The sequence below is a fragment of the Gelidibacter sp. genome, from assembly GCF_053579655.1.
Genome location: NZ_JBMDWE010000026.1, coordinates 1 through 57,671 on the forward strand (window position 1 = coordinate 1; position 57,671 = coordinate 57,671).

Consider the following 57,671-nt stretch of genomic DNA (forward strand, 5'->3'; position numbering starts at 1 on the left):
GTATCTTTTTGCCATAATTCAAATATATAATTTATGACCGTAAAAATTCGTCCCAACTAAACTAGACAATCCAGAAAGGAGATATACAAAAAATAAAATCACGTTTTTTTTCATAGTCTTTGTTTTAATGTACCAATGCATGGTTGAAAGAAGTAGGGCTAAAAAAACTAATAATTTTAGCATTCTGTTTTTCTTATTCTTTTTACAAGTAGAAGGTAGCTAGGTAATTATTTTGCATAACGTTGTAAGTTAGCTTTTTAATTAATTCTTAGGTTCATCATGATGTCGGTTTGTTCATCATTTCCGAGGATGAAAATGTGTTTGTCGAATGTTACAAAACCGTTTTTTTCATAAAAGCTTATTGCTCTATGATTTTCTTCCCAAACTCCTAACCAAATATGTTCTACATGTTTCTCTTTCGCCAATTCAAGAGCTTTGTCGTAAAGAAGTTGTCCTACTTTTTTTCCGTGAAATTCTTTTAGCACGTAAATACGCTCAATTTCAAGTGCATTTTTTATTTTTAACTCGGTTTGTGATTCTCCGACATTGACTTTTAAATAGCCGATTGCCTTTCCGTCAAGTTCTGCAAAGTAGAATTCAGAATTTTTGTCGGTCAGCTCGGCTTTAAGTTTTTCGGTCGAAAATGCATTTTCCAGGTATTCCGTCATGTTTTCTTGGCTGTTAACGGAAGCGAAAGTCTCAACAAAAGTTAGTTTTCCGATGTCTTTTAAAGTTTCAAGATCTTTTAAACTTACCTTTCGAATGTTCATTTATTTACGGTTTATTTTTCTGGAGCTAGCAAGTGTATATACCACATTTAGTTTCCTCGAATATAAGATAATTATTATCCATATCCATTTACAAACGCATACAAGCATTTACAAACAAGTTTAACCAGTTAACAATCGAATAACATTTGGAAGTCCTCGCGTCTCTGTATTGTTGAATTGACCGAACGAGATTCAATAGTATTAACTATTTAACCTTTAAATTTTAGAAAGCATTATTGTAATAATAAATTTTGAATGTTAATTGGAAAATCGTAACAAGATCCTGAGGTTTTGTAGGCTTCCCCAAAAAAAGACCAGTAATGAATTTTAGACATGTTGCTACTAGTATTTACAACAATTTAAAATCATCCTGGCTTAACTTCAGTTTTGGATTATCAAGCTTATCAATTGAAGTTTTTATTCTTACCTGGTCGGATTCCGGTAAAAAAGTAGGTATTAAATCAGATAACTCTATTTTCAGTAAACGATTGATAACAATTAAATCTTTTAAAGAAAAAGGACTCATGCCATTCATTAATTCAGACATATAGGATTTGCTATTGTGTCCCAATACGGAGCCAAGATCTTGTTGCGTCAGATTTAAATTTTTGAGTTTCTTTCTGATTAACCCTTTTCTGTTTTGAATGAACTGTCGTTCTCTCTCCGCTATTAATTCAGCTAAATCACTGTCTTGTATTTTCTCCTCAGATATTTTTGAGTTAGTAGACCAGTTTTTGTTTTCATAGTCTTCTATCCAGTCTCTTAATTTCTTACGTAAGACTTTATATTTGGGATCTTCTTTAGAAAGAACTCTTAATCTTCGATCTGCAATCATGGCTCTTTCTAAATCTAATTCATTTTGAATTTTTCCATGTTCCAATAAGTCTGATATGTCAAGTTTTGTTGTCATGATTTTTGTTAAATGTACTCGTTAGACTTTAACCATTTCTTTATGGTGTTCTTATTGTTTTTGAAGGTGGTTTCATATTCTTGATGTGTGCTGACCCAAACAACTGAAGCTTCTTGGTCATCAATTTCAATAAGAATCATTGTCCTATGGATACTGATATTGAATATATAAAAGCCATCACTATGCACGCAATCAGCATCTGGTCTGGTCTGATTTATTTCAGTTTGGTTTTTCCATTGGTGGCCTTCAATATCTTTAACCAATTTATCGATGGCATTACCCAAAGGAACATTTCCTCTATTCTTCCACTTGAGCTTTTCTAATGATTTTTTATTGGTTAGTCTCATTATTGGATATAAATATACAAAAAAGTTCGGTTATTTTCCGAACTAATATTATTTGTAGTGTTCACGACTTGTAGGTTTACGTCATTCAATGCATTCTAAGATAGGGTAAATCACAAGCTATATCCGTTTACAAACGCTTACAAGCATTTACAAACGAGTTTAAACAGTTAACAACCGAATAACATTTGGAAGTCCTCGCATCTTTGTATTGTTGAATTGACCGAACGATATTCAATAGTATTAACTGTTTAACCTTTAAATTTTAGAAATCATGAACGCATTAAGAAACACAGTACAGTTGATTGGAAGATTAGGACAAGATCCTGAAATTGTAAGCTTTCCTGACGGAAACAAAATGGCGAAATTTTCGTTGGCCACAGACGATAGCTATAAAGACAAAAGTGGCGCTAAAGTGGAGCGCACGTATTGGCACAATGTTGTCGTTAAAGGTGGCCTTGTAGAGATTGTGGAAAAGTATGTCGCAAAAGGCAAGGAAATCGCCATTGAAGGCAAACTGACCAACCGTTCTTGGGACGATAAGGATGGCAAGAAGCAGTATATGACAGAAATTATCTGTAATGAATTGTTGTTATTGGGAAGCAAATAAAAGTCAAATCCCAAAAAATATGAAATTCCAAATTCCAATAGTCAACCATTGGAATTTGGGATTTTTTTATTGGAATTTCAAAAAAAGATGTCCTGTGCCAACCGGAACGTATTCGCGTGCGCTTCAATAATGATTTTGATGTCGGGAGAATAGCCACCGCCCATACTGCACATCACTGGAATATTATGGTCTTTGCAGGTTTGTAGTACAAAGCGGTCGCGTTCTTTGCAGCCTGCAATGGATAAAGCTAGTTTTCCTAATTTGTCAGAAGCAATGACATCGACGCCACATAAATAGAAGATGAAATCTGGTTTTTCCCAATCGATTAATTGTGGTAAGGTGTCCTTTAAAATTGAAAGGTAAGTAGCGTCGTCACAATCGTTTTCAAGCGCAATATCTAAATCACTGTGCTCTTTTTTAAACGGATAATTGCTTTTCCCATGCATGGAAAAGGTAAATACCGAAGGGTCATTCTCAAAAATTTCAGCGGTGCCATTGCCCTGATGCACATCTAAATCTACAATTAAGATTTTATGGGCTAATCCTTTTTCTTGAAGATAACGTGCACCAATAGCTTGATCGTTCAGCATACAAAAAGCTTCGCCATGATCGGAATATGCGTGGTGTGTGCCGCCAGCAATATTCATGGCAATCCCATATTTGAGTGCAAATTTACTGGCTTTGATAGTGCCGTCAGCAATAATGAATTCGCGCTGGACGAGCATTTTACTTAAAGGAAATCCGATTTTCCGAGCCGCTCTTGGTTCAATCGTCAGATTTTTTAAATCGTCAACATATGCTTGGGTATGAGCATTTAGGATATGATGTTCTTCAGCCATAGTAGGCTTGAAAAAATTGGATTCGGTACATGTGCCTTCATGCAGTAATTGTTCAGGAAGCAGTTCATATTTAAGCATCGGAAACCTATGGCCTTCCGGTAGTGGATGTTTATAAATGGGATGGTACGCTATTTTGAGCATATGCAAATATCTTGGGCAGAGATTCGTTGTTTATGCAGTATATTATGACCCGCAGTCGCCGCAAATTATAAAATCTATTTTAGATATCGGCTTGAAAACAGGATAAATCAAGTCCTGCGTAATTTGAAAAAGATTTTGAAAAACCCGATTTTTGGTACATTTGAACTAAAAGATAATTAAATGAGTAAAAACACCTCCATATCACTCGGAAATTATTTCGACGAATTCGTCCAAAGTAGCATAGGTCAAGGAAGATTTAAAAATGTTAGCGAAGTAATCCGTGCTGGATTGAGGCTCTTAGAAGAGGAAAGAAAGCAAAGTGAGTGCTTTAAAAAGTGCAATTCAAGAAGGAATTGACAGCGGAATAGCTCATGACCTTGACCCGAAAAAACATCTTGAATCTTTAAAGGCTAAAATGCACTCGAATGGCTGAATATAAGCTAACAAAGAAAGCTGTTGAGGATGTATCAAAGATTTGGGAGTATAACTTTGAGGTTTCGTCGGAAAAACAAGTTGTCAAATATTAGAATGAACTAATTTCAAATTGTCAAGTTGTCATGAGATTTCTGAAGATCCAGATTTAGGTCAAAACTACGAAGGAATATCTAAGCAACTTCTCGGATTCAAGGCAAATCGACATATAGTATTTTATAGGGTTTTAAGCGAGAGCTATGTAGAAATAACAAGAATATTACATGAAAGAATGGATTTGAAGAAAAGAATCGCCGAATAAAAACTGTAGACAGCTTGAGAGTATTCTAAAGAATTGTTGGATTGATCTCTAGATAATTTGTTCGCATGCAAAGTTTCAAAAATTTATTAGATTTTTTTAACACTGCAATCCTTATCTTTGTCCTATAAAATTACGTTGATGTTTGCATTAAAAGGCGCCATATTTAGCTTTTTTGGATGGTTGATGTTGTTGGGATCTACTGATCTGACGGCATTGCCTAGCGCATCATATACCCCTGTGGACAGTATTGCTGCCTCAGATAAGCAAGAGCGCACGCCTTTATTTTTTGACGCAGTTTTAGATGTCAATCATTCGTCTACTTATGAAACGCCAGCAGCCAAAACCTTTCCACAGAAAGAAAAAAGCGTCCAAAGCGTTACTGTTCCTTTATTTTATGAGCTTTCCTATTATATTATTGGCCAGCAAATTGTGGTCAATTTTTCGGTGAAAGCCATCATTTTTCCCTTTCATTGTTTTACATAGAACGACTGTTTTTTTTAGTTAAAATATGATAGGTACACCGCTGTACCTATGTCAGTCTATCTTATAATTTAAAACAAAAAACAATGATTTCATTATCCTTAAATATCGTGATGCTTGTCGTCATACTTATCGTCGTAATTCCTTTTTCCTTATTTATCTGGGCGGACAAATCCGGAAAAGCTAAAAAGAAGAAAAAATTTTTAGATGTTGCCAGAGAACAAAATTTGAAATTGTCAGTGGTCGAATATTGGAATAATTCCTGTTTCGGATATGATGATCATGAAAACACATTGATTTACATCAACATCATGGATTCAGTAACCAGATTTCAAAAAGTTGACCTCGATGATGTCAGAAAATGTGTGATTAATCGAATAACTAGAGAGTTTAAAAACGGAGACAAGCATTTTTCTGAAATGTCCCGACTCGATTTAGAATTTACATTTATCTCGAATGCTGCGCCAGTGAAAATTAGCTTGTATTCTACAGATGAAGGTTTTTCACAAAACGAAGAAATGCCACGTGCTGAAAAATGGTTGGCGTTTATTGACAAGCATAAATACAATAAAAATAACGTTAGCGCTGCCTAAACAGTCGTAATACACAAAAAAAACCATCGCTTTTAACGCTTCTAAATATTCAAATTATAGAAGTATTAGAGGGATGGTTTTTTTATACTAAGTTTATTATACTTATTATTTATGCAATTTAAGCTGAATGCGCTTCCGCGGAATGTCCACATCCAAAACCTTAACAATAACTTGTTGATGCAAGGCAACGTGTGCATTCACATCAGAAACAAAAGTATCTGACAGATTGGACACATGGATCAAGCCGCTCTCTTTGATTCCGATATCTACAAAAGCACCAAAATTGGTTACGTTATTCACGATTCCTGGAAGCAATTGACCTTCTTCTAAATCGTTGATGGTTTTGATGTTTTGGTTGAATGTAAACACTTTCGCCTGTTCACGAATATCCAATCCTGGTTTTTCCAGTTCTTTGATAATATCCTGAAGCGTCGGTAAGCCCACATCTTTAGAACAGTATGTGTTTAAATCCAATTTTTGAAGTTCGGTTTTATTGCCGATCAAATCAGAAACGTTCTTGCCTAAATCCTTGGCCATTTTTTCAACTAATGCATAACTTTCTGGATGAACTGCAGAATCATCTAATGGGTTTTTAGCCGATTTGACACGTAAGAAACCTGCGCCCTGTTCAAAAGCTTTGGCGCCCAAACGCGGTACTTTTTTGATCTCATTTCTAGAAGTAAATGCACCATGTTCTTCGCGATAATTCACAATGTTTTCTGCTAATTTCGGCCCGATGCCCGACACATAACTCAATAAACTGGTACTGGCGGTGTTGAGGTTCACGCCAACAGCATTCACACAACTTTCCACAACGACATCCAATTCTTTTTTGAGTTTTGTTTGATCCACGTCATGCTGATATTGCCCAACACCGATGGATTTGGCGTCGATTTTAACCAGTTCGGCCAATGGATCTTGCAATCTTCTGCCAATAGAAACAGAACCACGAACAGTCACGTCATAATTTGGGAATTCATCTCGTGCGATTTTTGACGCCGAATAAATACTCGCACCTGCTTCGCTGACGACAAATACCTGAATGTCATCTTTAAATCTGATTTTTCGGATAAAGGCTTCCGTTTCACGAGAGGCGGTTCCGTTGCCAATCGCAATAGCTTCAATTTGATAAGCTTCAGATAATGAGCTGATTTTTTTCATCGCTCCAAGCATATCGTTCTGTGGTGGATGCGGATAAATGGTTTCGTTATATAATAAACCACCTTGAGCATCTAAACACACCACTTTGCAGCCCGAACGAAATCCGGGATCAATGGCTAGAATGCGTTTTTCTCCTAAGGGCGAACCTAATAATAGTTGTTTTAAATTTTTTGCAAAGACTGATATCGCAGATTCATCGGCTTTGGTTTTTGCAGTTTGAAGTGCTTCGTTTGAAAGTGATGGCAGCAATAAACGCTTGTAAGCATCTTGAATGGCCATTTGAATTTGCTCTGAACAGTCGTTGTTGGAGCGAATCATTCGATCCTCAATTTTAGCTAAGGCTTTCTCGTCGTCAATGGCTATTTTTGTTTTGATAAAGCCTTCGCTTTCGGCACGTAAGATGGCCAGTAATCGGTGTGAGGGAATTCGGCTCAGTGATTCTTCCCAATCAAAATAATCACGGAATTTTTGAGCGTTTTCATCGTCTGCTTTCGATTTTACAACTTTAGTGGAAATCATCGCAAAGCGCTCTAACTGATGCCGAATGCTGTTTCTGAAATCAGTGCGCTCATTAATCCATTCAGCGATAATATGACGTGCGCCTTCCAGTGCATCATCTGCGGAAGCGACACCATCTTTTACATATTTGAAAGCCACAGATTCTAGGTCAGAAGCATTCTGGCTCATGATAATTTTGGCCAAAGGTTCCAAGCCGTTTTGTCGAGCGGTTTCTGCTTTTGTTTTTCTGCTTTTTTTGAACGGTAGGTATAAATCCTCGAGCGTGGTCAAATCCAGTACTGCCTCGATTTTTTGTTTTAATTCTGGAGTTAAGGCATCTTGCTCCTCAATCGCTTTTAAGATGGCTGTTTTACGTTTTTCAAGCGCTTCAAATTGTTCTTTATATTTTACAATATCGCCAATTTGAACTTCATCAAGATTACCGGTTTTCTCTTTTCTATATCGCGAAATAAATGGAATAGTCGCATCTTCATTTAATAGTTCGACCGTGTTTTTAACTGAAGATTCAGGAAGTTTTGTTTGAGAAATAATATAAGAAATCAAGGACATGGATAGGCTTTAAAGTGTTGGATGTAAAGATAGGAAGATAAAAAAAACTGTTTGAGGTTTCAAACAGTTCTTAATATTTATTTGAGGACTGGCTTTAATTAGCAGCCTTGAAGGTGGCTAATTTTTGATGGTCTTTATCGTACATTATTAAGGAGTGATCTTCAAAGCCATAAGACGCAGCTGCATTTACTGTTTTTAAGAATTCCGCTTCTATTTCCATTTCAGGACAAGCTTTTAGGGTGTTAAGTAATTGCAAGAATTTTATTTTTTGAGCATCTTCTACCTCATATGCACCTTGGAGATTGTTACAACCTGTATAACCGATAACTGTGAAATCATCTTTAAATTGAATATAAGCGTGTTCAGATTTCGCTTCCTTATATTGGATATCTTCGCCTTTAAAGGTTACCAAATGCCATTTTTTGCCCACCAATTTATCGGTTATTTTCTTTAATACATAAAGCGATTTCATAGCTCCAGTAATTTTGTTGCCGTCGCTATCTAATTGAGTCAGCATATTTTCTCCTACAAAGTACGAGTGTCTGTCAGGGTCGGAAAAAATAAGTTTTTGACCTTTATCATCCCATTTAAAAGTGCCCATGGTTTCATAAGGCTTCGCTTCTTTTCCTAAATAGGTTTCTTTAATGGTAAAGGTGTTATCTTGATTGATGGTTATAACAGTTTTGATGCCGTCGCAATCTGCACAGGGCAATTCACCTTCGTAAGTGCCAGCCCAATCAAGAGAAGTCTTACTGTTGTCGCTCGTAGACTCTGCTGTTTGTTCGTCTGTTATTTGGGTTTCATTTTTCTTTTGAGAATTACAGCTGGTAGCGAATATTACAAGCGCTAAACATAAGGTGTTGATATATGCAGATTTCATATTTTGAGTTTTTGGTTTTTTAAAATTATTGAAATTTGAGGAAAATAGGAGCTTTGTTAAGCGAATCTTAACAGTCATGACGTAAGCTTTAAAACTTTATGAGCTTGTATTCGCTATCTATAAGATTAAAATAACCAATAAAAACAGTGTCATTATGAAAAAAAACGTCTTCGGCGGTGGAGTATTTTAGAGAATCTTGATAGGTTTTTATCGTGTCAAATAAGTTGTCTTCAATCGTCCCTTTGAGATGATTAAAGTTGGAGTCAAAAATGGCATTAAAATAGATAGATTTTGAGGCGATGTAGGAATTGTAATTTAAATTAATGCCATTGAAATATACCGTACTACCTGTTGAATTCATTAAATTGACCGTTGGATTTATGGTTGAAATGGACATTGGCGATAAAGTTGGTGTTGCTGGAATAATATTGAAAGCTCCTAGAGTTATATAATACATCTCCTTGTTTTTAAGTACAGTGATACCAAGATCTCCCTGGCTTATCTTCCTTAAATATTTTTTAGTTTCTTCCAATTCGCGTTTCTCTATAAAAGGTAGGGCCGTGCCTTTTTGTATAAAAGGGGAATTTTTAAATGCTATCGGTTGGTCGTCCTGAACGTAGAAATCCTTGATCAACTCTCCTGAAAAGTTTTTAATTGTAAAGCCCATTTCCTTTTTTGAACTCCCTATTTGAAAAATCTTATCCTCGTAGATGAACGAGTTATACTTTTTAAAATCGTCTAATTTTCCTTTCGGATAGCTGAAGGATTTAAAATCTATTGAAAAAGTTTCTAAATCAATATCATAAACCGAAGTGCCCGAATCTTTGTCATCAAAAGTTAAATACACTTTGTTGTCCTGTTGATAGAGTTTGCTGGGCCTTGAGGCCAAGTCAATAGAGTTAGGAGTATGCTGATCAATTTTACCTACTGCTGAGGTTTGTGCAACCGCTAGTCGGAAAGAGCCAATCTTATTTTTTCTTTGTATTAATAAGGACTTGTCCTTGACTTCATCGAAAGTGAATGTTTTTGCGACTTTAAAATTGAGTTGCTTATCATACGCTAGGATGTTTAATTTCAAATCGTCGCCTGTGGTAAAAAGATATAGATTGTTTTTGTAACTCACAGCATCGATATAAAGCGCATCAGACATATCAATTTTTACTTCAGAAGTAGTCATCGTCTGAGATGCAAAGTCAATGGTAAGGATGGAGAACTTGTCTTTTAGGGAATTTGAAAAGAGGACGTCATATTTTAAGCCTTCGAGGCTATATCCGATAACATCATTGTATTTGTTTTTTAACTCATCGATTTCAAGAGATGATTTTTGATTAAAATCGGCATCAAAAAGATAAGCAAACACCTTGTTCCTTTCTGTAATTACGATCGCCAAGTCCTGATTTAATGTATTTGTTAAGCTATAAGAGTCTTTCTTAAGCCGTTTGGATAAGTTTTCGTTTTTAAAACTGAGAACATGTTCCTGAGCAAATGCATTACCGTTGAAGATAAACGCGGCTGCGAAAATAAAGGCTTTAATCCTATGTAAGACGAAGGTTGTTATGATAGTCGAAAAATTCAAGAATAAAATTATCTATTATAATTTGGAAGACTCTGTTTCAAAAGTTGCCAAAACATAGCCGTTTTCATCTTTTAAAGTCAATTCATTATTGACGATGACAAAAGTGCTTGCTTTTTGCAAATTGCCCATAAACACACCTTCAATACCATGATCGTCGCAATATCTCATGGTAGACATCATTTGTGAGAATGAAATCGACTGTTGGTCAGTTAAGGTATAGCTGCCGCCAAAACTATTGCACCCACCATTGCCACCAACACCGTGATCTTTTTCACTCAGCTTAATAAAAGGCTGCTGTAACTCATCGCTAGTTAAATTCACAATATCGCCATTGAGTTTGGTCAATACCCATTTGTTGCCAATAAGTGATGTTTCAGCTTTACTGGACGACTTTTGAGAGACGTCTTGCGATTTACAACTGACAAGGATCGTGCAAATCAAAAGGGATAGGCTTAGTATGTTTCTCATGGCATTGTCTTTTAAAATGTTGATTGTCAAAGATAATAAACTTATTGAAGGAGATTATCTCATTAATGAAACAATCTAGCTGATATGCAATCCATTAGGCACAACCGCATCGCCTTTACTGAGCGCCGTTGAGGTGTCAGGATTTACAAACACTAACTTCCCATCTTCCGATTCGGTCATTAAAATCATGCCTTCACTTTCGACACCTCTCAATGTGCGTGGCGCTAAGTTGACCAAAACAGTGACACGTTTTCCTACCACTTCTTCGGGCGTAAAACTCTCAGCAATTCCAGAAACTATCGTTCGGATATCGATGCCGGTATCTATTTTTAAAACCAATAATTTATTGGCTTTCGGCATTTTTTCTGCGGATATTATCGTGCCCACACGGAGATCCAGTTTTGAGAAATCTTCAAAAGTGATGGTTTCTTTTTGTGGTTCTACTTTTCGGTTAGCCGCTTCATTTGCTTTTTTGCTCGCAATAAGTTTGTCCAATTGTGCCTGAATGGTATCATCTTCAATTTTTGAAAATAAGAGTTCTGCTTTTCCAATTTGGTGTCCAGTAGGGAGAAGCACTTTTTTAGATGAAATATCATTCCAAGAATTCTTAGCATCGCCAGAATTGATATTGAGCATCGCTTTTAGTTTGTCCGAAGTAAACGGTAAAAAAGGTTCACTTAAAGTCGCTAAAGCTGATGCGATTTGAAGGGACACAAACATAATTGTTTTGGTGCGTGCTTCATCTGTTTTGACGAGTTTCCATGGTTCTTCATCTGCTAAATACTTGTTGCCAAGTCGTGCCAAATTCAGCAATTCATGACTAGCTTCCCTAAATCGGTAGCGTTCAATGGAACTTGAAATCACTTCAGGATAGGCTTTTACTGCGGCTAACGTTTCTTCGTCAACAGCACTAAATTCTGATGGTTCAGGAACGATGCCATCATAATATTTATCGGTTAATACCGCTACACGATTGATGAAATTTCCGAAAATGGCCACCAATTCATTATTGTTTCTTGCCTGAAAATCTTTCCAAGTAAAATCATTATCCTTCGTCTCCGGCGCGTTTGCGGTTAAAGCATAGCGTAAAACATCCTGCTGATTTGGGAAATCCTCCAAGTATTCTGGCAACCAAACCGCCCAATTTTTTGAAGTCGATAATTTATTGCCTTCTAAGTTTAAAAACTCGTTGGCAGGAACGTTATCCGGCAAAATAAAGGAGCCTTCGGCTTTCAACATGGCTGGAAAAATGATACAGTGGAATACAATATTGTCTTTTCCAATAAAATGTACCAATTTGGTGTCTTTATCTTTCCAGTACAATTCCCAATCTTTTCCAACGCGTTCTGCCCATTCCTTGGTTGAGGAAATATAGCCGATAGGCGCGTCAAACCACACATATAAAACTTTGCCTTCAGCACCTTCAACAGGAACAGGAATACCCCAATCTAAATCTCTCGTTACCGCTCTTGGACGCAAACCATCGTCAATCCAGGATTTTACTTGACCGTAAACATTAGGTTTCCAATCTTTTTTATGACCCACCAAGATCCATTCTTTTAAGAACGCTTCGTGTTTATCTAAAGGTAAAAACCAGTGTTTAGTTTGTTTTAATGTTGGTACATTTCCAGTGATGGCCGATTTTGGATTTATCAAATCCGTAGCATTCAAGCTGCTGCCACATTTTTCACATTGGTCGCCATAAGCTTCTTCATTGCCGCATTTTGGGCAGGTTCCCGTAACAAAGCGATCGGCTAAAAACTGCTCAGCCTCCTCATCATAGAGTTGCTCGGTGGTTTCTTCAATAAACTCGCCTTTGTCATAGAGCGTTTTGAAAAATTCCTGTGCAGTATCATGATGGATTTTCGCCGATGTACGCGAGTAATTATCAAAACTGATTCCGAAATCTTCAAAAGATGTTTTGATGATCGCGTGGTATTTATCCACAATATCTTGCGGAGATACGCCTTCTTTTTTTGCTTTTATAGTAATGGGAACGCCGTGTTCATCGCTTCCGCAGATGAAAGCCACATCTTTTCCAGTTAATCTTAGATAGCGAGCGTAAATATCAGCAGGTACATAAACCCCAGCCAAATGACCAATATGTATGGCACCGTTGGTGTAAGGTAAGGCTGCGGTAATCGTATATCGTTTTGGATGATTCATCAATCAATAATTTTAAGGTAAGGTCATTGCGAAGCGCAAACCGAGGCGTCAATTTTTAATTGTAATTATAAACTGACAGATGGCTTTGTTTTGCTTGCAATGACGCGTTATTTTTCGAAGCTACAAAAGTACGCATTTTGACCTCCATTTGGAAAAAAAATGTATTTTTACGTTATGTCGAAAATCACACTTACCCTCGTATTAAGTTGCCTTGTTTTGGTCTTTGGAATTCAGGATCTGTCGGCACAGCAAAAAACATCCTCTATGAAAAAGCATACGCTCGTCCGTCCGCCATACTTAAAAGTGGGCGACACCGTTGCGATTGTTGCACCTTCCGGAGTTTTGAAAAACAAAAATGCAGATATCCAACGCGCCCAGGATTTGTTAAAGAGTTGGGGTTTGCACTCCGTTTTGGGAAAAAATCTGTTTTCCGAATCCAATCATTTTGCAGGAACAGATGAACAGCGTAGGTCTGATTTGCAAAAAGCCATGGATGATCCGACCATTAGCGCTATTTGGGCGGGACGTGGTGGTTATGGAACCGTTAGGGTTTTGGATAAATTGGATTACACCAAATTTAGAAAAAAACCAAAATGGGTCATCGGTTATTCGGATATTACCGCATTGCACAATCAGTTGCACAACGAAGGCTTTAAATCGATCCATGCCATTATGGCCGCTGGAATTACAGTTGATTTGAAAGGTATTGAAGAAAGTGTAGCGACCTTTAAAGACGCGATTTTCGGAAAGCCTTTGGCTTACACCTTGGAAGGATCAGAGTATAATAGAGTAGGAAATGCTTCTGGAGAGCTGGTTGGTGGCAATTTAACCTTGTTGCATACCATGTTAGGTTCTAAAACAAGCAATGATGTATCTGGAAAAATTTTATTTATAGAAGAAGTGGGCGAACATTTATATCATACCGATAGAATGTTGCAAAGTTTAAAACGGGCTGGCTATTTTGATCATTGCAAAGGTGTGATTGTGGGCGACTTTTCGAAAGTTAAGGAGAATACAACACCTTGGGGAAGCAACATTGAGCAGTTGATTTTAGATGCTCTTTCGGATTATGATTTTCCAATTGCTTTTAAGATGCATGCAGGACACGAAGATGATAATAGAGCATTGATTTTTGGGAGAAATATTCAGTTGAAGGTTGCTAAAGAGCAATCGACAGTGGTTTTTGATAAATAAAGGTCACTCTGAATAATCTCTCAACAAGGCTCGGTAATTGGTCAAAATTTTCGAGCGGCTGATGAATCCGCAAAACTTCTTGTTTTCATCTAATAGTGGTAATTGCCATACATCTGCTTCGTCAAACATTTTTGTTACCTTCATGACGGAATCCGAGGGATTGACGATGAATGAAGGGTTAATAGCCAGTTGTCCTACACTTGTTTCTGAAGTCGGTTTTTGTCCTAAAAGATAAGGACGTAAATGTTCTCTATTTAAAATACCCAAAAACTGATTATTAGTATCAATCACTGCCATGCTATTTTGATCGCTATTTCTAAATTTCTGCATTACTTCGTCCATGCTTTCTGAGGTGCTGAGTACTAAAGAAGCAGTATTTATACAGTCTTTTAAGGAGATTTGCGACAGAATATTTTGATCTTGACGTGTTGTGAAAATCTTACCTTCTTCAGCCAATTTATTATATGCCGGATTAATTGGCGAAAAAAACCGATTGATCACATAAGCAATGACTGAAACCGTCATCAAAGGAATAAATAAATCATAGCCACCGCTGGTTTCTGCAATCAAAAAGATAGCAGTTAATGGTGCATACAAAGCTCCAGACATCACACCTGCCATGCCAACCAACATCAAATTGGTTATTGGAACGTCATGCATGCCTAACATTTCTAAAGAAAGCCCGAAAACATAGCCCAAAAATCCGCCCGCCACCAATGATGGTGCAAAATTACCGCCATTTCCGCCAGAGCTCAATGTGATACTGGTAGCAAAGGCTTTTAAAAGTGTGGTCAATGCCAGAAAAACAAGAATCAGTAATTGCGACTTTTCAAAATACCGAAATAGGCTTTCATGAATTAATTGATCAACATGACCTTGATGTAAGGTTTTAATATTGAGATAGCCTTCGCCAAATAGTGGTGGAAATGCAACGCATAATAATGACAACAATACGCCGCCAACAAGCGCTCTTAATAAGAGACGTTTTTTAAAACGTTCAAAAAAGCGATGTACTTTCTGTCCAACAATTAAAAAATAACGCGCATAAAATCCTGTTAATATCCCTAAAGCGATATAATAAAATATGTTGACATAATTAAAAGATTCACGAGCACGTAAATTGAACAAAACATCTTCATTTAAGATAATCGTGGAGAGCAAGCTGCCACAAATAGCTGCAATGACTAGAGGAATGAAATCCGTAAATACTAATCCAACAAGTAAAATTTCAAAAGCGAACATAATGCCAGCAATAGGTGCATTAAATGCCGCTGCGATTCCTGAGGCTGCGCCGGCGGCAAGTAATAAAGTGCGCTCTTTGAAGTCTAATCGGTAACGTTGCGCATAGTTGGAGCCAATGGCAGAGCCAGTGACAGCAATAGGCGTTTCCAAACCAACTGAGCCTCCAAAACCTACTGTAATACCACTTTCTATAATTTGCGAATACATTTTGGTTGATTTGATTTTGCTTTGGTTTTGTGATATATCTTTTAAAACAAACGCAAGCTCTTTGTCTTCATCGCCTTTAAAAAAATACTTCACTACCAATGCTGTCAACGTAATCCCGACCAATGGAAAAATGGCATAAACAAAAAGACGCTCTTGAAAAGGGACTTCTGTATTAATAAACAATTGGATATGATGTACAAGGACCTTAAGGATAACGCCGGCCATCCCTGCGCTTAAACCAACTAAAATTCCAGATAGAATAAGAAACTGCGAACGTGTCAGGCGCTCATTGATCCACAATAACAATATTTCAACAAGATTAAATTTTCTATAGGGGTAGTTAGTAAATGCCCTTTTGAATTTTAAAAAGGCTACATACAGTTTCTTTATTTTGTACATGCAGAGTGGTGGTCTATTTAAAGATTCCTAAAATTACTATGTTCTCATCAGATCAAAAATTTGATAAAACAGCATCTCGTAACTTTAAATTGTACTACAAATTTCGATAAAAAATAAAAGCAAGTGGTCAAATAATTTGTTTTTTAATTCGGTGTGCTTTCTTTTGTTACATTAGTAGGATGTTAGGCTATGTATCAGATTTACAGATTGGTAGATGTGGATATTGTGATGGCAAGATAATATAATAGATTAAGCTTTAAGTCATGAAAATGACTGTGACGATAATTTTTTTCATAACGCCGACTGCCGACTGAAAACTGAATACTGAAAACTCATTTTATTATGGCACACCACAACGAACTCGGAAAAATTGGCGAACAACTTGCCGCAGACTACCTTTTCTCCAAAGGTTATGAGATTGTGTGCAAAAATTACTTTTTTCAGAAAGCAGAAATCGACATTATCGCAAAGCATGACAATATGATGATTTGCGTAGAGGTCAAAACCCGGAACTCTGACTTTTTTGGTGACCCTCAAGAATTTGTGACAGCAAGCAAAATCAAATTACTAGTCAAAGCGATGGATGCATTTATCATTGAAAATGACATCGATTTAGAAACACGATTTGATATTATTGCCGTGTTGAAGAATAAAACGAGACAAGAATTAACCCATTATGAAAATGCATTTTATCATTTTTAGCACACCAAGTAAGTTAGATCTTGTTTTTAAATTCGCCTCCTTTTTAAGGAGGAGTGGCTTCAATTCCAGAATAGGAATTGAAGGCGAGGTGGTTTAATGTAATTTTTAAATTGTCAAACCTCACAGGTTTCCAAAACCTGTCAGGTCTCCATCGTTAATTTAGAGTGTTTTGCTATCTGAAACCCTTCCGTCTTTAAGCCCTTTTCTGGGCTTAAATCCACCTTTCCTTCATTTCGACAAGCTCAATGACCGAGGGAAGGAATTCTTTGATTTTGCTGTTTTTTAAAAATTAGCTATAAACTTAAATTCTCCTCCTTTTTAAGGAGGAGTGGCTTCAATTCTAGAATAGGAATTGGAGGCGAGGTGGTTTAATCTAATTTATCAATCATTTATAAGTTTCAAGTTATCAAAATATAACATAATCTGAACCTAGGTTCATCTTAAGGAATTAACGGAATTAAAATTTAAAATCACATGACAATTATCACATTTTGAGCGCTTAATATGTATGATATTTGGCGCTTGATTATTTTAAAAAAACACATATTATGATTACATCCAAACAAGCACATACTTTTCATATTCCTGTTATGGGTTTAGCCTATACCATAGATAGTCCCATTCGTGTTGCCCAATATGGTATTTCGTCTGTCATTTCTATTATTGATGATGATCTATTGGAAAAAATGAATGCCTTTTACAGTCAAAAGTTTAGTTTGCCTTACCAAGAAATCACACAAAAAGTAGAAGATTATCGTGCAAAACGTATCACAGCATATTTGAATTTAGTAGATACGATTGTTAAAGATAAATTTGTAAAATTCAAGGAGGAATTGTCAGAAAGCAAAACGGCTTTAGATAATTTTATAAGCATGCTTCCTAATAAATCGACCATAAAAGAAGGGCTTTCAAAGATTTTGGAAGAAGGTGTGGCTATTAAAGAAACCATTAAAAATTATATAGACACTCATTTGTCGGCTGGCGAAATTGACGTCAATATTATGACCAAGATCGACAAGGATAATTTTATTAAATCCAAACAACTGTCTATTGAGTTTAATGATGCGCATGCCGCGCTTCGTGGTTTTGCCAACAGTACTTTAGAATCATCTGTGGTGCTTTCTGCAGGCATGAATCCGAGATTATATAGTTATTTTGAGAAATTCAACGATTTTTATCCCGATACGAACGGCTATTTAAAAAAGAAAATCATTTTAAAAGTAAGTGATTATAGGTCGGCGATAATTCAAGGGAAATTCTTGGCAAAAAAAGGCCTTTGGGTTTCTGAATATCGCGTGGAATCTGGTTTGAATTGTGGTGGTCATGCTTTTGCAACCGAAGGTTTTTTATTTGGCCCTATTCTGGAAGAATTTAAAACTAAAAAGTCTGAATTATTACAAGATACCCATGAGGTTTTTATAAAAGCTTTAGCTGATAAAGAACTATTTGTTCCAGAGCAGCCCTTGGATATAAAAATTTCGGCTCAAGGCGGTGTTGGTACTGCGGACGAACACGATTTTTTAATTAACAACTACGACGTTGATTCTGTAGGTTGGGGAACGCCTTTCTTGTTGGTTCCAGAAGCCACCTCGGTAGATGATGCAACTCGAAAACTGATGGCGGGAGCAAAGGAAGCTGATTTATATTTGAGTGATATTTCGCCATTAGGCGTGCCTTTTAATACCATAAAAGGAACTTCCAACGAGTTTTTTAAACAGATGCGAATTGATAATAATAAGGCAGGAAGTTCTTGTCCTAAAAAGTTTTTAGCCTTGAGCAAGGAGTTTGGGCCAGAAGGGATCTGTACGGCATCAAAAAAATATCAGGATGTGAAATTGGCTGAACTTGATGAGCGAAAAGAATCTATGGTGGCCTCAAAGTATGAAATCGCTAAAAACAAGATTACCGAAAAATCATGTCTTTGTGTCGGTTTAGCGAATGCCTCTTACCTTGAAAATGATATTCCTATCAAAGGTCAGCAGCAAGGGGTGGTGATTTGTCCTGGTCCTAATTTGGCCTATTTCGACAAAGAAGTTTCGTTGTTGCAAATGGCACAGCATATTTATGGCGGTCCATCCGTACTTTCGGATGCTTACAGACCAAATATGTTTGTCAAGGAATTGAAAATGTATGTTGATTATTTGAGAAATGAGATCGCGACATTTACGGATGAATTATCTGCTAAAAACGTCAAGAAATGGACGGCTTTTAAGAGTAATTTATTGGAAGGGATTGCGTATTACCAAAACCTGTTTGACGAAGCAATTACTCCGAAAAACATGTTGATTCAGGATGATATTATAGTTTATAAGAATGAATTGAATGCGATTGAGATTCCAGTTTTGTAGTCTGGAAATTGAAGGTTAGTTTAAATGTTTTTAACCTCTCAGGTTTTACGTGTCCGCCGAAGCTTCAGCGTAGGAGGAAAACCGGAGAGGTTTTTGTTTGTCTAGATGTTTTTTGGATTCTAATTTATAACCCTTCCGTCTTCAATTCCTTTTCTGGAATTGAAGACACCTTCCCTTGAAAAAAGGGAAGGAGCTGTTTGATTCGGTTATTTTTAAAAATAGGCTACAAACCAAACTTCTCCTCCTTTTGAAGGAGGAGTGGCTTTTGCTTCCGGAAAGAAGCAGAAGACGAGGTGGTTGTTGAGTAAATATTAGCTTGTATTCTCCTTATTGAACGTTGAAGGATTGGGTTTTAATTCTAGATTTAGAGTATGTTCATGAGACCCCTGCTTTATTTCGACAGGCTCAATATATCACGCAGGGATTTTATCTGTAAAAATTCATCTCATCCAAATATTCCCAAGCCTGTTCGGGTAACATAGGCCTAACATTTTTGCCTTTTTTGACAGAATTTCTGATGAATGTAGAGGATAATTCCATGATTGGTGCATCCACATGATGGATTTTTGGATGCTTGTCAAATTGGGTTTCAATCACGCCATCTGACAATCTTGGATAGACATAGATATTATGGTTTTGCAAGATCAATTCGTAGTTTTTCCATTTATGAAAACTTTTCAGATTGTCTTCGCCCATAATCAACGCAAACTCATATTTTGGATGTTTTTCCTGTAAATAGGTAAGCGTGTCAATAGTGTAGTTGGGCTGCGGTAAGCCAAATTCAATATCATTTGGCCGGAGTTTGTGATAATCTGCTGTAGCGCGATAAACCATCTCAAAACGGTGATGGTTATCGAGCATTGAAGCTTTGACTTTAAACGGACTTTGAGGGGTGACCACAAACCAGATTTGGTCAAGGTCACTATACTCCGCCATATGATTGGCAATAATTAAATGACCAATATGAATGGGGTTAAACGTGCCAAAATAAAGTCCGATTTTCATCTCTATCTATTTTTTTTAATCTTTTTTTACAAAATCTGAAACTAATTTATACGATTCAGCAAGGGCTTTGTCAAGATCATCATTAATAACAATCACATCAAATAATGGCGCAGTTGCCAATTCAGCAGAAGCTTTTGCAATACGCATGTTGATTTTGTCATTGCTTTCTGTTTGACGCTTTTTAAGACGAATTTTTAGTTCATCAATACTTGGCGGTTTTACGAAAATAGCAATCGTTTGATCCGGGAATTTTCTTTTAATACGAAGGCCTCCCGAAACATCAATGTCGAAAATCACATTTTTTCCTTTCGCCCAAATACGTTCGACTTCAGATTTTAAAGTGCCGTAAAAGTTATCGCGATATACTTCTTCCCACTCCAAAAAATCATCGTTTTTAATGTGAGTTTTAAAAGCTTGGGTGTCGAGAAAATAATAATCCTTTCCGTCGGTTTCAGTGCCTCTTTTCTCTCGCGAAGTGGCAGATATAGAGAATTCTAAATTGAGTTCTTCTTGTTGGAGTAAATGTCTTACTAAGGTTGTTTTTCCCGAGCCAGAAGGGGCCGAGAATACGATAAGTTTACCGTGATTGGGGATGTCATTGAGTTCGGTCACAAATATATTTTTAGGGTAATCAGTCTCTGTTTTTTTAATCTTTAAAGCACATTTAGCAATTGCTCTTTAATTTTTTCCAATTCATCCTTCATCTGTACGACTAGCTTTTGCATCGGCGCATAGTTGCTTTTTGAGCCAATTGTGTTGATTTCACGGCCCATTTCCTGACTGATAAATCCTAATTTTTTTCCGTTGGAATCGTCACTGTATATTGCTTTTATGAAATAATCTAGGTGATTTTTCAAGCGTACTTTCTCTTCGGTAATGTCAAATTTTTCAATATAAAAAACCAATTCCTGTTCAAAACGGTTTTCATCTACTTTTTCTTTTAATTCAGCAACACCTTTGTTTAAGCGTTCTCTCACGCCTTCAATCCGTTCAGGATCCATAGCGATAACTTCATCTAATAGGTCTGAAATGTTTTTTACACGATCAAGAAATTCTGATTCGAGAACTTTGCCTTCGTCCAAACGGTATTGTTGTATTTTATCTAAAGCGCTATTGATTTCTGCGGCTATTTCATCCCATTCATCTTCATCCATCTCATCGCGTTCAGTGGTCACAGCATCTGGTAAACGAATGGCCATTTTTAGCAATTCGGTTTCGTCACCGTCCACAACGTCTTTCAATTGCTTGATGTATTGTTTGACAACTGTTTTGTTGATTTGGGTTGAGGTTTCTTCGCCAGTAATCTCCATGTACAATGAAAAATCGATCTTGCCTCGTTCGAGTTTTGAAGCAATTAATTTGCGAATGTCCAGTTCTTTTTCTCTGTATAAAGAAGGCATTCTGGTATTCAGATCGAGGTTTTTGCTGTTAAGCGATTTTACCTCAATGGAGATTTTTTTGGAAGGAAGCTGCAATACAGATTTCCCGTATCCTGTCATGGATTGTATCATGGACCTATTTTAAAAGTTGCACAAAGGTAATGAAAATCATCAGTTTTAGCAGGTTAATAAATCAGAGGAAATGTGCTTAAAGGATTTAAAACCTCTAAATTTGTGTTCTTATTAATTAGTAACCGCATAATAGCCTTTTGAATTGCAGCCTGTTTTTTTGAAATTAGGCCTATAATCTAAAGTCTATTATCTATATGCTTAAAAATATGTACTTAAAGGATTTTGAAATACGATGGAGTGATATTGATGCTAATATGCATTTAGCCAATTCAGCTTATGTGAACTTTATGAGCCATACCCGTGTGGCCTTTTTTGAAGATCATAATTTTTCTTTGGCCAATCTGATTAAGAATCAAATCAGCCCCGTCGTTTTTTACGAGCATATCTATTATTATAAAGAAGCCTTTTTAGGGACACCAATTCGGGTAAGTCTTGAAGTCAAGGGTTTGAGTGAAGATGGAATGTTTTTTAAGATTGAGCACAATATCTATAATGATAAAGGAGAAAATTTAGCGAATTGTGAGCTTTTAGGCGCATGGATTAATTTAAGGACACGCGAATTGACAGGCTTACCAGCCGAGTTTTTAGCCGAAATGAATAGTTTTCCAAAATCGGAAGATTTTCAAGTTTTGACTAAGGAGGATACGCGCAAATTCGGGAAGAAACCAATTAATTTAAAGTCTTAGTTTTTTGGTTACCGAATAAACGACGAGATCAAAATAGCGATAATCCCATTGATCATATTTTATGTAAAGCAGTCCCCAAAGATTTTTTTGGTTGGCGTTTAGCTAAAAGCATTTATTAAGTAAATAGTAAATGCAGCAATTTGTGCAACATTTCTAGCTTTCATGAATCGCTTGTTTCGCGGCTTCCACGATTTTAGCATTGTTGCCAATAAAAATTTGGTCATTAACTACAATTACAGGTCGGCTCAAAAAGGTATAATGTTGTAGAATGTACTTTTTAAAATCCTTTTCTGTCAGATTTTGGTCCTTAAGTCCTAAGGCTTTGTACTGTTGGGCACGTTTGCTGAATAGGGCTTCGTAACTGCCCGAAAGCTTATGCAGTTCTTCTAATTGAGTAGGAGTAATTTGTTCGGTTTTAATATCTTGGAGAATGAAATCAGATGGTAACTCTAAAGTCTTCATGATTCGGATACAGGTACTGCAAGTTTTTAAATAATATATTTTTTTCAAAACGATTGATTTAATGATGATATAATAAGGGTTGGTGTTAGAGTGAAATGCGTGTAAATAGAGTGTCTTTTTATGGATTTACTTTCAATACATCCTTGATTTGGCTGTAAGGCAATAGGATTTCTGTAATGCCTTGCGCATAAGACGCAATTTCGTAATTGTTATAAAGAAGCACCAAGCCATCTTCGGTAAACCCTATATTGGAAGGAAGTTGAAAGCCTTCACCAAAGAAAAAATCTTCAATGGTCTCGTTGTTGTCTTTGGGTTTTGTTTGGTCTTTAAATGCTTTTTCAGCAATCTTTTTGAATTGAGCTTGATTGTTGATGATGTCATTTTGATCTAACATTGCTCCAGTTTCAGGATTAAAGTTGAGAAAGGTAACCCCACCGTTGCCATGGGCGCCGCCAGTGTCAATATACGTTTGAAGACTCACGCAAATAACCTCTGGAGATTCATAGATCACTTCCCCGTCAATTTTTACTTCCCATTTTTGGCTGCTGTCCTGAAAGTCTTTTTTGAACGCTTTGTATTCCTTGTCAAACTCCGAAATGGCTTCAGTAACCGACATGTTGTTTTCATGAGTTTCAGCCATGTTCATTTCACTGGCAATGACGTGTTCAATTTGGTGATTTATTTTTTCAGCAATAGCTTTTGTACCGATGGCTTTTGGGTAGTTAATGACAATTGAGGCGTCTTCTGATTTCTCAATAAGTTGTGGCTCAAATTTCAGTTTAACGTCCTTGTTACAGGCCGAAATTATTAAGGCAATTATAAAAAGTAAGCTTATTTTTTTCAAGGTTTCTGGGCATTTATTAAACAATCAATAAAGGTATTACATCCTTTTGTAACCAACCAATTAAAGATTAGATTTGTTATCAATAAAATTATGTTTTATGAAGTTCAACACAAAAACCATTCACGGCAATCAAGAACCTGACAAGGCCTATGGCGCTGTAATGCCACCAATATATCAAACCACAACCTATGCGCAATTGACGCCTGGAGGTCATAAAGGGTATGAATATTCCAGAAGTGCCAATCCCACGCGGACGGCTTTGGAAAATTCATTTGCTAGTATTGAAAACGGCAGCCATGGTTTGGCGTTTGCATCTGGTTTGGCGGCTATTGATGCGGTCATTAAGCTTCTCAAATCAGGAGATGAGGTTATCTCCACAAGTGATCTTTACGGCGGAACATACCGGTTGTTCACAAAGATTTTTGAAGGGTTTGGGATTAAATTCCATTTTGTTGAAATGGAAAACGCATCAAAAATTGAATCCTATATCAAGGACAGCACCAAGTTGATTTGGATCGAAACGCCTACAAATCCGATGATGAATATTATTGACATTAAAGCGGTCGCAGAGGTTGCCAAAAAGCACAATATTTTGTTAGCGGTTGACAATACTTTCGCGACGCCGTATTTGCAACAACCGTTGGATTTAGGTGCTGATATTGTAATGCATTCGGCTACAAAATACTTGGGAGGCCATAGTGATGTGGTTATGGGGGCACTGATTGTAAATAATGAAGACTTAGCAAAAAGATTGTATTTTATCCAAAATGCAAGTGGTGCGGTGTGCGGACCGCAGGATAGTTTTTTGGTGTTGCGTGGGATAAAAACCTTGCACGTTCGAATGCAACGGCATTGTGAAAATGGAAAGGCGGTTGCTGAATATTTAAAAAAGCATCCAAAAATAGGAGACGTGTATTGGCCAGGTTTTGAAGATCATCCCAATCATGCTATTGCAAAAGCACAAATGAAGGATTTTGGAGGCATGGTGTCCTTTACCACAAAAGGAAATAATTATGAGGAAGCCATAAAAATCGTAGAAAAACTCAAAATCTTCACATTAGCGGAATCCTTGGGCGGTGTAGAATCGCTTGCAGGACATCCAGCAAGCATGACACATGCCAGTATTCCTAAAGCAGAACGTGAAAAAACAGGGGTTGTCGATTCTTTAATAAGACTGAGTGTTGGTATTGAAGATATACACGATTTGATAGCCGATTTAGAACAGGCGATAGGGTAGTTAAACGCTAATTATATTAACAAAAACGACCGAGAAGCTTAAACTTGGTCTTTTGTTATGTTGTGAAATTCTTGGTTTTATTCCAAATAGTAAACATAGCCAACATTCAACCACATCAAATAATCATTTGATTTGTTAGACTTTAATTTATGGTTTAAACCATCCACTTTATCGCTGAAATAATGTTGCCATCTTAAGTCGATTATTAAATCCGACAAATATGTCAATTTATAACGTGAGCCAACACTTCCTACAATGGAGAAAGCTATGCCGTTTTTAGAGGTTATGAACTTAGGATCTCTGACCGTTCCATCCGAATAGCGGTACCATGGGGTATAAAAATTATCCAGATTATTGGGATTCCCATCACCATAAGAGGTGAATACTTTAGGATTGTATGCCGTAAAATGGACGCCGAAACTGATAAAAGGAGTCAGGACATTTCGTGCATATGAAAACTCCTTAAGGCTAAAAGGAAAATACTCTAACTGCATTCCAATATCAAAATTATTGGACTCCCCGGAATGCGCTCTTAACTTGTCGGCATATTCCCCTGTTTTCTCCGGAGCTACCCATTTTCCGAAATGGTTTAGTTCGGTTTTATTCCAAGAAATTTCGCTACGTACTTTAAAATGATCGAAAAAATATCTGTAAGGATCATAACGACTCCCTCTGTATTCAAAGTTCATGAAATGTACAAGACCTACACCAAAACCTGTATTACCAGCGTTGGTTTCAAAATCACGGCGTTCGCCAAAATCAGATTGAAAAGCTACAGGACCGGCTATTATACCTATCTCATTTGAAAACCATTTTTGTGCAACCCCATTTGAAATACCCATAATAAAAATAGATATAAAGGTTATCTGTTTCAAACTAAGCGCCATATAGTTTATTTTATTAATAGGGAGTTGGTGTTAACAAATATATGAAAACTGACTTAACTTCCAAACAAAACATTCACAACGTGAAGGTTGTGTAAAGAGATTTAATTTGAGTTTTGAGATATTGATTTTTTTGACCTCTCTTTTCATCAGAAATCCTATAAAAGGATAATGAATGCAGGTTGAATTATGAAATATGTAATTTTAATTAGTTGTTTCAGTATTTGGTTAAGAATAATTTACTGTTAACCTTGATTTGACGTATATTTGTAGGTATAAACGGTGTAATTGCTGATAATAAATCAATATATGAGAGAGAAAATCGCATCCTTTTTAGATTACGTGAAAAAAAATAATAACAACGAACCAGAATTCTTACAGGCAGTACATGAAGTGGCCGAAACCATTCTCCCTTTTATAGAAGAAAATCCTAAATACCAAGGTAAAATGTTATTGGAGCGTATGGTAGAACCTGAGCGTACGATTATTTTTAGGGTTCCATGGGTTGATGATAAAGGCAATATCCAAGTAAATAGAGGCATTAGAGTGGAGTTCAATTCTGCTTTAGGTCCTTTTAAAGGGGGATTGCGCTTTCATCCAACGGTAAACCTGAGTATTCTTAAGTTTTTAGGATTTGAACAAACGTTTAAAAACTCGCTCACAACACTTCCCTTGGGTGGTGGTAAAGGTGGTTCTGATTTTGATCCGAAAGGGAAAAGTGATAATGAAGTGATGCGTTTTTGTCAGTCTTTTATGAATGAATTGTATCGCCATATAGGTGCCAATACAGATGTTCCCGCAGGAGATGTTGGCGTTGGGCCACGAGAAATTGGCTATATGTTTGGTCAGTATAAAAAAATAAGAAATGAGTTTACCGGAATTTTGACTGGGAAAGGAATTGCTTATGGCGGTTCTTTGATCAGACCAGAATCCACCGGTTATGGTTGTGTGTATTTTGTTAAAAGTATGCTGGCCGTTCAAAATGACACCTTACATGGAAAAACAGTTGTCATATCTGGTGCAGGAAACGTGGCGCAATATGCTTGTGAAAAAGCAACAGAATATGGCGCAAAAGTATTGGCTATGTCTGATTCTTCGGGTTATATTTATGATCCTGATGGGATAGATGCTGATAAGTTGGCGTTTATAATGGATCTCAAAAATGTGAAACGTGGTCGAATAAGTGCTTACACAGAAACCTATTCCTCAGCAACATTTCATGAAGGGCGTCCATGGGCAGTAAAGTGTGATATTGCTTTGCCATGTGCCACCCAAAACGAACTGGATGAGGAAGAGGCTAAAACACTTATTAAAAACAAGGTTATTTCTGTTGCAGAAGGTGCTAATATGCCATGCACTCCAGAAGCCATCGAAGCATTTCAAAAAGCAAAGGTTTTATTCGGACCAGGAAAAGCTGCAAACGCTGGTGGTGTGGCAACCTCGGGATTGGAGATGAGTCAAAATGCCTTGAAACTAAGTTGGGATAGAGAAAAAATCGATGGGAAATTAGTGGATATTATGCACAACATCCATGAATCCTGTGTGACATATGGTAAACAAGAGGATGGCTTTATTGATTATGTGAAAGGGGCAAACACTGCTGGTTTTGTCAAAGTAGCAGATGCCATGTTGGCTCAGGGTGTGGTTTAATATCATAAAAGATAAAAGATTAGCGGCTTCCATAAGAAATTTGGGAAGCCTTTTTTATGTTCTTGAGATGAATAGTTCAAAATTGTCGTTAGTAATAAATATCTTTGACTTCTATTAGTGTGCTATGATAAAACAGATTACAACGGTTTTTCTATTTTTTTGTGCCTTTTCATCTCATGCGCAGGATTTCTCAGCATTATGGCAAGGTTATTTTTCTTATCATAATATCAAGGATGTTACCATAGGCAATAATAAAGTTTACGGGGCTTCTGAAAATGCCATTTTCACCTATGATTTGTCAAGCAAGGACATGGAGACCATAACCACGATTGAAGGGTTGACAGGTCAAACCATTACGACCATTGCCTATAGTGAGGCTTACGAAATCTTATTGATTGGTTATGTAAACGGACTCATTGAGGTTGTTTCGGGCTCAGAGAATAAGATTTTATCGGTAGTCGATATTGTGGAGAAGCAAACCATTCCTCCCAATCTGAAACGCATCAACCATTTTAATATTCATAATGGGGTGGCTTATGTTTCTACAGATTTTGGAATTTCTGTTTACGATTTACAAGGCCTTGAATTTGGTGATTCCTATTTTATCGGCAATGGCGGCAGTCAAATTAAGGTCAATCAAACTACAATATACAATAATGCCATTTATGCGGCCTGCGGAAACAATAGCGCTATAAAAAAAGCGCAATTATCAAACCCAAATCTTATTGATTATCAACAGTGGCAAACCTTAAATAATGGGAATTTCAATTCGGTTGAGAGTGTGGGAGATCGCCTGTATGCGGTTAATGCCAATGCCGTTATTTATGAAATTTCAAATGACGTATTTACAAATTTATTTAGTTATTCAGATGTACCCTTGGACACTAAATCAATGAATAATAATTTGGTCGTGACCACAAAAAATAATGTTTACGTCTATAATAGCGCCTTTGTGCAATTGGCGAAAGCATCGTTGACCTCCAACTATAATACGCTTTTCACGAGTGCAACGGTTACAAATGAACATGTTTACATAGGAACAAGCTCACTTGGAGTTCTTAAAACATCCATGGCAGACCCTTCCAATTATGAAACGATAAGACCTGATGGGCCACTTATGAACGATGCTTTTAAAATTGAAGCTGGAAATAATAATGTTTGGGTGACCTTTGGCGATTATACGCAATCCTATAATCCGGATCCTGTTCGTAGTTATGGAGTAAGTCATTTGATTGGGGAATTCTGGAAAAATATCCAATACGATAATCTTTTAACCGCTAAGAATCTAAATTATATCGCGGTTAATCCTTTCAATCCATCTCAAGTTTTTATTAGTGCCTTTCAGCAGGGCATTTTAGAGCTTAATAATGATTTGCCCACCATATTGCTAGATCAAAACAACAGTGGACTGGAATCGTTAATTCTGCCAGGTTCGCCATCTTATTTTTCTGTACGGATATCAGGATCTGAGTTTGATAGAAATGGGTTGTTATGGATAATGAACAGTCGTGTAGATAAGGCTTTAAAATCTTATAATCCCAGCACAAAACAATGGAAAGGCTATAGTTTTAAAGAAATTATAAAGGATGCTTTACTTGATGAATTGGGTTTTGGCGATTTGGCAATTGACAGAAATGGCACCAAGTGGATCGGTTCCTTTTACAAAGGTCTCATCGGTTATAATGAAAACGGCAACAAAATTAGAAACTTGAATTCTGAAGAGCAAAACATGCCCAATAATGTGGTGAGTGCGGTTGCAGTTGACAATAATAATCAAATTTGGATTGGGACTATTAAAGGCCTGAGGGTACTTTATAATACGGCCAACTTTTTTGACGCACCCAATCCGACGGTTAAGGAAATTGTCGTTCTTGACGATGGTATTCCTCAAGAGCTGTTGTCCAATCAATACATTACTGATATAAAAGTAGATGGGTCCAATAATAAATGGATTGGAACTTTAGATGCTGGCCTTTTTTATTTTTCTCCTGATGGTCAACAAACCATTCATCATTTTACAACCAAAAATTCCCCATTGCCTTCCAATTTTATTAAGGACATTTCCATAGATGCCCAAAACGGAAAGGTCTATATCGCGACGTCCAAAGGGCTCGTTTCTTTTTATTCAGGAGGTTCCAAAGCTGAAGAGGTATTAGCAAATGCCTTCGCCTATCCTAATCCAGTACGGCCAGAATATAATATTTTAGGTGCCAACAATTTGAATGATATTAATAAGGGCGTTAAAATTAAAGGCATTACTGAAAATGTCAATATCAAAATCACGGATATTGAAGGCAATCTGGTTGCTGAAGCACAGTCTAGAGTTAATTTAAGATCGTCTCGTTCCAGTTATAATTTTGCCATTGATGGCGGAACTGCCATCTGGAACGGTAAAAACTTGGCCAATAATATTGTGGCTTCCGGGGTTTATTTAATCATGATTTCTGATTTGGATTCTTTTGAAACCAAAGTCTTAAAATTGTTGATTATTCGTTAATCTGAATCATTCAAGAAAATTATGTTAGTTAAAACCAACGCCATTGTCCTTTCCAAAATAAAATATGGAGACCATGATGTGATTGTAAAATGTTATACCAAAAACAGAGGTGTGGTTAGTTATTTGTTGCGAGGGGTTTTAAAAAGCAAAAAGAGCAACTCTAAAATTGCCTATTACCAATCCTTGTCACAATTGGAAATTGAAGAGAATTTCAAGCCAAACCAGACCTTGCATTATATTACAGATGTCAAGTTAAGTGTGCCTTACAAAAGCATGCACACCAATATCTTAAAAGCTGCTATTGTGATGTTTTTGTCAGAAGTTTTGACAACCAGTTTAAGGGAAGAAGAAGCTAATTTGTTATTATATGAATTTTTAGAAACTTCCTTACAGTGGCTCGATCATGAAACCGAGTTTGCGAATTTTCATTTGTTGTTTTTATTGGAACTCTCCAAGCACTTAGGTTTTTATCCAGATACTTCCCAATTGGATTTTCCGTATTTTAATTTGCGATCTGGAAGTTTCGAACTGAAGCCTCAAAGTCCCTATACGGTTTCAGGAGAAAATTTATTATTTATTAAACAACTCTTAAGTATAAAATTTGATGAATTAAACAGTGTGAAATTGAATTCAACTCAAAGGCAGACTTTATTGAACTTGATGCTGTTTTATTTTGAATTGCACCTGTCAGATTTCAGGAAACCAAAATCTCTTCAGGTTTTGAATCAGGTGTTTAGCTAAATACAATTATGTCAGTTTTGGTATGATTATTTTAATGACGCTTTATGGCGCGTTTGATGATTATTTGTCCGTTAGAAAGTTCTATTTTGGCAATATAGGCTGTTTGACTTAACTGGTTTAAATCATAAACTTCGGAACCGCTATTACCTTTTAAAAAGTATAAACTTCTTCCTAATAGATCCATGATTTCAACAGACTTGATGGTTAAGTTATGTCCGATCGAAAATTGAATTTGTCCGTTGCTGTGTTCAATAATGGAAAGGTCTTTGGTGTTTAAAGAAATTTCATTTCCAGATAAAGTTTCATTTTGAAAAACAATCACGAAACGATTATTAAAGTCGCCAGTTTCTGATGTGAAATTGTATTCAGCACTAGAGAGGTCGTGGTAAATATTCAGTAGATTATCTTTAAGATAGATGGTGTTTTCATTAAAGAATTTGCCTTGTAATTGGGCAATGGACAATTTATATACGGTTGGTTGTGTTATGGAAGATTTAAATCCAATAGGTATTTCTTCATCTAAAGATAAGCTATGAACAGATTTTCCCTGAATAGCATATTTCTTATTGCTTTCCACGATTTCCGTGTAAATGATAGCGCTTAAACCGCTCGACAGATTGCGTTCCACATCATAGGCAAATCCATCCACGCCATTAGTGGCGCCTTCCACATAAGCCATTAGGATTTGATTGAATACGCCATTGTCGGAATTGAGGTCGATCCAGAATTTGTTGGCTAAAGTGTCTGTTCCATTTCTGTAAAATTTAGAATTGCTCGTGTCATCGGCCATTCTCATAGAGTTATTGAAAGTCAGTGTTCCGCCAGAATTAATCCCAATGACAAAGAAACCCTGACCAGAAGGGATGAAGTCAGAAGGAATTCCTGATTTACCACCTGCAATATTTCCGCTTCCTGTGCTAATAATCGCATAATCATTTTGACTAAAATTGAGCACTTGATTCCCTGGATTGCTAGCCAATGGAGGTCTTGCTTGAGACCATAGGTAAGCGGCTCCGCTAATGACGTCCGTGTTTTCGCTATGGACTAATTTGAAATCAATAGCAGAAGCGTAGGGATTGCCGATAAAGTTCCAATCATTCCAAGGTGTAGAATTATTGCCATGAATGCTGACAGAAATATCACCAGTGTTAAATTCGCCATTAAATACAGAAGTATCAACCCGTGGAAAGGTTCCTGAGTTATTAGATGTAGAAGCGTAGCCTACACCTGGTAACATCCGTCCTGAAGCGAACTGCCAATCGTCGCCGTTATCATCGACATCATCAGCATTGGTGTCTTCAAAATTTGAAGCCTTAAAATAGAAACGTCTGCTAGGAGATGCCATGCTCAAAACGAACTCCGCAGTTTCATTGGTTACAGGGGAGCTCCAATACGTGTAATCATACCAATGTTGCTTTTCTGAGGTCGATTTATTGACGCTTGAAGTCCCTGAGTTTCTTAAAGTGAAAGTCCCTGAATCAATACCATCGCCTCTTTGCACTAAGGCGGCCTTAGTCTCAACAACCAGATTCCCATTTACAATGACATCGTTTATTGCTTCCACATAATAGTTGTCGGTGATATTTAATGTGTATCCCGAATTTATAATCAGGCTACAGACGGTAAAACTTCCTGTGGCTGGAGTGGTGGTGTAATTACCATTAAGAATGGCGACGGTACTCGTGTTTGGTGCTGTCGGTGTCCAGCTATTTCCATTCCAAGTGGTGGTGTCAATTTTTAGACGGACTGCATTGCTTGCGGTATAGCAGGTTACAGAATTTTCTCGCACTTGTGCATAATATTGATAAGCGTCAAAATCAATGGTGTTTAGGATGGTTAAACTTTCGCTTTGTTGCCCGGAGTAATCCGGATTCGTATCTAATATTTCTATCCAATTTGATGTTCCTGGCGCATTGTAATGCCATTGATAGGCTAGAGGAAAACCACCGTCAAAACCTTCAGTCGCTAAAACCGATAGAGTTGCTGTTACTGCACATGTAGAGTTTGGTGCTAATGGCTGAAGAGTGATAGTAGGAGGATTTCCACCTGAATAATCATAAAATCCAATATCCGAATAATCGTTGGTGCCACAAGATCCCCGACCAGATCCTACCCAATCGATAATGTTCCAATCGTTGAGGTTAAAATCAGGATTGGGAAGAGATGTGGCCGAATTTAAGCGTCTAAAATTAAACCCACGATCTCCTGTGATGATGGTCGCATCCATCCAGGTCTTGTCCATATATACCCCAAATTGATCAACAACTATCGTGCCTCCAGATTTTAGTAACCGGATGGCATCATGCTCATTGTCTTTCTTATTTATCCCACTCACTCCGCTAGTTTGATGAGCAAATTGACCATTTCCTCCAGTTTGAAGGCAAGAGTTGGTATCACTTGGGTTGCTTACTACGCCAATAGCGATAATATAAGTTGAGTTATTTGGCAAATTGAAAGAATTAAGCACGATGGTACTGCTAGGAGTTGCCGCTCCATTGCTGTAGATGCCTATTGAATAACCTCCTAATGCTATTGCGGAGCCAGTTCCGTTATAAATCTCCACATAACTGAGCCCGCCAACAGTTGCATCGGTTACTTCACTGATAAATAAGTCCGAAAGATAGGCTATGCTTTCACATCCGCTAATGCGATTATCTATAACTGTAAAGGAGGTTGTGCTTGTACAGTTAAGATTATTTTTTATGACAATATTACCTGTGGTGGCATTGGCCGGAATGGTCACTTCTATGGTGTTCTCATTAATGAACGTTGTTGGCATTGAAATACCGTTGATGTGCGCTATTGTTGAGCCATCGAAATGTGTTCCAGTAATTGTCGCAATTGTACCTGTCGGGCCAATTGAGGGAGTAATGGTGTTGCTCGTGGTGACACAAAGTCCCGTACCACGGATTGCAAAAGTATAGGGATTTTCATCCCTATCGTTATTCACAATGGAAACTGTCGCATTTCTAACACCCACTACCAAAGGAGAGAATTGAATTTCTAAAATCGAGAATTCTCCCGGAAGAATGGTTGTGTCAGGTATTTTGGTTATCATAAAATCTCCAGGATTTACACCTGTGATGTACACGCTAAAAACAGTCAAATCTAAATTCCCAAGATTGCGAATACGATAGGATTTTGATTGGGACGCCTCTATATATTGCGCAGCGAACAGTGTGCCGTCTGTACCTTGAGGGGTCGAGTTGCCATTCCCAATTTCTGGAAAAGTACCCACGTTGCCCTCAACTCTGATTTCTGGTGTGATAACATGTAGCACTCCGGAAATATAGGTAGTTCCATCCCAAAAATTTCCGTCAGAGCCATCTGCTAGAATACCACCATATAGCCAAGCCCCACCATTCAAGCTGAAACGTGTGGCGTAATAATACGTTCCGGCTGTGGTTATAGCACTGCCTAAGTCGGCAGCATATTCGTCATTCTGTCCAGAATTGCAATTACCGCAGGCTGCATTATAACTGGCAGGAATCCAATTTGTCCAGGTTCGCGGATTGGAATTGCTTGTGCTGTAACCAACTTGCGCGACAATGCCTGCGCCTTGTCCTGCGCCTGGAGTAACGGCTTGTTCATAAACTTGGCCATAGACGGCAAAAGGATTTCCTAAATTGATGGTGCCCATACCAGGAAATTGTAAGTTGCAGAAGTCAACGGTATCCACACTTAATATCCCGCTGACGTGAGATGTGCCATTCCAAAAACCTCCACCAGTAGTACTATAGCCGCCATAGCGATAAGGGCCGCTGTCTATTTGAAATCGGCTGGCGTAATAGTAATTTCCAGAGGGTAGTGAGGACCCGATGTTGGCGACATATTCGTCATTATTGCCAGAAGCTACATTGTTGTAGGTTGCCGTAACCCAATTGGTCCATGTATTCGGATTAGTGTTCGTTGAACTATAGCCAATCCAGGCTTCTATATTTGTACCTTGTGAAAACGACGTTTCTGTTACGCCAGCCTCATACACTTGTGCATACACATTGAATGCTGTGCCCACGGTAATATTGCCATTTTGGGGAAACTGAAGATTACAGAAATCTACAAAGTTGGTAGAAGTGACCATTCCTGAAAGATTTATATCATCAATTCGAAATTGTGTGGAAGCAGAAGTTTGTGTAAAACGTATCCTTAAATTATTGGTACTAGGAATAGTGCCAATTGGCGTTATCAAAATCCAATGTGCAGTGCCATTTCCAGTTGCTCTTGAATAGTTCAACGGTGTGTACGTTATCCCGTCAGCACTGACCTCAATGGCCAGTTCATTATTGCCGGCAATCGCGCTTTTATAATGTCCCAGAGTAAGGGTCAAGTCTGAAAAGCCAATGGTGTTTATTTCAGATATTTCGAAGTATCTACCAATAGTGTTAGTGAAAAAAACATTTCTTCCACCAGAAGCATTGGCATACCCCGAAGAAGTAGTGCTGGTTCTGGTGTCGGCATCACCAATAAAAGTTTGAATTTCAGAGTTCTGAAAAGTTGAGGCTGCGATCGAAGTAATGGGTTCCGTACGAGTACCCATATTTTCAGAGAAAATTGTCACTTGTCCAAACACGGACAAAACAGAACATAGCAACACGATAAATACCAGGGAGTATTTTTTTTTCATAGTGAACGTTTATTAAAATTTGTCGCTAATACAAATACTTAAATATAGACTAAATAACCTTACAATCAGCACGTTGCGATTTTTATAATAATTAATAAATAGTAACTATTTTTGCATATGGAAACTAAAAAAACCTATACTGTTGAGGAGGCGTTAAAGCGGATGGAGCGTTATTGCAGTTATCAAGAACGCTGTCATAAGGAAGTCACTCAGAAGCTCTATAGTATGTATATGATCCCCGAAGCCATTGATCATATTGTGGTCAAGCTCATGCAGGACAATTTTTTAAATGAAGAACGCTACGCGAAAGCCTTCGTCAGCGGGAAGTTCAGAATTAAAAAATGGGGAAAACAACGCTTAACACGCGAACTCAAGCAAAAGGATATCGGGAAAACATTAATCACCATGGCGCTCCAAACCATAACCGATCAGGACTATATCGAAACCTTTGATGCACTCGCCGAAAAAAAAGCGGAAACCATCAAAGAGACCAATCTTTTAAAGAAACGAAAAAAACTAGCCGATTACCTCCTTTATAGAGGTTGGGAAAGCCATTTGGTGTATGATAAGGTCAATGAGCTTTATAGGTATTAGGCAATAGGGATTAGATGTGAGGTATCAGGAGTGAGGAACTGGGGATAAATTTGAAAGTGATCAAATTCCATAATAATGAAGACTACCAACTGAAGACTGCCAACTGAGGACTGAATACTGCGCACTTAAACCCTTAAAACTAAAAACTGTACCATTCCTAAGAACAATACAGTTTTAAATATCAACTATGCTGAGGTTTTATAAGCTAAACGTCGCACCAACATTCATCACAAATTGGTTGTGGATATAGTCCGCCGGATTTGTGATATTGGTTTTGTATCTGGCTAGTGGAAACACAGCTTCCGTGAAAATCCCAAAACCTTCTGAGAAGAAAAAACGTGCCCCAACATGACCACCAAAATTCTTTAAACCAAGGTTTAAGCCTGGGTAAAGGTCAAAGTTTTCATCAATGTTTAAAACACTTCCTAAGTGTGCATTAAAACGACCTTTAAGATCCACACGGTCGCCAAAACTCGCGTCCAATCCTTCTTTTATACTTAAGGCATAGGCACCCGAAACACCTACAGAGATATTTTCGCCAAGACCATAATCATAGCTTACATTAATTCCTGTTGCCTTATCCTGGAAGTTGGCGCCAATTTGCAACTTGTTGTCGGTATTGCCTTTAAAAGCCTGTGCATTCGCAAAAGAAACGCTTAAAATGCTTATGAGTACAATTAATTTTTTCATTGTAAGTTATTTAATTATAATTTCGGGCAAAGATAAACATGTTTTTTAAAAAGCATTTGCTTTTAGCTTAAACTCTTGAGTGTTCTGCTAATTGCCTTTTCATTTTTCCAATCAATCCATTTTTGACCCTTTAGCTTGCGCATCATAGTATCAAAATGGCGCATGATCAAAATATTATAAACCGCTTGACCGAAGTTTTTTGGATTTCGGGCAATGGCGCGCAAGCTCATTGAAAACCCAGGCGTGATGTATTTCATATAATGCCAATAGCCTTCGGGCATGTATAATACTTCGCCGTGGTTCAATTCTGTCCTATAGCCTTTTGCTTTTTTAAGCGCGGGCCATTTTTCTAAATCCGGATTTGAAAAGTCAATGTCTTCACGAGTAATCAGTGAATGTGGAATTTTATAGAGATAATCGTTCTGTTTTTGATCAAACAGAATGCATAGTTTTTTGCCTTCAAAGTGAAAATGAAAAATATTGGCCAAATCGATATCGTAATGCATGAAAGTATGGGAGTTTTTGCCGCCAAAAAACAACATCGGCAAACCTTTCATCAACTTAAGGCCAAAATCGGGATAGGAATAATCTTTCTGTAATTGTGGGACTTCTTTCAGGGCATTCCATAAAAAAATCCGAAACTTAGTCGGCTCACGTTTTAAAAGATCAATATAATCTGCCATTTTCATTTTGGCATGCGGCTCGTTAAATCCGTCTTTATGGCTCACAGGGCGGTCATCATAAAGCGGCACGATCTTGTCTCCCGCAATCTTTTTAATATAGTCAAGCCGCCACTTGTCATAAGCTGGCCAATCTTCAATAAAACGCTCTATAACCACAGGTTTTTGAGGTTTAAAATAGTATTTCAAAAAATCTTCCTTGGTAATAGTCTTTACGCGAGGAATGTCTTGCAGTTCTAGTGCCAATGCGCTATGATTTAGATGCGCTAAGTTAAGGAATCGAAACTAATTGTTTTAAAATGAATGTTAAATATTTGGGTGTTACCCCGCTAAGGCGTGGTCGGGCTGTCCGCTATATCTTTTTGCTTTGAAAAAAAGCAAAAAGGATGTCGCTTCCATCCCTAACACAACTTCTGCTGTTTTTGGAGCTTCGTTTGTTAAAGCCAAAGAATCCTTCATTTGAATGTTGGTCGTTATTATGCAATTTTAAATAATAACTATTAAAAGAATACTCTAAAAAGCAGCTCAATCTGCGTCACCCGCCTGAACGGACGGGCAGGTCAGCGTTCTATTCTTAATGTGGGCGAAATACGTTTCATCTTTAAATCAAACTCCGTATCACACATTTCACATCGGTATCTATGTTTCGTGTGAAAAGGAAGCGAAGAAAATAAAACGCCATAAATAAATGAAAAAAGTGATTTCGCATCTTTAATGGTGGAGAAGAGTTCGATATGCATGCTCTTGCAATTGGGGCAATGAATAGTCTCACTTTCATCATCAATTGAATACGGTTTGATGGCATTTAAAATCTGTTTGGCTTCTGTTGCTTGATAGGAGAGGACTTTCAACTTTACGCCACCAATGGCGCGGCTAACTAATGGATCGGTATCAATGGTCAGGTTATCCGTCAGGAAAACTTCGATGCCATCGGCTTCCAATCTGCCTTTGATAATCTGCGCTTCCGAAGAATATTGAAATACAGCCACTGTTGTAAAGGTTTCATTTTTCATGAGAAAAAGGGTGCTAAGAGCGACAACACTTTTGAAATTTCATCTTCTGAGTTGTACGCATGGATACAAAAACGAATGCGCTCCTGACCTTTGGGTACTGTTGGGGAGAAAATTGGCTCAGGATCAAAGCCTTTTTCATTAAGATGACGAACAATTTTTTTGACCTTTTCACTATCGGAAATCGTACAGCATTGAATAGCAGAATTACTTTCTGTAAAATACTTTTCGAGTTGATTTTCTTTTAGTTTTTCTTTAAAAAAACGAATGTTCTGGTTCAGTTTTTTTATGGCGTGTGTAAGTTCCAATTCTTTATAGGACGCTTTTATGGTCATTAGAGAGTGAGGAGCAATAGCCGTGGTGTAGCTGGACGGACTTGAGAACTGGATAAGATAGTCTATCAGTCCTTGATCTCCCAAAATGGCAGCACCATGTGAGCTTAAGGCTTTTCCAAAGCTGATCAATCGCGCAAAAACAGACTTGTCAATTCCCAAACTACGCACTAAACCCTCACCTTCCTTTCCAAAAACACCTATGGCATGCGCTTCGTCAACAATCAATCGAAACTTGTTGAGCTCACAAAAATCGGCTATAGCCACTAAATCGGGCGTGTCCCCATCGATTGAAAATACAGATTCCGTAGCAATATAAACTTCTGTGTTTTCAGTAAAATGCGGTTGTTCATTTTGGCAAATGCGCTTTAAATCTTCCAAATCATTATGCTTGAAGGCGAAAGCTTTTGCTTCGCCCATGGCTATTCCATCCCGTATTGAAGCATGGATCAGTTCATCATAAAAAATGATGTCGTCGTGTTGAGGGACGCAAGAAAAGAAGCCTAGGTTGGCATTGTAGCCAGAATTAAAGATTAAGGCGGCATTGCAATGATAAGTTTCACAAATGAGCTCTTCTACTTCGGCATAAAGTTGATGATTACCCGATAAAAGCCAGGAGCCTTTGGAGCCATTTTGAAAGATGAACTCATTCTCCAAATAATAATGGGTCCGGTCAAAAATCTCATTGGACATCGAAAATCCTAAATAATCATTGGAGGCAAAATCCACCAATAGTTGTGGCATATCCAATGCTCTGAAAGTGATTTCAGCATTGCGAGCATCTAACTGGTCTTGAAGTTTTTTCGGAATCATGATGTAAATATACGAAGACCGTTCAGGATTTCAATCTTGAAATGACGAGACTATGAGGTCTCAGAAAGATAGGAAAATCAAAAACATCGTATATTTGGGAATCAAAAACGCTAATTATGATTCGTATTCTATTCTCCTTGACCTTTGTTTTGTCTTCATTCGTTTTTCAAGCGCAAATTTCTTCAAAATATACTATTTCCTTTGAAAATGCCGTACATCATGAAGCGACAATTCAGGCTTCATTTACCAATTTGAAATCTGACGCTGTCGAGTTTTCTATGGCCCGTTCTTCACCAGGTCGCTACGCTTTGCACGAATTCGCAAAAAACGTGTACAATGTGAAGGTTACCGATGGTAAAGGAAATCCACTCGAGGTCACTAGGCCAAATCCGTCATCATGGAGCGTTAAAAACAAGGACGGCACCATTCATGTCAGTTATACTTTATTTGGCAATCATGGCGATGGTACGTATGCCCAGATTGATGAAACGCATGCGCATTTGAATATGCCGGCAACACTCGTCTATGTTCCAGAACTTGAAGCCCAAGAAATGGAAGTGACTTTTGATGTTCGAGAGGATTTCAATTGGAAGATTGCCACCCAACTCAAACATCAATACGGTACGACCTATTACGCAAAAGATTTTCAATATTTGATGGACAGTCCGGTGGAGATTGCCAACTTTAGAAAACGTTCTTTTGATGTAAAGGGGCAGACCATTACGTTTATACTGCATGATGATGACGCCACAGAACAACAGGTTGATATTTATTTTGAAAAGATCAAAAAGATAGTTTTAGAACAAATGCAGATCTTCGGCGAATTGCCAACTTTTGATTATGGCGAATATACTTTTTTGGGCTGCTATATGCCGAATGCAACTGGAGATGGGATGGAGCATCGGAATTCAACTGCAATTCCGAGCTCGAGAAGTTTGTCGAATGGCGGTATCGAAACAAATATTGGCACCGTTGCTCATGAATTTTTCCATATTTGGAATGTGGAGCGTTTGCGTCCAAAATCATTGGAGCCTTTTGATTTTTCAAGAGCAAATATGAGTGGCGATTTGTGGTTTGCTGAAGGATTTACCAGCTATTTTGATGATCTGTCTTTAGTCAGATCTGGCATTATAAGTCAAGAGAAATATCTTGAAGGACTTACAAGAACCTTCAATTACGTATGGACGTCACCTGCGCGTCAATTTTTCAATCCTATTGGAATGAGTTATCAAGCGCCGTTTACGGATGCGGCACGATCGGTAGATGAAACCAATCGGGAAAACACCTTTATTTCCTATTATTCTTATGGTAGTATGCTGGGACTGGCTTTGGATTTATCCTTGAGAGAAAAGAATCTTAATCTGGATGACTATATGACCTTATTGTGGAAGAACTTTGGAAAACCTGAAATCCCTTATACGGCTGAGGATTTACATCAAACCTTAAGCACTTTTGCAGGAAAGGCCTTTGGCGATGAATTCTTTAATAATTACATCTATAAAAGTGGGATGCCAAATTACGAGCAACTTTTAAAACAGGTTGGCGTGACTTTGGAAACGAAAATTAACATCGATTTTGGAGCCATCGTCAGAAATCAAAAAATTATGAGCAATCCTAAAATGGGATCTTCGGCCTATAAAGCTGGATTTCAAAAAGGAGATAAGCTGCTTAAGATCGGAGCGATTGCACTTGATGAAACTATGGACGTCAATGCGGTTTTAAGTGCGTTTAAGGTTGGCGAAGAGGTCTTGGTATTGATTGATCGTTTTAAAGATCAAAAAGAAATACCGCTTACCATTTCAACAGAAGTGTCCTATGGTTTGAAGTTCTTGGATGGCAATTCCAAAGAATTGACCAAAAAGATAAAGCAGAAACGGGCAGGTTGGTTAAACTCGAAAGTATAGATGAGGAGAGGAGATTTCTCAGTACTAAGTATTCAGTACAAAGTATTAAGAAGTGTTCCTGAAGTCCAATACACTGATAAAATAGTCGACAGTAAGTCCGAATAATGTTTTTTTACAAACCTATCTAAGAATATAAATTAAGAATTACTATCCTATAATGTTTCAAAATCATTCATATACGAAGACGGTTTAAGCAGAGATTCATGGTATAAAAGCAAAAAAATCACGCTTTTGGGCGTGATTTTTTTATTTGTAATAAGCGTGTTTTGATTAGTCAACCAATACAATCACTTTATTGTCTTTCATTTCAACAGTACCGCTGTTGATTTCTATAACCCAACTTCCATTTTCTTGAGTAAAGCTACTCGAGTGGCTTTCTGCAATGGTTGCATTGCCTTTGAATTTTAGTTTTCCTTTTCCAAGAAGTGAAACAATGGCCGCGTGACCATTCAACATTTGGAATTCGCCCTCAACACCTGGAACCGTAACGCTTTCAACATTACCGCTAACAAGTGAAGCTTCTGGGGATACAATTTCTAAATACATATTTTTATAGTTTGCAGTCCGCAGTCTTCAGTCGGCAGTCACTGAGGACTGAAGACTGATGACTGCCTACTTATTTAGGCTTCAGCAAGCATTTTCTCACCAGATTCGATCGCCTCGTCAATGGTTCCTTTAAGGTTGAAAGCAGATTCCGGTAAGTGATCTAATTCACCATCCATAATCATGTTGAATCCTTTGATAGTTTCTTTAATATCAACCAATACTCCAGGAATCCCTGTAAATTGCTCAGCAACGTGGAACGGTTGTGATAAGAAACGTTGTACTCGTCTTGCACGTCCTACAGCCATTTTATCTTCTTCAGATAGTTCTTCCATCCCAAGAATAGCAATAATATCCTGTAATTCTTTATAGCGTTGTAATAACTCTTTTACGCGTTGTGCACAGTCGTAATGTTCGTTTCCTAAAATTTCAGCAGTTAGGATACGTGATGTAGAATCCAATGGATCCACAGCAGGGTAAATTCCTAACTCAGCAATTTTACGAGATAATACAGTTGTAGCATCTAAGTGGGCAAACGTTGTAGCAGGAGCAGGGTCTGTTAAGTCATCCGCAGGTACATATACCGCTTGTACCGATGTAATTGAACCTCTTTTTGTGGATGTAATACGCTCTTGCATGGCACCCATTTCAGTTGCCAATGTTGGTTGGTAACCTACCGCAGATGGCATACGACCTAATAATGCCGATACTTCAGAACCCGCTTGTGTAAAACGGAAGATATTATCAACGAAAAATAATACGTCTTTTCCTTGTCCTTCACCAGCACCATCACGGAAATACTCAGCAATAGTCAGTCCTGATAAAGCCACACGAGCACGAGCTCCAGGAGGTTCGTTCATTTGTCCAAAAACGAAAGTTGCTTTAGACTCTTTCATCACCGATTTATCTACTTTAGATAAATCCCATCCGCCTTCTTCCATGGACTGCATGAAGTCGTCACCATATCTAATAATGCCTGACTCGAGCATCTCTCTCAAAAGGTCATTTCCTTCACGAGTTCTTTCTCCAACTCCAGCAAATACTGAAAGTCCACCGTGACCTTTTGCAATATTGTTAATCAACTCCTGGATCAATACCGTTTTACCAACACCAGCACCACCAAACAAACCAATTTTACCACCTTTTGCATAAGGCTCAATCAAATCGATAACTTTGATACCCGTGAATAAAACTTCTGTAGAAGTTGAAAGATCTTCAAATTTAGGTGCCTGTCTGTGGATCGGTAAACCAGCGTTACCTGCTTTAGGTAAATCACCCAATCCGTCGATAGCATCACCAATAACATTAAACAAACGACCGTAAACATCATCGCCAATTGGCATTTGAATTGGAGCGCCAGTAGCCACAACTTCAGTGCCTCGGCTCAATCCGTCAGAAGAATCCATAGCAATGGTACGAACAGTATCTTCACCAATATGAGATTGAACTTCTAGTACCAATAAAGAACCGTCAGGTCTTTTAATTTCTAAAGAATCATAGATTTTTGGAAGCTCTGAACCCGCTTCAAACGCTACGTCGATAACTGGACCAACGATTTGTGCAACTTTACCTGTAACTTTTGACATTACTTATATGTTTAATGTTGAATTGAATAATATACGAAAACATCTTTACGCAAACATGTTGAGTCTGTTATTTTTCGCGCTGCAAAGATATATGTTTTTAATTAAAAAGGGAAACCCTTTTAAGCCTTTTTTAAGCATAAAAAAACACCTTCTTTGGAAAGGTGTTTTATTATCGAAATTTAAGTTTTTTTTATCTAAATGTTGCGCTGTAGTTTGTTGGATAATTTCCTACATCTGCCTTAACGCCAGCGGCTACAAAATTGGATCCATACTTGGCATCAATAGCTTTTAAAAATGCGTTTGCCATGACTGCATAGCCTCTTGATGTTAAATGGATGCCATCTAAACTTACAAGACCACCTGTAACTAATTTTGTGGTAAATTTAAATTTACCATCGGTATATCCCGTAGTGGAAGCCGTTTGCAAAATAGACTTAAAATCTACAATCGCTAAATCATATTGGTTGGCTACCGCTGCAATGGATTGATTGTACAAGTCTGTAGCAGTTTTTACATTCAATTGTTCTTGAGGCGTTAACACCCATTTGTCTGCTAAAGGCAATGTAACACCTTCTACTGAAAATTGACCTGCCAATTCTTGAGATAGTCCTTGTCCCATCAATGACTTTACTGAGCTCATATTAACAGTGCCAATAACGGTGCTACTTGGTAAAACCAATAAGTCATTTTTTGTGGCCTGTCTCGCTTGTCCGTAAGTATTGGCCAATAGGCCTGCAACTATAGGTGCTGCTTGAGCAGGTAAACCGAATTGTGCAACAAAAGCTGGAAAGGTTGGACTTGCATTTAAAGCACCAGCAATTTGAGGGGCGATGTTAATTAAATCTTCGTCATAAATAACCACGGCACTTGCTGCAGTTTGCGAGAAAACAATAACTCTAGATGGATCGATGGCCTCAAATATTTGATTTAAAGCGCCAAAAATAGTGTTCAACATCGGGATTTGTGGTCCGAAGGATGGATTAGCTGGGCTAAGTGGATTATATGGTACCGTTGTGAAATGTGGTAAGTTTGTAATATAAGGTACATTAGTAACCACACCTTTTGCTCCCTTAGAAGTCAATGCGCCAACTGACGCTTGAAATGCAGCTGCAAACACAGTGGGATCAGTGATATCGTTTCCACCGTAGGTGGCCGGATCCATATTACCTACTTGATAAACTCCGGTTCCACCAGAAGTCGCATAAGCTAAAACATCATTTCCTCCAACTTCAGAAAGTGTAAAAAATGTAGGGTTTTGTGCAAGCGCATCCGCAATAATTGTTGTATTTGCGCTGGACGCCATTCTAGCAAAATATGGATTTGCTTTTCCAACTGGAACTCCAGCCACATTTCCATAGCCAGGAGCTACAAAATGAAAGCTTTTCGCACCAGGAACTCCCAGGTTATTAAATGGTCCAGTGAGTATATTTGAGACTTCTGTTGTTGGCGTTGCCGCTAACAGTTGCGGTCCAGTACCATTGAAAAATAATCGTGGATTAGCAATTACGTTGCCGCTAAAAAGTAATCCACCAATATTATCTTTCTTTAAAGGTTGGGTAAAAGAGCCCCCACCAACAGTAGTGAACTGTTGGTTTAAAATATTTGGAAAGGAATTGGTTTGACTTGCAATGAATACGGCTCCGTCAGCATAACCTGCGGTAAAAGAAGCTCCTACAGCAACATATTTTGAAAAATTTGCTGAACCAGCGGTTAGCTCTGGTAATGCTTCGACATCTGGGGTGTGATCATACTCATCGTCACTACACGCTGTAAAAACAACTAAAAGAGCGGACAGCAGTAAATATTTTATATTTTTCATTGTATTTTTTGTTTTAGAAGTTGTTAATAGTCCAAGATACATAGTACATAGAACCAATAGAACCTGTACCAATCGCTGTAAAGTACTCTTCACCAAGAACGTTGGTCGCACCTACCTTAAAGATTGATTTCAAAGAAGGCACAGTTAAGTTCAGCTGTGCATCAAGTGTGTGGTATGCAGGGATGTGACCATCGCCAAATGTAGCTTGCCAGAAGTATTTGTCACTCCATCTCCATGCAGCGTTAAATCCGAAATTCTTAAACAAATCAGTGTTGCCAAAGTTAACTTTTGCTTTATGTAACGGAGTGTTGAAACTTGTTTTGAAATCAGGAAATGCTGCTTGATCGAAATCTTGTTTCGTGTAGGTATAGCTTCCTCCTAAATCAAAGTTTCCAAAAACTTTAGTTTCTAAGCCTATTGAGCCACCGTATGAGTTAACGTCTGCTTGGGAATTAGTATAGAGTGAATAGGCTTTATAGTCACCATTTGCAATAGCCATGATTGATAATCCACCGTCTCCAGCGGTGCCGTAGAAAGGTGCAATAACAACTTCACTAGAGATAAAATCTTTGTATTTGTTATAGTAAACACTCATGTCAAAAACAACTTTATTGACCTTTCCGCGATATCCGATTTCTGCTGAAGTAATTTTTTCAGGTTGAACAAGATCCGGATTTCCAACTTCTAAAAGTGCTGGATTACCTGTGGCTGCAAAAGCTTGAACTGAAGATGCCAAATAGGAATTGGTATACCCAGCTCCACCAGTTTGGGTGATGGTTGCAGGTTGTCCGAATCCTATTTGACCAGCAGTACTGATGGCATAAGTTCTAACATAGCGATCCAGGTTAGAAGGTGCAGATCCAACTAAAATTGCTCTACCAGCGTCTAAGCCAATGAATAAATCTTGAGTGGTTGGATTTCTAAATCCTGTTTGTACTGAAGCTCTGATGTTATGGCTTTGATTTACGGTCCAACCTGCAGAAAGTCTTGGAGACAAAAACCCTTCAAAAAACTCAGATTTGTCATAGCGTAAGGATCCTGTTAATTTTACTTTCATATCGCCACCAAGACTTAATTCCTTTTGTAATTGGGTATATGCGCCATATTCAGAATAATCGATCGGACCATCAAAGTCAGTATAAATAGTTCCGAATGAATTTAAATTGTATTGTCTGTAAGATCCACCAACTTGAATGTCGATAACATTCCATAAGTGTGAAAAATTGTAATTGGCATCCGCATGATAATATTTAGAGGCATCTCTAAATTGCGAACCTTGTGCTAAATCAGGATTGCCAATTACCGTATTAAAAGCCGATTTAAATTCTGGAGTACCTGGTATCAAACGTCCCGTCTCTGCAGTTTGTCTTGCTAAGGCATGAGCTTGAGCATCTGTAGCCCCGCCCAAAGTGGACTTTAAATAAGTGCCTGCATACTCTCCAAACCATGTGGCGTCTGGCTTCCATGTTCTGTTCACGTTAATTCCCGTAAAGACCATGTCGTAAGAATCTCCAGCTTTATCTGCTACAACGTATCCTCTTAAAAAGAAGTTGTTGTTTTTTAATTCGATTTTATGTTGTTGTTGGGTAAAACCATTGATGTTATAGCGGTTGGTACCTTGGTAAATGGTACTACCTGTACCTATTTTACCAACGTATTGGATTTCGAAATCATTGGCCCATGGGCGTAAGTAAAGTCCCCAGTCTGCTTTAATACTTTCTGCGTTATAATTTGTTAAATCGCGCTCTTCATAACCTGTTCTGCTCACAACTACAGAAGGAACTATTGCACTAGCACCGGCTGGAATAAGGCCCATTTTTTCTAATGTTTGTGCAACACCGTTAATATTAGTTGACACTTCATCACCATAGATATTATAGCCATCATAATCTAAACTTGCTCGTGTAGCTCCAGTTCCAGGTTTTCCACGGTAGTTGTTAGCGGTCCAGTCGGTTCCTTTTAACCAGCCGAAGTTAACTTTGGCTGCGAAGTAATCGCTGAATTTATAAGCCATTCTTAGTCCAGAATCTCGGTAGGTGTTATCTCCAGCAGCATCTTGGGATGTGAACCCCTGTTTGTGGTAACCACTAATACCTTGAAAGTCGAAAGGGTTTTTACTGCGCATAAAAAGAATACCGTTAAAGGCATTCGCACCGTATAATGCAGAAGCTGCACCCGGAAGGATTTCAACACTTAGGACGTCCGTTTCGTTCATCCCTACTAAGTTGCCAATTGGGAAGTTTAAAGCTGGTGCTGCGTTGTCCATACCATCTACCAATTGCATAAAACGCGTGTTGGCAAAGGTGGCAAAGCCTCTGGTGTTAATCGATTTGAAGGTTAAACTGTTCATGTTGACATCAACACCTTTTAAATTTTCCAATCCGTCGTAAAAACCGGCGGAAGCCGTGTTATTGATTTCTTTGAGACCAAACCTTTCAACAGTTACTGGCGATTCGAACACACGTTCTGGCGTTCTTGAGGCAGAAATAACTACTTCATCCAGAGACGTACCTTCGTTCAGTTTGAAATCAAGGGTTTGAGTTGTTGCGGTCACTTGCTTTGTTATAGTTTCAAAACCAACACTACTTACTTGAATAGAAAATGGTGGTTTTTGAGAAGCGTTTAAAATATAGTTTCCGTCAAAGTCGGTTACCGTCCCAGTTGATGTGCCTACAATAATCACATTGGCTCCTGGTAACGGTTGGCCAGTGGCATCTGTTACGTGTCCTTTTACTGTTGTTTGCGCATAAGTTAGAGCAACACTTAGCAGCATCATAATCTTAAGAATTGTTTTCATTTTAGGGAGTTAGTTGATTGTGGATACCAATATAAATAATAAAATGATACTTTGAATTATTTTTATACAAAATTATGCGTGCATAGTATTATTTGATAAACAATCGGCAATTATTTATAGAATTTATTAAATAAAAAAGGCTAAAAACTATAATTAGATAGTTTTTAGCCTTTTGTTAGACTCCATGTTTTCAGAACATAAATTCTGAAATGGTGGTTATTCTACAGTTACTGACTTCGCAAGATTTCGTGGTTGATCCACGTTTTTTCCTAGCATTACTGCAATATGATAAGATAATAATTGCAACGGAATGGTCGTCAATAAAGGGGATAGATTCTCCAAGGTTTCAGGAACTTCAATTACGTAATCGGCAAGCTCTCTCACGTGTTCGTCACCTTCGGTTACAATGGCGATAATTTTTCCTTTTCGCGCTTTAATCTCTTGAATGTTACTGACTATTTTATCGTAATGTCCTTTTTTAGTCGCCACAATTATGACTGGCATGTTTTCATCGATAAGCGCAATAGGGCCATGTTTCATTTCGGCAGCAGGATAGCCTTCGGCGTGAATGTACGAGATTTCCTTAAGTTTTAAAGCACCTTCTAAAGCTACAGGGAAGTTATAGCCTCTACCTAAATAAAGCATATTAGGTGAATCTTTATAAGTTCGAGCTATTTCTTGTATATGTTTATCTGCTTTTAAAGCAATTTTCACTTTTTCTGGGATAAGCTCCAATTCTTGTAACTGTCTGCGATAGTCCGTACTTGACATGGTGCCTTTGGCTCTTGCCAAACGCAATGCGATTAAGGTTAAGACTGTAATTTGAGTGGTAAATGCTTTAGTAGAAGCCACCCCAATTTCTGGGCCCGCATGTGTGTATGCGCCCGCTTGGGTTTCTCTTGCGATAGATGAACCGACAACATTACAGACTCCAAATACAAAAGCACCTTTCGATTTTGCTAATTTAATAGCGGCTAAAGTATCGGCAGTTTCACCTGATTGTGAAATGGAGATCACCACATCTTTTTCGGTAATGACTGGGTTTCGATATCTAAATTCTGAAGCATACTCTACTTCCACTGGGATTCTTGCCAGGTCTTCAAAAATGTACTCGGCTACTAATCCAGCATGCCATGAAGTGCCGCAGGCCACAATGATAATACGGTCGGCATTAAGAAAACGCTTCATGTTATCTTCAACACCTGCCATTTTTATGATGCCCTCATTCACTAACAATCGGCCCCTATAGGTATCTTTTATCGCTAAAGGTTGTTCGTAAATTTCCTTTAACATAAAGTGCTCATAGCCACCTTTTTCGATCTGTTCTAAATTGAGCTGTAATTTTTGAATGTAAGGATTAACTAAAGAGTCATCTTGGATTTTCCTGATTTTAATATCTTTATCCAATCTGATAATGGCCATTTCTTCATCTTCCAGATAGATGGCGTTTTCAGTATATTCAATGAATGGAGAAGCATCACTGGCAATAAAAAACTCGCCTTCGCCAATCCCAATAGCCAACGGACTACCTAATTTGGCTACAACAATTTCATTGGGTTTGGTTTTATCAAACACAGCGATCGCATAAGCGCCAACAACTTGGTTGAGGGCTATTTGAACTGCTTTTCCTAGTTGTATTTTTTCATTGATCATAACATCTTCAATCAGATTGATCAATACTTCCGTATCTGTATCTGATTGAAACGTATAGCCGCGCGTACTCAATTCTTTTTTTAAGGCGTCATAATTTTCAATGATCCCATTATGAATGATGGCCAAATTACCAGAATTGGAAAAATGTGGGTGGGAATTCACATCATTGGGAACACCATGTGTGGCCCAACGGGTGTGTCCGATCCCCAGTTTTCCGCTAGTTGACATTTCTTTTTCTAAACGCTCTTGCAAATCGGCAACCTTGCCTTTTGTTTTGCACATATTGAGGTCCTTGCCATCATACAAGGCAATACCGGCGCTGTCATAGCCACGGTATTCTAGGCGTTGTAATCCTTTTAAAACAATCGGGTAAGCCTCTCTATGACCTATGTATCCAACAATTCCACACATAATATTTAGTTGTTTGGTTCAGTATAAAATATCTCCAAATATAATTTTTTATTCTCATCATTTACCTTATTACCATATAAAACTGTTCCTTTTGGAGATAGTATGTCGCTAACAGGTAATGATTTAACTGGACTGTTGTTGGAGGATAGAATGGATTTTTGTGCTCTTGGTTTACCCTCATTAGTGACTTCTGTATTGACGTTTAACGAAACTGTTAAGCCCAGGCTTACGTTTGAGGAGTCTCTTAATAAAAGATTCTTGATATGTTCAGTAATTTTGATTTTGTATTTCACGCCTTCCGAATCCTTGACATCAGTTTGCCTTTGTAATTTACCAAGATGATTGATTCTAGAATTATTGGCGTCAACCATATCTGCAGAATCGAAATTATAATCGGCTAGAGGAATTTTGTTTTTTGTATCATAAATGTAGATTCTATCCGGTTCCTGACCTTGTGTAAACGCTTGATCTACCCAAAAAACCAAGTTGGCTTCATTGATCAATCTTTTGGCTTTTTTGAATTTGCCGTTTTCAGTTACCACAAAATCATTTTTGAATTTTTCAAATTCAGTAAGGGTACCTTCATCATTGTCAACGTCAGTGCCTCCAAAGAGATTAATGACTGCCATGGCGCCTTGTCCACCTTTAAGGTACAATTTTTCATCGCCTGTAATTGGATTGCCTTCCGGAATTGCCAGCGTAAAATCATTGTCAAAAAAGTTGATTTTATTATTTGAAAAATTCAAGCGATATGTGCCTTTGACACGTTCGTCGTCAGTCCCAGTTGAAGGTGAACTGTAATACAAGGTGATATTTGCATTGGTCGATCCTAAATCAAGGAGCATCATGTTGCCATCGTTACCGATAGCCTCAGCTTCAAAATAAATGCCTCTGAAGTAATTCTGAAAGTTGTTTGTATTGCTCAGTTCTGCGCTACCTCCTTTACTAATGATTTTATTGTTCCAGAAACTAGGATCCATTTTATATCGCATAGCAGGCGCTAACTGTGTACTATCTGCTCCGTGTTTAAGTTTGATCTCTTTGTTGCTTGGATTAAATTTGGTAACATTAAGTAATTCTGTACCGCGCAATGAAGCCAAGGGAATTTGACTTGAAGCCGATAAAGAACGGTCTGAATAATACTTTTGAGGTGTGTCAAATCCTGAACTTGGATCAAAGCTTCTCAGAAAATAGGTGTTCTCATAAAGTTTGAAGTTGATAGGGCCATTTCCGAAAATCGAGTCTAACTTATAAGTTGTTACACCTTTTTCAATGCCTTTAGAGGTGCTGAAATAAGGAATAGTCACGACTACAGAGTCCAATGTTGTTTCCGTAGGAAATTTTGGATCCATTACGGTTGGTGACAATTGGGTTACTAAATTTGCTGTGGTATTACCATAAACCAGGTCTTTATAAACACCAAATAAATTGGAAGGCAACCCATTCGTTTGAACTGGGCCAAGTTTTTTGGTATAGGCGATGACCTCATACTTGTTATCAGAAACACCAAAATTATTTTCTCCAGAAATATCTGAGTCAAGAGATATAAAATCTTTGTCACATGCAACGAACGCAGTCGTTAATATAACTAGAACAAATAGGTTTTTCAAGGCGGGTTTTTTGTTTCTCATTACGATCTTTAGATGGGTTTAAAAGGAAATAACACAGGTTTAGCTGGTTTTTAGTTCAGTATGGTGTTGTTATAGAATTCAGAATAGGGTTCGGCAAAATCTTCTGGCGAAAAATACTCCAGAAAAGGCTTTTTGGAAGCTTCAATATAGTCTTCCAGTTCTTTAGGGAGTTCAGCTGAACCTTTTATGATGGCGTCCGAATAGTCAATTGCGACCTTCATGATGTTAATGTAATTAGGGGTTTCTAGTACCTTAATAGCGGCTTCATCAATGTTGTCAAATTTCACTTTGTTGATCATATTCATGTCTAACGTTCCATCAAAGCTTTGATTGTATACAGAGGTCACAATTTTACTTTCAGCGAATAAAGGTTCGTTTTTGTAATACTCTTTGAGGTAGATAGGGAGCAACGAGGCCAACCATCCGTTAACATGAATGACATCTGGTGCCCAATTTAGTTTTTTTACGGTTTCAATAACGCCTTTGGCAAAAAATATGGCACGCTCATCGTTGTCTGGATAAAGATTTCCATCTTCATCCGTTAACGTCGCTTTTCTTTTAAAATATTCTTCGTTGTCAATAAAATAAACCTGAATTCTTTCCTTAGGGATTGAGGCTACTTTGATCACTAAAGGCATGTCCAGGTCATTGATGACTAGGTTGATGCCTGAAAGTCTTATTACTTCATGCAGTTGATGTCTACGTTCATTTATGTTTCCATATCTTGGCATGAATATTCGTATTTGTCCACCTTGTTTATTTACCATTCTTGGTGCTTCAAATGACATTGAAGAAATTTCAGTTTCAGGCAAATAAGGTACAACCTCGGAAGACACATACAATATTCTCTTATCTTTCATAAATTACGTATTTAAAAAATTAAAAATTAAAACACGCAAAAGTACGAAATTTTATGCAGATTGTTGGTAAAATCTTAAGTTTGCACCGAGTTAATTTTTTGTTATAGGATGATAATCTGCCATAAAAAAGAAGAGTTAAGACAGGCTCTAGACGGTCTGAGCGGCCAAAATCAAACCCTTGGTTTTGTGCCCACTATGGGTGCTTTGCATGCGGGACATTTGTCATTAATTAAGCAAGGTTTGCTGGAAAACACGAAAATGGTGGTCAGTATCTTTGTCAATCCGACCCAGTTTGACAACGTCTCCGATCTTGAGAAATATCCGAGAAGCTTGGAGAACGATTTGGAATTATTGAAAAAACTTTCCAATGATATCATCGTTTATGCCCCATCACCCGATGATATCTATGGCGATGACATAGCTTCCGAAAATTTTGATTTCGATGGTTTGGAACATCAAATGGAAGGGAAGTTTCGTAAAGGTCATTTTGATGGGGTCGGAACCATTGTGAAACGACTTTTCGAAATCGTAAAGCCCGATGTGGCTTACTTTGGAAAGAAGGATTTTCAGCAATTACGAATCATCGAAAAGATGGTAGAAAAGTATCATTTGCCGGTAAAAATTATTGGCTGTGAGATTTTCAGGGCTGACGACGGACTCGCGATGAGTTCCAGAAACGAACGTTTAACGGAAAGTCAGAGGGAAGCCGTGCCTTTTATATATAAAATATTAAAAACTGCCAAAGAGCGTTTTGGTACAGAAAGTGCTCATGAAGTCACGGAATGGGTTGTCAAACAGTTTGGTAAGCAGGATTTGTTTACCTTGGAATATTTTACCATTGCTGATGAAGCTACCTTGGAATCCGTGAAAAGAAAATCAAAATTAAAATCATACCGAGCGTTTATTGCCGTGTTTGTTGGAGACATCAGACTTATTGATAATATAGCGCTAAATTAATTACCTTTGCCATATGCAAATACAAGTTGTAAAATCGAAAATACACCGTGTCAAATGTACGGGAGCTGAACTTCATTATATTGGAAGTATTACCATTGACGAAGATTTAATGGATGCCGCCAATATGATTCAAGGCGAAAAAGTTCAAATTGTCAATAATGACAATGGTGAACGGTTGGATACTTATGTGATTCCTGGTCCTAGAAATTCTGGCGAAATAACACTTAACGGTGCTGCAGCAAGAAAAGTGGCCGTTGGCGATACGCTTATTTTAATCACCTATGCGTTTATGGATCTGGAAGAGGCCAGGACATTTAAACCTTCTTTGGTTTTTCCTGATGAAGCGACCAACTTACTCAAGTAGTATTGAACCCAAAGACTAAAAAAACACTGCGGATTGTCCTGCCGGTTTTATTGGCTGCTTTTTTTGGATGGTACACCTTTTCAAAATTACCCATTGATGAAATCATTCCTTATTTTAAAACGGCAAACTACGGTTGGATTGCTCTAGGAATGCTTTTTGGATTATTAAGTAATTTGTCAAGGGCCTATCGATGGAAATATCTGATTGTACCTATGGGGTATTCTTGGAGGTTTCCCAATAGTGTCATGGCCGTTTTTATTGGCTATTTGGCCAATTTTGGCATTCCAAGATCTGGAGAAGTATTACGCGCAGCGGTTCTCACAAATTATCAGGGCGTGCCCTTTCAAAAGTCATTTGGTACTATAATTGCCGAACGGATGGCTGACTTAGTCATACTGCTGAGCATTGTTGCGGTGACGCTTTTAATCCAATTTGATTTTATTTTTGACCTTTTGGAGAAATCCTTTCAGCCAAAAAAGCTGATGCTTTTAGGGGTATTAGGTCTTGTTTTTTGCATTGTCATCTTTTTGTTCCTTAAAAAAAGTCAATCTAACATTGCTTTGAAAGTGAGGGATTTTGTTCGTGGATTATTGGAGGGGATTTTGAGTATCTTTAAGATGGAGCAGAAATGGGCCTTCATTTTTCATACCTTGTTTATTTGGCTGATGTATGTCCTGATGTTTTATGTAACCTCGTTGGCGGTCGATGATTTAAACGGGGTTTCCATTGGTGCCTTGTTAATCGCATTTATTGCAGGAAGCTTTACCGTTGCGGCTACTAATGGGGGTATTTTTGTATATCCATTGGCCATTGGTGCGGCTTTTTCTCTTTTTGCTATTCCAGAAAATCCAAGTATCGCTTTTGGATGGATTATTTGGTCTTCCCAAACCTTAATGATTATTATTATGGGAAGTCTTTCGTTCTTGTTTTTACCTATCTATAATAGCAAAACAAAGACAGTAATTAAAGCATGATGCTTTTTTAATCATTTAATAAGGCCGGTGAAAAAACCGAATAATTTTTTACCTTGCCGTAGCTAATATTAATTTTCCTACCACATGCAAAAGATTACCCTATTTCTATTGTTTCTCTTCAGTATCTTCATGGATGCACAGGTGATCTACCAGCCTATTGAATCATTAAAATTAGGAGAAACGAGAGACCTAAAGATCCAGTTGCCGAGAAATTATAATTCCGAAGATAAGTTTCAATATCCTTTGGTCATTGTTTTAGATGGGGATTATTTATTTGAACCATTTGCTGGCAATATTGATTATCAGGCTTATTGGGGGGAAATGCCGCAATGTGTTGTAGTGGGTATTAATCAAGGTAAAAGTCGCGAAAAAGACCTGTTTTACGACAAGGAAATCTTTTTTCCTGCTCATGAAGGTGCTTCCTTTTTTGAGTTTATTGGGATGGAATTGATTCCTTTTATTGAAAGTAAATACAATGTTTCCCAATTTAGAATTGTTGCTGGACACGATTTGAGTGCCAATTTCATTAACTATTATTTGTTTAAGGATAATCCCATCTTTAGGGCGTTCATTTTGCTAAGCCCAGATTTGGCTCCCGAAATGTCGGGAAGGGTTCAAGATCGGGTTACAGGCTTAAAAACAGATACCTTCTATTATATGGCCACGGCAGATAATGATATTGACAGTTTAAAAGGAAAAATTGTTGACCATAACGCACGATTGGGCATTATAAGCAATTCCAAAATGCATTATAGATTTGATGATTTTACGGATGCTGACCATTACTCATTGGTGGGCTTAGGCATTCCGAAGGCTTTAAATGAAATATTTTCTTTGTACAAACCCATCAACAAAAAGGAATATACGGATCAGGTTTTGACCTATCCGGAAGGTCCTTTTAAATATCTTCAAAAGAAGTATGCCGACATTAAGTTTTTCTACGGATTTGAGAAAAAGGTGGTCGAAAATGATATCAGAGCTGTCGCGGCTGCTGGGATGAAAAAAGATGATCGCGACGCACTGAGAGATTTGTCGAAATTAGCGCAAAAAGAATATCCAGAATCCATGATAAGTGCCTACTATACAGGAATGTATTGGGAAAACGAAAATAACGTCAAAAAGGCGTTGCACAGCTACCAATCTGGCTTGCTTTTAAAGGCTTCAGATTTTATTGACAAGGAGATGTTGTTAGATAAAATTTACAAGTTAAAACATCAAAAATAGCCAAATACTGCATTTCATCGAATAATTTATACAGATTAACTATAATTTGTATATATTTACCCTACCAAACTTAAACCTACCCATCGATGACAAAGGCCCTATTTTTTATATTCATCTTGCTGTGCAGTATTTCGATAAACGCACAAACAATTTATGAACAGTTCGAGTCCCGAAAGTTAAATTCCACCAGAGAATTGAAAATTAGGCTTCCTAAGGACTACGATGCGGATTCCAATTTAAAGTATCCCGTTATTTTGGTTTTTGATGCCGACTATTTGTTTGAGCCTGTTGTTGGGCAGGTTGCGTTTCAAACGTACTTTGATAAAATGCCAGAAGCCATTGTTGTAGGTGTTATTCAAGGTAAAGATCGGTTTTACGACAGCTATCATGATGAGATTTCAGGCGTGCCTATTGAATTTGGAGCACGATTTTATGAGTTTATCAGCACCGAATTAATCCCCCATATTGATCGCAAATATAAAACGAGTAAGTTTAAAGTTGCTGTTGGCCATGACCTTATGGCGAATTTCATGAACTCTTTCTTATTGAAAGATGATCCGTTGTTTAAGGCCTATGTTAATTTAAGTCCAGATTTTATAGGGAAAATGGATGATAATATCGCTCAACGATTGAAATGGTTAAAAGAAGATGTTTTTTATTATATGGCAACGAGTGAGGATGACCTTGCACCACTTCGAACTGGTATTCTTGAGGCCAACGAAAAATTAGGACAATTAAATAACAAAGCCTTGAAGTACTATTTTGATGACTTTAAAGGAGATTCTCATTATACGCTAGTGACTGGTGCTTTATCTCAAGCCTTGGATAAAATATTTGAGTTGTATAAACCTATTAGCGATAGAGAGTTTAAAAACGACATTCTTACGTACGACGGCACTTTAGACACTTATATTACTAAGCGTTACAAAAAGATTGACGATTTATTTGGAATCAACAAGCCGATTTCTGAAGATGAATTTGAAAAAATTATCAAAGCTGCCGAGCAACGCGGTGATGTCGCTTCTCTTGAAAAAATAGGGAAATTGGCCAACAAGCAAGATCCTACGACCTCTTATGGCACCTATTATATGGCGCTGCATGCTGAAAGAATAGGGAAAACCAAGCGTGCCAAAAAACTCTATGAATCTGCATTGGATTTAGAATCTACACCGCATATCAACAAAGATTTGATTCTTTTGAAAGTTGAAGGACTGACTACAATCGCCGTAGATGATAATGAAAGTGATATTGATGATTAACAAAGGATCAATTAGGATTTTTAATAAGAACTCTTACCAGAATTAGTTTTATTTTAGCTTAAACTTTGAAGGATGGCTAAATTAAAAACAACTTTTTTCTGTCAAAACTGTGGCAGTCAATATTCTAAATGGCAAGGACAATGTACGGCCTGTAAAGAATGGAATTCCATTGTTGAGGAAGTTATCCAAAAGGAAGAGAAGTCGAGTTGGAAAACGCCAACTTCCACGGTAAAGCGTGCTTCAAAACCTTTGCGTATTAATGAAATTGACGTTTCGCAAGAAGCGCGGATGAATACCGAAGATGAAGAGTTCAATCGCGTTCTTGGTGGTGGTATCGTTCCAGGCTCCTTGATTTTACTGGGCGGTGAGCCCGGTATCGGCAAGAGTACGCTTCTGCTTCAAATTTCATTAAAACTGCCTTATAAAACACTTTACGTTTCTGGTGAAGAAAGTCAGCAGCAAATCAAAATGCGCGCCGAGCGTATCAATCCGCGCAGCGCGAATTGTTATATCCTAACCGAAACAAAGACTCAGAACATCTTCAAGCAAATTGAGGCTTTGGAGCCCGATATCGTCGTTATTGATTCCATTCAAACCT

General features: G+C 37.7%; 49 protein-coding genes and 1 pseudogene (1 of these 50 running past the window's edge). 21 read left to right on the top strand and 29 right to left on the bottom strand.

The features are described 5' to 3' along the window. Positions 1-257: 257 nt before the first annotated feature. The 3 genes from ACOH2D_RS13135 to ACOH2D_RS13145 all read right to left on the bottom strand — a co-directional run bounded on the left by ACOH2D_RS13135 (position 258) and on the right by ACOH2D_RS13145 (position 2,027). Positions 258-770 (bottom strand): GNAT family N-acetyltransferase, encoded by a 513-nt coding sequence (locus tag ACOH2D_RS13135; RefSeq protein WP_348036350.1) that lies wholly within the window; start codon positions 768-770, stop codon positions 258-260. 349 nt (positions 771-1,119) lie between these two features. After that, positions 1,120-1,680, bottom strand: coding sequence for a helix-turn-helix domain-containing protein (locus ACOH2D_RS13140; RefSeq protein WP_348036349.1), 561 nt, complete (start codon positions 1,678-1,680; stop codon positions 1,120-1,122). An 8-nt stretch (positions 1,681-1,688) separates the two neighbouring features. Continuing rightward, positions 1,689-2,027 carry a type II toxin-antitoxin system HigB family toxin gene (locus tag ACOH2D_RS13145; protein WP_449535518.1) on the bottom strand — a complete coding sequence of 113 codons (339 nt, stop codon included), beginning with the start codon at positions 2,025-2,027 and terminating at the stop codon, positions 1,689-1,691. Positions 2,028-2,298: 271 nt separating this feature from the next. Here ACOH2D_RS13145 and ACOH2D_RS13150 point away from each other — a divergent pair, with 271 nt between their 5' ends. Then, positions 2,299-2,634, top strand: a complete 336-nt coding sequence (locus ACOH2D_RS13150; protein ID WP_348036347.1) for a single-stranded DNA-binding protein — start codon at positions 2,299-2,301, stop codon at positions 2,632-2,634. 77 nt (positions 2,635-2,711) lie between these two features. Here the strand turns inward: ACOH2D_RS13150 and ACOH2D_RS13155 are convergent, their stop codons facing one another. Continuing rightward, positions 2,712-3,614, bottom strand: coding sequence for a histone deacetylase family protein (locus ACOH2D_RS13155; protein ID WP_449535519.1), 903 nt, complete (start codon positions 3,612-3,614; stop codon positions 2,712-2,714). A 180-nt stretch (positions 3,615-3,794) separates the two neighbouring features. Between ACOH2D_RS13155 and ACOH2D_RS13160 the strand changes: the two are divergent. The 4 genes and pseudogenes from ACOH2D_RS13160 (at position 3,795) to ACOH2D_RS13175 (ending at position 5,420) form a co-directional block, all read left to right on the top strand. Beyond that, positions 3,795-4,047: pseudogene (locus tag ACOH2D_RS13160) on the top strand (type II toxin-antitoxin system ParD family antitoxin). Positions 4,048-4,158: 111 nt separating this feature from the next. Then, entirely contained in the window at positions 4,159-4,347 is a 189-nt protein-coding gene (locus ACOH2D_RS13165; protein WP_348036344.1) for a type II toxin-antitoxin system RelE/ParE family toxin, read from the top strand. Between the two features lie 138 nt (positions 4,348-4,485). Continuing rightward, positions 4,486-4,830, top strand: a complete 345-nt coding sequence (locus tag ACOH2D_RS13170; protein WP_348036343.1) for a hypothetical protein — start codon at positions 4,486-4,488, stop codon at positions 4,828-4,830. Positions 4,831-4,913: 83 nt separating this feature from the next. After that, positions 4,914-5,420, top strand: a complete 507-nt coding sequence (locus tag ACOH2D_RS13175) for a hypothetical protein (protein WP_449535520.1) — start codon at positions 4,914-4,916, stop codon at positions 5,418-5,420. 105 nt (positions 5,421-5,525) lie between these two features. On the opposite strand, the gene ACOH2D_RS13180 is transcribed toward ACOH2D_RS13175, so the two are convergent. The 5 genes from ACOH2D_RS13180 to metG form a co-directional block, all read right to left on the bottom strand. Beyond that, complete coding sequence (locus ACOH2D_RS13180; RefSeq protein ID WP_449535521.1) at positions 5,526-7,649, bottom strand: Tex family protein; 2,124 nt, start codon at positions 7,647-7,649, stop codon at positions 5,526-5,528. A gap of 94 nt (positions 7,650-7,743) precedes the next feature. Beyond that, positions 7,744-8,529 (bottom strand): copper resistance protein NlpE N-terminal domain-containing protein, encoded by a 786-nt coding sequence (locus ACOH2D_RS13185; RefSeq protein ID WP_348034892.1) that lies wholly within the window; start codon positions 8,527-8,529, stop codon positions 7,744-7,746. Positions 8,530-8,617: 88 nt separating this feature from the next. Continuing rightward, entirely contained in the window at positions 8,618-9,919 is a 1,302-nt protein-coding gene (locus ACOH2D_RS13190; protein WP_348034891.1) for a hypothetical protein, read from the bottom strand. A gap of 201 nt (positions 9,920-10,120) precedes the next feature. Then, on the bottom strand, positions 10,121-10,573 hold the full coding sequence (locus ACOH2D_RS13195) for an META domain-containing protein (protein ID WP_348034890.1): 453 nt from the start codon (positions 10,571-10,573) through the stop codon (positions 10,121-10,123). 75 nt (positions 10,574-10,648) lie between these two features. Continuing rightward, a complete protein-coding gene (metG, locus tag ACOH2D_RS13200; RefSeq protein ID WP_348034889.1) occupies positions 10,649-12,739 on the bottom strand; it encodes a methionine--tRNA ligase in 2,091 nt (696 codons plus the stop codon). A gap of 174 nt (positions 12,740-12,913) precedes the next feature. On the opposite strand from metG, the gene ACOH2D_RS13205 reads away from it, so the two are divergent. Next, positions 12,914-13,933 (top strand): S66 peptidase family protein, encoded by a 1,020-nt coding sequence (locus tag ACOH2D_RS13205; RefSeq protein ID WP_449535522.1) that lies wholly within the window; start codon positions 12,914-12,916, stop codon positions 13,931-13,933. A 3-nt stretch (positions 13,934-13,936) separates the two neighbouring features. On the opposite strand, the gene ACOH2D_RS13210 is transcribed toward ACOH2D_RS13205, so the two are convergent. Beyond that, positions 13,937-15,781, bottom strand: coding sequence for a chloride channel protein (locus ACOH2D_RS13210; protein WP_348034887.1), 1,845 nt, complete (start codon positions 15,779-15,781; stop codon positions 13,937-13,939). Positions 15,782-16,123: 342 nt separating this feature from the next. Here ACOH2D_RS13210 and ACOH2D_RS13215 point away from each other — a divergent pair, with 342 nt between their 5' ends. After that, a complete protein-coding gene (locus ACOH2D_RS13215) occupies positions 16,124-16,483 on the top strand; it encodes a YraN family protein (protein WP_348034886.1) in 360 nt (119 codons plus the stop codon). A 548-nt stretch (positions 16,484-17,031) separates the two neighbouring features. Then, positions 17,032-18,831: a hypothetical protein gene (locus ACOH2D_RS13220; protein ID WP_348034885.1), complete on the top strand. Its 1,800-nt coding sequence runs from the start codon at positions 17,032-17,034 to the stop codon at positions 18,829-18,831. A 426-nt stretch (positions 18,832-19,257) separates the two neighbouring features. Here ACOH2D_RS13220 and nadD read toward each other — a convergent pair whose 3' ends face one another. From nadD to ACOH2D_RS13235, 3 genes are read right to left on the bottom strand one after another with little or no spacing between them, the layout of a single operon-like run. Further along, the gene (gene nadD, locus ACOH2D_RS13225; RefSeq protein ID WP_348035303.1) at positions 19,258-19,836 is read right to left on the bottom strand and encodes a nicotinate (nicotinamide) nucleotide adenylyltransferase; all 579 of its coding nucleotides are present in this window, start codon (positions 19,834-19,836) and stop codon (positions 19,258-19,260) included. A gap of 15 nt (positions 19,837-19,851) precedes the next feature. Then, on the bottom strand, positions 19,852-20,448 hold the full coding sequence (gmk, locus tag ACOH2D_RS13230) for a guanylate kinase (RefSeq protein ID WP_348035302.1): 597 nt from the start codon (positions 20,446-20,448) through the stop codon (positions 19,852-19,854). Between the two features lie 41 nt (positions 20,449-20,489). After that, positions 20,490-21,347 carry a YicC/YloC family endoribonuclease gene (locus ACOH2D_RS13235; RefSeq protein ID WP_449535523.1) on the bottom strand — a complete coding sequence of 286 codons (858 nt, stop codon included), beginning with the start codon at positions 21,345-21,347 and terminating at the stop codon, positions 20,490-20,492. 206 nt (positions 21,348-21,553) lie between these two features. Between ACOH2D_RS13235 and ACOH2D_RS13240 the strand changes: the two genes are divergently transcribed. Beyond that, positions 21,554-22,033, top strand: coding sequence for an acyl-CoA thioesterase (locus ACOH2D_RS13240; protein ID WP_449535524.1), 480 nt, complete (start codon positions 21,554-21,556; stop codon positions 22,031-22,033). 153 nt (positions 22,034-22,186) lie between these two features. Here ACOH2D_RS13240 and ACOH2D_RS13245 read toward each other — a convergent pair whose 3' ends face one another. Next, on the bottom strand, positions 22,187-22,543 hold the full coding sequence (locus ACOH2D_RS13245) for an arsenate reductase family protein (RefSeq protein WP_449535525.1): 357 nt from the start codon (positions 22,541-22,543) through the stop codon (positions 22,187-22,189). 70 nt (positions 22,544-22,613) lie between these two features. Continuing rightward, positions 22,614-23,339, bottom strand: coding sequence for a DUF3298 and DUF4163 domain-containing protein (locus ACOH2D_RS13250; RefSeq protein ID WP_449535526.1), 726 nt, complete (start codon positions 23,337-23,339; stop codon positions 22,614-22,616). Positions 23,340-23,436: 97 nt separating this feature from the next. On the opposite strand from ACOH2D_RS13250, the gene ACOH2D_RS13255 reads away from it, so the two are divergent. After that, positions 23,437-24,576, top strand: coding sequence for a cystathionine gamma-synthase (locus ACOH2D_RS13255; protein WP_449535527.1), 1,140 nt, complete (start codon positions 23,437-23,439; stop codon positions 24,574-24,576). Between the two features lie 77 nt (positions 24,577-24,653). Here the strand turns inward: ACOH2D_RS13255 and ACOH2D_RS13260 are convergent, their stop codons facing one another. Next, on the bottom strand, positions 24,654-25,463 hold the full coding sequence (locus ACOH2D_RS13260) for a THC0290_0291 family protein (protein ID WP_449535528.1): 810 nt from the start codon (positions 25,461-25,463) through the stop codon (positions 24,654-24,656). A 306-nt stretch (positions 25,464-25,769) separates the two neighbouring features. Between ACOH2D_RS13260 and gdhA the strand changes: the two genes are divergently transcribed. From gdhA to recO, 3 genes are all read left to right on the top strand, one after another. Then, positions 25,770-27,110: an NADP-specific glutamate dehydrogenase gene (gene gdhA / locus ACOH2D_RS13265; RefSeq protein ID WP_449535529.1), complete on the top strand. Its 1,341-nt coding sequence runs from the start codon at positions 25,770-25,772 to the stop codon at positions 27,108-27,110. A gap of 124 nt (positions 27,111-27,234) precedes the next feature. Beyond that, entirely contained in the window at positions 27,235-29,607 is a 2,373-nt protein-coding gene (gene porZ, locus ACOH2D_RS13270) for a type IX secretion system anionic LPS delivery protein PorZ (RefSeq protein ID WP_449535530.1), read from the top strand. A gap of 21 nt (positions 29,608-29,628) precedes the next feature. Further along, entirely contained in the window at positions 29,629-30,348 is a 720-nt protein-coding gene (gene recO / locus ACOH2D_RS13275; RefSeq protein WP_348037262.1) for a DNA repair protein RecO, read from the top strand. Positions 30,349-30,379: 31 nt separating this feature from the next. Here the strand turns inward: recO and ACOH2D_RS13280 are convergent, their stop codons facing one another. After that, positions 30,380-34,972: a RemA C-terminal-like gliding motility protein gene (locus ACOH2D_RS13280; RefSeq protein ID WP_449535531.1), complete on the bottom strand. Its 4,593-nt coding sequence runs from the start codon at positions 34,970-34,972 to the stop codon at positions 30,380-30,382. A gap of 117 nt (positions 34,973-35,089) precedes the next feature. Here ACOH2D_RS13280 and ACOH2D_RS13285 point away from each other — a divergent pair, with 117 nt between their 5' ends. Beyond that, positions 35,090-35,566, top strand: coding sequence for a regulatory protein RecX (locus ACOH2D_RS13285; protein ID WP_348037258.1), 477 nt, complete (start codon positions 35,090-35,092; stop codon positions 35,564-35,566). A 198-nt stretch (positions 35,567-35,764) separates the two neighbouring features. Here the strand turns inward: ACOH2D_RS13285 and ACOH2D_RS13290 are convergent, their stop codons facing one another. The 5 genes from ACOH2D_RS13290 to ACOH2D_RS13310 form a co-directional block, all read right to left on the bottom strand. Then, on the bottom strand, positions 35,765-36,256 hold the full coding sequence (locus ACOH2D_RS13290) for a DUF6646 family protein (protein WP_348035142.1): 492 nt from the start codon (positions 36,254-36,256) through the stop codon (positions 35,765-35,767). Positions 36,257-36,318: 62 nt separating this feature from the next. Beyond that, positions 36,319-37,182, bottom strand: coding sequence for a cupin-like domain-containing protein (locus tag ACOH2D_RS13295; protein WP_449535532.1), 864 nt, complete (start codon positions 37,180-37,182; stop codon positions 36,319-36,321). Positions 37,183-37,257: 75 nt separating this feature from the next. Then, complete coding sequence (locus tag ACOH2D_RS13300) at positions 37,258-37,383, bottom strand: hypothetical protein (RefSeq protein ID WP_348035140.1); 126 nt, start codon at positions 37,381-37,383, stop codon at positions 37,258-37,260. Positions 37,384-37,496: 113 nt separating this feature from the next. Further along, complete coding sequence (locus tag ACOH2D_RS13305; RefSeq protein WP_348035139.1) at positions 37,497-37,949, bottom strand: DUF2007 domain-containing protein; 453 nt, start codon at positions 37,947-37,949, stop codon at positions 37,497-37,499. Beyond that, the gene (locus tag ACOH2D_RS13310) at positions 37,946-39,091 is read right to left on the bottom strand and encodes an aminotransferase class I/II-fold pyridoxal phosphate-dependent enzyme (protein ID WP_348035138.1); all 1,146 of its coding nucleotides are present in this window, start codon (positions 39,089-39,091) and stop codon (positions 37,946-37,948) included. Before ACOH2D_RS13310 ends, ACOH2D_RS13305 begins: the two co-directional genes overlap by 4 nt. A 116-nt stretch (positions 39,092-39,207) precedes the next feature. Between ACOH2D_RS13310 and ACOH2D_RS13315 the strand changes: the two genes are divergently transcribed. Continuing rightward, positions 39,208-40,995 carry a M61 family metallopeptidase gene (locus tag ACOH2D_RS13315; protein WP_449535533.1) on the top strand — a complete coding sequence of 596 codons (1,788 nt, stop codon included), beginning with the start codon at positions 39,208-39,210 and terminating at the stop codon, positions 40,993-40,995. Positions 40,996-41,265: 270 nt separating this feature from the next. Here ACOH2D_RS13315 and ACOH2D_RS13320 read toward each other — a convergent pair whose 3' ends face one another. The 7 genes from ACOH2D_RS13320 to ACOH2D_RS13350 form a co-directional block, all read right to left on the bottom strand. Then, positions 41,266-41,541, bottom strand: coding sequence for a F0F1 ATP synthase subunit delta/epsilon (locus tag ACOH2D_RS13320; protein ID WP_449535534.1), 276 nt, complete (start codon positions 41,539-41,541; stop codon positions 41,266-41,268). A 74-nt stretch (positions 41,542-41,615) separates the two neighbouring features. Continuing rightward, positions 41,616-43,124 carry a F0F1 ATP synthase subunit beta gene (atpD, locus tag ACOH2D_RS13325; RefSeq protein WP_348034693.1) on the bottom strand — a complete coding sequence of 503 codons (1,509 nt, stop codon included), beginning with the start codon at positions 43,122-43,124 and terminating at the stop codon, positions 41,616-41,618. Positions 43,125-43,314: 190 nt separating this feature from the next. Then, positions 43,315-44,943 carry an SGNH/GDSL hydrolase family protein gene (locus ACOH2D_RS13330; RefSeq protein WP_449535535.1) on the bottom strand — a complete coding sequence of 543 codons (1,629 nt, stop codon included), beginning with the start codon at positions 44,941-44,943 and terminating at the stop codon, positions 43,315-43,317. A 13-nt stretch (positions 44,944-44,956) separates the two neighbouring features. Beyond that, complete coding sequence (locus tag ACOH2D_RS13335; RefSeq protein ID WP_449535536.1) at positions 44,957-47,740, bottom strand: TonB-dependent receptor; 2,784 nt, start codon at positions 47,738-47,740, stop codon at positions 44,957-44,959. Positions 47,741-47,956: 216 nt separating this feature from the next. Beyond that, complete coding sequence (gene glmS, locus ACOH2D_RS13340) at positions 47,957-49,804, bottom strand: glutamine--fructose-6-phosphate transaminase (isomerizing) (protein WP_449535537.1); 1,848 nt, start codon at positions 49,802-49,804, stop codon at positions 47,957-47,959. 5 nt (positions 49,805-49,809) lie between these two features. Continuing rightward, positions 49,810-51,435: a BamH family beta-barrel-assembly machinery protein gene (gene bamH, locus ACOH2D_RS13345; RefSeq protein WP_449535538.1), complete on the bottom strand. Its 1,626-nt coding sequence runs from the start codon at positions 51,433-51,435 to the stop codon at positions 49,810-49,812. Positions 51,436-51,485: 50 nt separating this feature from the next. Beyond that, a complete protein-coding gene (locus ACOH2D_RS13350; RefSeq protein ID WP_348034698.1) occupies positions 51,486-52,295 on the bottom strand; it encodes a glycogen/starch synthase in 810 nt (269 codons plus the stop codon). A gap of 108 nt (positions 52,296-52,403) precedes the next feature. On the opposite strand from ACOH2D_RS13350, the gene panC reads away from it, so the two are divergent. The 6 genes from panC to radA all read left to right on the top strand — a co-directional run. Further along, complete coding sequence (gene panC / locus ACOH2D_RS13355) at positions 52,404-53,252, top strand: pantoate--beta-alanine ligase (RefSeq protein ID WP_449535539.1); 849 nt, start codon at positions 52,404-52,406, stop codon at positions 53,250-53,252. A 13-nt stretch (positions 53,253-53,265) separates the two neighbouring features. Further along, positions 53,266-53,616 (top strand): aspartate 1-decarboxylase, encoded by a 351-nt coding sequence (gene panD, locus ACOH2D_RS13360; RefSeq protein ID WP_348034700.1) that lies wholly within the window; start codon positions 53,266-53,268, stop codon positions 53,614-53,616. A gap of 2 nt (positions 53,617-53,618) precedes the next feature. Continuing rightward, the gene (locus ACOH2D_RS13365) at positions 53,619-54,590 is read left to right on the top strand and encodes a lysylphosphatidylglycerol synthase transmembrane domain-containing protein (RefSeq protein WP_449535540.1); all 972 of its coding nucleotides are present in this window, start codon (positions 53,619-53,621) and stop codon (positions 54,588-54,590) included. 84 nt (positions 54,591-54,674) lie between these two features. After that, positions 54,675-55,814: an alpha/beta hydrolase gene (locus ACOH2D_RS13370; protein WP_449535541.1), complete on the top strand. Its 1,140-nt coding sequence runs from the start codon at positions 54,675-54,677 to the stop codon at positions 55,812-55,814. 86 nt (positions 55,815-55,900) lie between these two features. Continuing rightward, entirely contained in the window at positions 55,901-57,073 is a 1,173-nt protein-coding gene (locus tag ACOH2D_RS13375) for an alpha/beta hydrolase (RefSeq protein WP_449535542.1), read from the top strand. A gap of 72 nt (positions 57,074-57,145) precedes the next feature. Next, on the top strand, positions 57,146-57,671 hold part of the coding region annotated (gene radA / locus ACOH2D_RS13380; protein WP_449535543.1) for a DNA repair protein RadA (this coding region is incomplete at its 3' end). The annotated region continues 561 nt past the right edge of the window; 526 of 1,087 annotated nt are visible.

What these genes read in the sequence shown, in the direction of transcription:
- bamH (WP_449535538.1), bottom strand. Translation starts at nt 51,435, where the DNA reads ATGAGAAACAAAAAACCCGCCTTGAAAAACCTATTTGTTCTAGTTATA.
- ACOH2D_RS13155 (WP_449535519.1), bottom strand. Translation starts at nt 3,614, where the DNA reads ATGCTCAAAATAGCGTACCATCCCATTTATAAACATCCACTACCGGAA.
- ACOH2D_RS13255 (WP_449535527.1), top strand. Translation starts at nt 23,437, where the DNA reads ATGAAGTTCAACACAAAAACCATTCACGGCAATCAAGAACCTGACAAG.
- ACOH2D_RS13330 (WP_449535535.1), bottom strand. Translation starts at nt 44,943, where the DNA reads ATGAAAAATATAAAATATTTACTGCTGTCCGCTCTTTTAGTTGTTTTT.
- metG (WP_348034889.1), bottom strand. Translation starts at nt 12,739, where the DNA reads ATGAATCATCCAAAACGATATACGATTACCGCAGCCTTACCTTACACC.
- glmS (WP_449535537.1), bottom strand. Translation starts at nt 49,804, where the DNA reads ATGTGTGGAATTGTTGGATACATAGGTCATAGAGAGGCTTACCCGATT.
- panC (WP_449535539.1), top strand. Translation starts at nt 52,404, where the DNA reads ATGATAATCTGCCATAAAAAAGAAGAGTTAAGACAGGCTCTAGACGGT.
- ACOH2D_RS13290 (WP_348035142.1), bottom strand. Translation starts at nt 36,256, where the DNA reads ATGAAAAAATTAATTGTACTCATAAGCATTTTAAGCGTTTCTTTTGCG.
- ACOH2D_RS13370 (WP_449535541.1), top strand. Translation starts at nt 54,675, where the DNA reads ATGCAAAAGATTACCCTATTTCTATTGTTTCTCTTCAGTATCTTCATG.
- ACOH2D_RS13145 (WP_449535518.1), bottom strand. Translation starts at nt 2,027, where the DNA reads ATGAGACTAACCAATAAAAAATCATTAGAAAAGCTCAAGTGGAAGAAT.
- ACOH2D_RS13215 (WP_348034886.1), top strand. Translation starts at nt 16,124, where the DNA reads ATGGCACACCACAACGAACTCGGAAAAATTGGCGAACAACTTGCCGCA.
- panD (WP_348034700.1), top strand. Translation starts at nt 53,266, where the DNA reads ATGCAAATACAAGTTGTAAAATCGAAAATACACCGTGTCAAATGTACG.
- ACOH2D_RS13135 (WP_348036350.1), bottom strand. Translation starts at nt 770, where the DNA reads ATGAACATTCGAAAGGTAAGTTTAAAAGATCTTGAAACTTTAAAAGAC.
- ACOH2D_RS13240 (WP_449535524.1), top strand. Translation starts at nt 21,554, where the DNA reads ATGTACTTAAAGGATTTTGAAATACGATGGAGTGATATTGATGCTAAT.
- ACOH2D_RS13195 (WP_348034890.1), bottom strand. Translation starts at nt 10,573, where the DNA reads ATGAGAAACATACTAAGCCTATCCCTTTTGATTTGCACGATCCTTGTC.
- ACOH2D_RS13305 (WP_348035139.1), bottom strand. Translation starts at nt 37,949, where the DNA reads ATGAAAAATGAAACCTTTACAACAGTGGCTGTATTTCAATATTCTTCG.
- ACOH2D_RS13260 (WP_449535528.1), bottom strand. Translation starts at nt 25,463, where the DNA reads ATGGCGCTTAGTTTGAAACAGATAACCTTTATATCTATTTTTATTATG.
- ACOH2D_RS13315 (WP_449535533.1), top strand. Translation starts at nt 39,208, where the DNA reads ATGATTCGTATTCTATTCTCCTTGACCTTTGTTTTGTCTTCATTCGTT.
- ACOH2D_RS13205 (WP_449535522.1), top strand. Translation starts at nt 12,914, where the DNA reads ATGTCGAAAATCACACTTACCCTCGTATTAAGTTGCCTTGTTTTGGTC.
- ACOH2D_RS13320 (WP_449535534.1), bottom strand. Translation starts at nt 41,541, where the DNA reads ATGTATTTAGAAATTGTATCCCCAGAAGCTTCACTTGTTAGCGGTAAT.
- ACOH2D_RS13175 (WP_449535520.1), top strand. Translation starts at nt 4,914, where the DNA reads ATGATTTCATTATCCTTAAATATCGTGATGCTTGTCGTCATACTTATC.
- ACOH2D_RS13185 (WP_348034892.1), bottom strand. Translation starts at nt 8,529, where the DNA reads ATGAAATCTGCATATATCAACACCTTATGTTTAGCGCTTGTAATATTC.
- ACOH2D_RS13150 (WP_348036347.1), top strand. Translation starts at nt 2,299, where the DNA reads ATGAACGCATTAAGAAACACAGTACAGTTGATTGGAAGATTAGGACAA.
- ACOH2D_RS13335 (WP_449535536.1), bottom strand. Translation starts at nt 47,740, where the DNA reads ATGAAAACAATTCTTAAGATTATGATGCTGCTAAGTGTTGCTCTAACT.
- atpD (WP_348034693.1), bottom strand. Translation starts at nt 43,124, where the DNA reads ATGTCAAAAGTTACAGGTAAAGTTGCACAAATCGTTGGTCCAGTTATC.
- nadD (WP_348035303.1), bottom strand. Translation starts at nt 19,836, where the DNA reads ATGAAAATCGGACTTTATTTTGGCACGTTTAACCCCATTCATATTGGT.
- ACOH2D_RS13285 (WP_348037258.1), top strand. Translation starts at nt 35,090, where the DNA reads ATGGAAACTAAAAAAACCTATACTGTTGAGGAGGCGTTAAAGCGGATG.
- ACOH2D_RS13170 (WP_348036343.1), top strand. Translation starts at nt 4,486, where the DNA reads ATGTTTGCATTAAAAGGCGCCATATTTAGCTTTTTTGGATGGTTGATG.
- ACOH2D_RS13140 (WP_348036349.1), bottom strand. Translation starts at nt 1,680, where the DNA reads ATGACAACAAAACTTGACATATCAGACTTATTGGAACATGGAAAAATT.
- ACOH2D_RS13310 (WP_348035138.1), bottom strand. Translation starts at nt 39,091, where the DNA reads ATGATTCCGAAAAAACTTCAAGACCAGTTAGATGCTCGCAATGCTGAA.
- ACOH2D_RS13375 (WP_449535542.1), top strand. Translation starts at nt 55,901, where the DNA reads ATGACAAAGGCCCTATTTTTTATATTCATCTTGCTGTGCAGTATTTCG.
- ACOH2D_RS13220 (WP_348034885.1), top strand. Translation starts at nt 17,032, where the DNA reads ATGATTACATCCAAACAAGCACATACTTTTCATATTCCTGTTATGGGT.
- gdhA (WP_449535529.1), top strand. Translation starts at nt 25,770, where the DNA reads ATGAGAGAGAAAATCGCATCCTTTTTAGATTACGTGAAAAAAAATAAT.
- ACOH2D_RS13210 (WP_348034887.1), bottom strand. Translation starts at nt 15,781, where the DNA reads ATGTACAAAATAAAGAAACTGTATGTAGCCTTTTTAAAATTCAAAAGG.
- ACOH2D_RS13180 (WP_449535521.1), bottom strand. Translation starts at nt 7,649, where the DNA reads ATGTCCTTGATTTCTTATATTATTTCTCAAACAAAACTTCCTGAATCT.
- porZ (WP_449535530.1), top strand. Translation starts at nt 27,235, where the DNA reads ATGATAAAACAGATTACAACGGTTTTTCTATTTTTTTGTGCCTTTTCA.
- ACOH2D_RS13350 (WP_348034698.1), bottom strand. Translation starts at nt 52,295, where the DNA reads ATGAAAGATAAGAGAATATTGTATGTGTCTTCCGAGGTTGTACCTTAT.
- ACOH2D_RS13280 (WP_449535531.1), bottom strand. Translation starts at nt 34,972, where the DNA reads ATGAAAAAAAAATACTCCCTGGTATTTATCGTGTTGCTATGTTCTGTT.
- recO (WP_348037262.1), top strand. Translation starts at nt 29,629, where the DNA reads ATGTTAGTTAAAACCAACGCCATTGTCCTTTCCAAAATAAAATATGGA.
- ACOH2D_RS13235 (WP_449535523.1), bottom strand. Translation starts at nt 21,347, where the DNA reads ATGATACAATCCATGACAGGATACGGGAAATCTGTATTGCAGCTTCCT.